Below are 57671 nucleotides of genomic sequence, written 5' to 3'. Positions count from 1 at the left end.
CTATTTATCGTTTTATTTTATTTAGCGGTTAACATTATTTTTGCCTATGCCTATTTAACTACCAAAGATGGTATTGCCAACGCCGATCCCGATTCATTTAGCGATGCTTTTTTCTTTAGTATTCAAAGTATGTCTACTATTGGCTACGGCGCAATGTATCCTCAAACCATATACGCTCAAGTCTTAGTTACTGTAGAAGTTTTAGTAGGTTTGATTTTAGTGGCGATGGCAACGGGACTAATCTTCGCTCGTTTTGCTCAGCCGAGTGCTAGAGTAATGTTTAGCAAGGTAGCAGTTATTTGTCCTTTTAATGGCGTACCCACTTTGATGTTTCGGGTAGCCAACCAAAGAGATAATCGAATTATTGAAGCTCGTCTTAAAGTCAGTCTGCTCAAAAATCAGATTAGCAGTGAAGGTATAGAATTAAGACGTTTTTATAATTTAGAGTTATTGCGATCGGAATCTCCCAGTTTTCGCTTGAGTTGGCTAGTTATGCACCCCATAGACGAACTCAGTCCCCTCTACAAAGAAACGGCAGACTCTTTAATCGATTTAGATTTAGAAATTATTGTTATTTTGACGGGTTTAGACGAAACCTTTTCCCAAACAATCCACGCTCGTCATGCTTATCAACCTCAAGATTTGCGTTGGGGAATGCGCTTTGTCGATATTTTGAATAAAACCGACCAATGTACATATACTGTTGACTATAGGCGTTTTAACGAAGTAGTTCCTGCAAGCGATCGCCAATATAAATAAAAAACAATTATGATTGCCATTTATCCAGGTAGTTTCGATCCCGTTACTCTAGGTCATCTCGATATTATCGAGCGAGGTACCAAATTATTTGAATTAGTAATTGTTGCCGTCCTCTCCAACCCTAGTAAGCAACCTTTATTTACTGTAGAAGAAAGAATCACACAAATTAGTTACTCAACCAGGCATCTACCAAACGTCAAAGTTAATAGTTTTAAAGGATTGACTGTAGACTATGCTAAGTTAACTAATGCAGGAGTTTTATTAAGAGGGCTGAGAGTCTTGTCTGACTTTGAAAAAGAATTGCAGATGGCTCATACTAATAAAACTCTGTATCGAGATATCGAGACAGTATTTTTAGCTACTGCCAAAGAATATAGTTTTCTAAGCAGCAGCGTAGTCAAAGAAATCGCTCAATTTGGAGGCTCGATCGAGCATCTAGTTCCCGAAAATGTGGCTAAAGATCTCGATCACAAGTTTCAAGACATAGCAAAATAAGCGCGATCGAACTTTTAAAAATAACAATAAGGTGAAGAATTTCGACAAAAATTATAAAGTTAACGTATAACAGATAGCAATAAAAAAATTATTAAGCAATGTTGCATTCCGAACCCGTCCAACAAGATCGACAAATGCAGCGATCGGAAGCCTCGACCAATATAGCAGAAGCTGGGAAACCAGATTTTAATATTTTTCGCGAACTCGAGTATCTTCAAACTTTAATTATGAACGGGACTCACGTACCTCTTACAGAGTTAGTCGTACTCGACCGCCAGTCTTTGTTAGATTGCCTCGAAATAATCAAACGTAATTTACCTTCTCAGCTAGCAATCGCCATCGATATGAGCGAGCGTCAAGAAGAAATCGTGCGTCAGACAGAAATATATGTTGAGAACATGGTAAGTGCTGCCGAAGCTAAAGCTGCCGAAATTGTCGAAGAATCTACTGTAGTACGTAAAGCCGAATTAGCAGCAGCCAAACTCAAGCTCAAAACAGAGCGAGAATGCGAGCAGATGCGGCAGATGGCACTTACAGAATACCAAGAAATTTTGGCAGGTGCCGATAGCTATGCCGATGGTGTCCTGGGCAATATCGAACAGCAGCTCAACGATATGTTGAGCGTAGTTAAAAACGGTCGCCAACAGTTAAGTGAAGAACAGTTGTTGACTGAAGATAGAGAAGCAGAAAGTGGCAATAAACAGGAAGAAATTTAACCGAGAAAATAGTTAGTAAGTAGATGGACTAAATTAAAGTTAACTGTAAGGATTAGAAGACAGGAGTAACAAAGGTGAAAAAGTGATGTACTAACTTTTAATTATTTTGTATTTAATTTCTGTCTACTTACTTAAAGGAGTAAAAATAGTTTATTCATGGCGCAGAAAAGGAACTGCAACCAACTTTCCTATTGCCTCGCCCACTTTTACCTGCAAACCCTCTCCCCCTGCGACAGAGCGTACGTAAGCCAAACCGCGTACTCCATTGGGAGTGTCCGTACAGCTAGTTAAAACACCTATCTTGCTATTTTCAATAGATAAGGGTGTTCCAGGCTTGACAGCTTGACTTAGTTCAATTCCCCAAAGTTTCTGTTTTACACCTTTGTAGGTATTCAAACGAGCAATAGTTTCTTGACCGATATAACAACCTTTATCAAATGAAATTGTTTGCCACAAACCTGCTTCTAAAGGATTGTAATCTTCGGTAAGTTCTAGGTCTGGAGTGGGTCTTCCTTGCTGAATTCGCAAAGTTTCCCAAACTCTCTCACCTGCTGGAATAACTCCCAAGGTCATTAATTTAGACCAAATTTTTGCCGCTCCCTCACTCGGTACGAATAAGGTGTAGCCAGGAGTTACCAAACCGCTTCCTACAGCAGTTCTGACCGCAACACTATCTATAGACAATAATTTATGATTACCATTGCTATGTCCTTCAAGAGAGTCTAGATCTAACTGAGCTAAAAAAGCCGAGCTTTTATTACCGATAAGGCTAAAAACTGCATATTCTGTCGAAACATCGCTAAGTTCGACTTTATCGAACGGAAAAATAAAGCGATCGAGCCATTCTAGCAACTGCCGACGGCGATTGGGGGCAACTAAAATTAAAACGTCATCTTCAGTTATCAAGGCGGTAGCTAAGTCGAGAGTGCGAGCGGTAGAAGTCACGAACACCGTATCGCAACCCTGTCCTGCCTGGAGACTGGCAAAATCATTAGTGCTTTGATTGTGTAGATAGCGCAAACGGTCTTCCCCGCCAACTTTTAATACTCCCCAATGAGAGCGATCGCATAAAATAACGCGGTCTTCTATAGCCGATAGTGCCTGTCGGTCGTTATTAAAACTCAAGGGAACACTATTCGTATCATCCAAAATCGCTCCTAATTCTTGCTGAAGCTGACGTAACTTTTTCATTGTTTTAAAAATTATCGTTTGTCTATCTGGTTAAAGCAGAAAAAAATCTATCTTTTACTTGCATTCGCGCTTCGCGAATCGCCGTTGCCTATTGCGGCAAAGTTTCAAACACTCTTCTTACTGCCTGTTGTGCTTTAGATTCGAGTAACTGCCAATCTATTTCACCAATATCGTCTAGTAAACGAGTATCGATTTCGACTTTATAAGGACGAGGGTCGTCTTCACTAAACAAATGTCGAACGGGATTGTATTCTTGAAAACAGACACGATAACATAACTCCCACACATCAACCTCAATATGATATTGCTGTTTGGTCAAACAAAGATGATAGCCAGGAATGGGATCGCTTACTTCTTTGTAAGTTCCTTTCCAATCAGATGTTTCTAATTCTTTGCGGATATTATCTACAACTCTCAGCAAGGCAGGCTGCATCAATATCTGCGCTTGTTCCCAAGCCAGTCTAGTTTTGAAAGATGGTTTGCTCATAAAAGCGCGATCGATTTTAAATGCGATTTGTTTCTATTTTATTAATTTATGGCAGTCTGCGATCGTAGCTTATGTGGAGTTTGAGTAGCAAGGCAACTATAAGTTTTTTTAGTCTCTCTCAAAATATATTTTTAAAGAATTGCCAAACAGTATAAAAACTGTGTCACTATACTCAAATAAGTTGGAAACTCAAACTAGTTTCCTTTGGTAAAGATTAGCTGTTCGCACACAAATATCTCTGAGAGGCAAAATGCTACTAAAAAAGGCTTTTTACTCGCTGCCGCACGATACACGCCGCTTACTGTTTTCCCAAACCAAACCCCAGGCATTCAAAAGAATGCAACAAATGAGAGCGATCGATACGATTGGTGGTTGCTCTTATAAACCTTTCGATCGCCATCAGTGTATTTTTGTACACGTACCAAAGGCAGCAGGGGTATCTATATGTAAAGCACTATTTGGTAACTTTGCAGGACATCATACAACCCTATCAAAATATCAATTGGTTTTTTCTCAATCGGAATTCGATCGCTATTTTAAATTTACTTTTGTGAGAAACCCCTGGGATCGAGTTTTCTCGGCATACAACTTTCTTCAGAAAGGAGGCTTGACTAAAGAAGACAAAAGATGGGCAGCAGCAGAAATTGCTCCTTTTGCGAGTTTTGATGACTTTGTGCGGATGGGACTGCACAAACCCATTATTCAAAAATGGAGGCATTTTAGACCACAAGTAGATTTTTTATTGATTCCAGGTAGTAGTAAGCTACAAGTAGATTTTTTGGGTTTTTTTGAAAATCTTCAAGAGGATTTTCAATATGTAGTCGATAAGCTAAACATACATGATATTCCTGATTTGAAACACGAAAATGCAACTAATCCCCATCAAAAACTAGACTACAAAGACTTTTACACCGACAAAACACGCAATATTGTTGCTGAGATATACAAAAGCGATTTAGATATTTTTGGTTATAGTTTCGATAATTCTTCGCTGCGATCGCAAATTAAAAATCGCTATTAACGAGCGACCAAACAACAATATGTAATTACAGTTACTAAAGCAAGTTTGATATATCAATGTTTACAACATAAAATTAATATGCCATACAAATAGTTCAATTTATCAACCTCAAAGCCTGTTTTATCCCTCTTATGTCAGACTCCGAAAACTTTTGCCATTTATAAATTCTGTAACCCTGAACTACTATGCGATAAGCCTGCGGCATGGCTTCGCTACGCGAAATTTTTTCTTAATAGAAATTTTCTCGGACGAGCAGATGACGAAAATTTGATTGCCAATGGCTCAATCCATTAATGTCAGTTGCTTTGAAAATCTTCTATTAATAGGAAATATCGGAAAGTGACAGAAGAGGGATAAGCTGAAATATCAAATACAATCAAGGGTATCTCTGAGAGTTGATAAATAACTCCTCTTAATTATAGGAGATACCCTTATCTTAGGGCTGTTTCTATAACTTACGCAGGAATCGCAGAGATAAGTAAACTGTTGGTAATTTTAACAGTTACGAAATGAAAACTAGTGTCTGATACGATTCTACGCTTGTTAGTCTACTTACTTACCATTCTTAGTTAGATCCGAACAGTTCCGCCATCAAAAAGCGGTACAGTCATGGAAAAGTTTTCGCCATAGGTTAGCTTTTGCTCTTGGAGAATGCCGATCGCAATTTTTTCGCCTAAGCGTATCGATTCGATATAGTCGGTAAAGTAGTGAACTCCTGCCCAGTTTCGACCAATAGAGATATTGGCAGCTAACTTATTTAACTCTCCTTCTACCGTTAGAGGTTTATCTAGTTCTACTTTCTCTAAGCACGAGCCATTATCGCTAGTTTGATAGCAGAAAGGTAGTTCCGCATCAGCATCGAAGAAAGCCTTGAGAATAGTCACGCAAGCCCCAGCTACAGTGGCATGACCAGCACCATAAGCGGGGTGCATAGGCGAACCCTCGGGAAATGCCATTGGTAGTAAGAACGAGTTGGCATAGCCATTATTGCGGTCGTGAGCGCGATCGCTAAATTTACTATTTTGTTCTCGGTTGTGAGCCGCTACTGCTTCGAGTAAATCGGCTCCCAAACCATCGACTAAAGTTTGAATAACTTCAATGTCTTGAGTATCGTTGTTACAATAACGAGTTACCCAACCTCCTACGACTTCGGGACGCAAGCGGCGATGGACGTTAAATTTTTGGAACCGTACTGCTTTTAAAGCTCTGGTTGCTACTTCGGTAACTAACGAGAGAATGTGAGGACCTCCAAATTGAGCGAAGCCTTGCTGTTTATCCAGAAAATCTGGAGCTTGAAAAGGAATACCAGGATCGAACTTTACACCCAATCCCAACAGAATTAAGCAGGCATTGAGATAAGCTTCATAGAGTGCGTCAAAATGAACGTAGGTAGCCAAATCTCTGGGAGTGGTAATAAAGCGATAGCCAGGATTGTTGCAGTATGTTTCTAAACCTCTAACGTCGGCTCCATTTTGTACGTCTACCCAGGCTTCCCAGGTAGTCATATAATCCTTAAACGGTTCTGCTATTCGCACTCTTTGGTCGATTCTAAGAGAGCCATACTGAATTAATCCATCGGAAAACTCCTGAATAGTTGGATTTGCATCTTTAGTATTTATTCCTCGATTGCCTACAAGTATAAACTGAGAAAGATAAGGACCGACACGATCGCCAGGAATGATACCACGAAAAACCGTTTGCCTGGTAAATGGTTCGCGCAGCCTGGCTCGCTCTGCTGTTGATAAACTTAGTAAGTCGGGAGTGCTAATCCAAGGAGAGGCATTAAGTCGCTCGATGGCGTTTTCTACGCCGCGATCGCTTTCAAAATTAGTAAAGGGAACATCTCGTAGTAGTGCCATCGAATATAGCTCTAGCATTTCTGCTACTAACTCCTGACTATTTAAAGTAGGAGCGGGAGGGATGGTAACAGCTTGAGCATCGGGTCCTTCTAAATCGAAGGTTAAACCTGCCCCTTGACTTTCCCAGGCTCTAACATCTTGTCCCCGTGCGATTTGCGACTCCCATTGAGGAAATTCAATCCCATCCATTCCAGGAGGACCGAGGGGCGTATCTTTAAAATCTCGCAGATCTCCAGAATCTATGCCCCGCACTAACTGCTGATAGTCGGCTGGATTGGAAATTATACCCGTTTCTGGGTTATGTGGTAATCCTTTGGTAAAGTTGCCTAAATGAGTTAGCTTACCTGCTCGATCGCGGTACTTAAATTCTTCACCGTTACTAACATGGGCGGGATGCTCTCTCATGCTAGCTAGTTTGGCAGCATCGTGACGAATTTGTAAAGCTTGAAGTTTTCTGGGTTGCATATTTAACAGTCTCCCAATGTTGGTTTGGTTATCACTTAATTTGTATGTTTTGTTTGAGCGTTTAATGCAGACATAACAATTTTTTGTCAGATGGTACGATAGGCAAAATCAATACTCATAGTCGTACCGCGCTCTTTAATAGCTTGAAACGCGATTTAACTATTTAAATACAGCGCAATCGAGAAAAAGTAGGGAAGTAGGGCGGACAAATTTTAACTGTCGTTCTGAAAAAATAAACTGACTCTGTTTTTTGTTCGGTACAGAGAGAGCGATTAAACTGGCAATATCGCCAAATTCAGAACGCGATCTGACATCAAAAATCACCCGATCTTCAAGCTTGAGGCGATGGTGATAGCGCGATCGCTTCTCCTAATGGCTCGATACGTCCTAAAGCGCTTACGACATCGATCTCTGGTATTGCGGTAACTGGCTCTATCTCTGCTTCATTAGAACCGACACGACTTATGGCATGATAGCAAAACTGCTAACAATTACTAAACCCGCTAGAGAAAGTAAAATTACTAGCTGCTTGCCTGATTTTGGAGCAAGAATATTATCGCTAATTTTGGTTTCGCCCATTTTTAATTGAGTAATTAGTAATAGTTTTTTGAATAACGAAACACTTACGCTCGCTTCTTGCCTATTGTTCCCTTTTTTTTAAATAAATATTTGATAGTCAATCAGAGATAATTACATCGCCAGTAAAGAGTTACTACGATTGTGAATATCGCAATTAAAAAACATGTTTGTCTCAGATAGCGTGAAATTCTTGCTAAGCTTACATATTTAAAAATGTAAAAACTTAATGCCTTAATGCCTAATGCTCAAACCGCTCGAAGTGTAGACTACGCACTCGACAAATGTTACAAATATAATATACTGTTAATTGGTATAAATTGAGGGTAGAGGGGAAAGGGTTGACGTGACAACATAATTTCTATCTCTCCTGTTCCTTTGCTATAGCACGAGTTTCTCTAGGGAGAATGCGCTATTCCCCTCTACTGGCAAATGCCAAGATCTATGATTCAGATTCAGTTCTACTTAAAAACCGATCGTAAATAGTAATAGATACAAATAGGAGAGAAAGAGACAATAATTCCATAATTGCTCTCCTCCGATATAAAGTCACCAAGTTTAAACTGTAGGTTTGGTAACTACCATATAGATTAAAACGTCTTGCTTGCTTTTGTCAACTAAAGGCACGCAAAATTAAGCTGTAATGTAACATCTAAATACAAAAAGCGATCGCTGAATTAGCAATTTTATTTACTTGGTTCTCGATTAGATTAAATTAGTCTGAAGTTTATGTATTAAAAGTAACTGCACGTCATAAAAATTTATCTTCAAATACATCCACCGCTAGTAAGATTTAGGCGATCGAGACAGAAAACTTACTACAGCATAAATTTCGTAAAAACAATGAACAAATACATTGCAGAATTTATCGGAACTTTCTGGTTAGTTGTCGGTGGATGTGGTAGTGCGGTTTTAGCTGCCGTCTTTACTTCTGAAGGAGCTACCATCGGACAAGATACTTACTTTCCTTTAGGTATTAGTTTGGTGGGAGTTTCTCTAGCATTTGGTTTGACTGTATTAACTATGGCTTATACGTTTGGCAATATTTCAGGCTGCCATCTCAATCCTGCTGTATCTTTTGGACTATGGGCGGGTAAGCGATTTTCTGGTAGTCAATTATTGCCTTATATTGTTGCTCAAGTTCTGGGTGGAATTTTGGGTGGATTTATCGTCTGGTTAATTGCTAGCGGCAACGCAGACTTTTCTCTTACTGGTTCTAATCCTCTGGCAACTAATGGTTATGGCGTTCATTCTCCTGCGGGGTATCCACTTTGGACTTGCTTGATTACCGAAATTGTCATGACTTTTATGTTTCTAATAATTATCTTTGGTGCCACAGATTTACGTACTCCTGCTGGTTTTGCACCTATTTCTATTGGTATGGGGCTTACTTTAATTCATCTAATTAGTATTCCCGTTACCAATACCTCTGTAAATCCCGCACGCAGCACTGGTGTTGCCGTGTTTGCTGGTACAGAGTTAATTGCTCAATTGTGGCTATTTTGGGTAGCTCCAATTGTAGGTGCGATTCTAGCGGGTTGGGTTTATAATAAGTTTTTCTCGGTAACTAGAGCCGAACAAACTACCAAACAAGCCTTAACCGATCGCGACTACGAAACCAAACCAGCAATTGACGAGTAAAAAATATACACGCTAAAGTCTTTTATACTCGCACTACTCCTCTTTTTTTTCTACTTTGTCCATTTGGTATAATCACAATCGCGATAATAATTTGTCGTTTGATTAAATAGATAAATATTTAGCTTTTGTTATTTATATGCCACTAATTAAAGTTCAGTCATCAATTGCCCAACCTGAAAAATCTACGGTAGAAAGTTTACTAAAGAGTCTCTCTGCCGATCTGGCCAAGCAGATAGGCAAACCCGAATCATATATCATGACTGCTTTTGAAGCGGACATACCCATGACTTTTGCAGGAAGTTTAGATCCAGTTTGCTACATAGAAATCAAAAGCGTAGGTACAATGAATTCGGAGCAGACTTCAGCTATGAGCCAACATTTTTGCCAGCAAATTAGCGAAAAACTAGGTGTTCCAACCAAACGCATCTATATTGAATTTGCTGACGCACAAGGCTATATGTGGGGCTGGAACGGTTCGACTTTTGGTTAAACGGTGGGTTAAAAACAAGCTAGTTATCATCGTCGCGATCGCCATAACTATTGCTATTGGCGTTTCCAATTTTCCTGCTATAGCTATTGAAAATACCTCAAACTTAAGTTCTATACAAGGCGCGATTGATTTTCACGTCCATTCTGCACCAGACATTACTCCTCGCAGCGTTGATGATTTTGAGCTAGCTAAGATGGCGGCAGATGAAGGCATGAAAGCAATTGTCTTAAAAAATCACGTTACTCCTACAGCAGATCGAGCAATATTAGCTAATAAAATCGTACCCAATATTCAATTGTACGGAGGTGTAGTACTTAACTATGCCGTTGGGGGTTTGAATCCCGATGCGGTTGAGATAATGTATAAAATCGGCGAAGGTAAGGGAAAAGTTGTCTGGCTGCCAACTATTGACGCTGACTATCACCGCCAGATGTTTCACAAACAGGGACGAGGTATTAAAGTTGCTAATTCAGGCAAGCTTTTACCAAAAACTCTAAAAATTTTAGAGTTAGTTGCCAAGTACGATTTAGTTTTGGAGACTGGTCATATTTCCCCAGAGGAAGTCGAACTAGTGGTTGAAAAAGCCAGAGAACTTGGTATAAAAAAGATCTTAATTACCCATGCGATCGCTGATGTTCCTGGTTTATCTGTTACCCAAATGCAGCAAGTAGCAAATATGGGGGCTTTTTTGGAGTTAACCTATGTCAATTATTTAATGGGTAAAAATTCACCAATTGAAGCACATCAAAACTGGCAGCAGGTATCGATCGCAGATATGGCAGCAGCAATTAAATCTATCGGTGCAGAACATTTTGTCTTGAGTACCGATTTAGGACGCAGTTTCGATCCCAAACCCGTTGTAGGTTATCAAAAATTTGTTACTGAATTGAGCGCAGCGGGAATATCTCAGTCTGAAATTGAGATGATGAGTCAGATTAATCCCAGTCAGCTATTAGGTATTAAGTAAAATATTTTAATGGCGATCGCCTAAAATATTAAAGCGATCGCCAAATTTTATTTAAACAGCATTATGCTTGGTTGTTAATCGATATCAATAGATGTTGGCGAACCACCAGCAGGTGTAGTAACACCGCTACCCTGACGATATTCAGCATACAGGCGATCGCGCCAGGCAAAAAACGGTTCGTAAACGATGTTATCGGCTAAACCTGGAATACCTTTTCCCTGTAGCTGTTCGGGAATATCGAGATAAGAACCTGCGGGAAATTTTAACAAGATACTCAAACCAGCTACGGCTAAATCTGCCAGAGTCGGAGTATCGCCGACTAAATAAGGTCGTTCTTCTAAAATCAAACATAAAGCTTCTAAGTCTTGTTGCAGACCTTTTGTTGCTTCTTTAACGGCATCGCCGCCAAACCCAACACCAGCACCCAATACGTCTAAAATTTCCCCAGGAATGGCACCGACTACGGTTTTGAGAAAATCGGGAGTATCTTTAGGTAATAGACCAGCGCGGAAGTTCTGATTTTTATTTAAAGCACCAACAAAAGCTTTACGACCTTTGAGGGCAATAGATTCATCTGCCCATTCTTCAATTAGCAGACACTGTCCTTTAGCTAGGGGGTCTGCAGGTATTATGGGGCGTTCGGGGTATTTACGGTCTAAATAAAAGGCAATTTCTGTAGAGTCGGCAATATAAGTGCCGCCATCTTTGAGTACGGGAACTTGGCGACTACCAGACTTTTGCAACAATTCTATTTGTCCAACGCCAGGAGTAACTTCAATTTTGCGATATTCTAATTGTTTGTAATCGAGAATGAGGCGCACTTTTTCGGAATGATGAGATAGCTCAAACTGATATAACTCCAGCATTGGTTCTCCTTGAGATAATTTGGGGTTAACAATCGTTAATTTAGCTTTGTTTGATTATCTATTACATCAATCAAAGGTCAAAAGTCGGGCAGATTTTTATAATTTATTAAGCTTAGTTAGGTGGCGATCGCTTTATATTCTCGTCGTTATCCAATACTAAAATAGTAATATTACTCGATAAAACCTAGATCGAACCTTTAATAATGACCGTATCTCATCCCGTAGATTTTCAAGAAGCTTTTGACATCATTGTAGTTGGCGGTGGACATTCAGGCTGTGAAGCAGCTTTGGCAGCAGCAAGATTGGGCTGTCGGACGCTAATGCTGACTTTAAATCTCGATAAAATTGCCTGGCAACCCTGCAACCCTGCCGTAGGAGGTCCTGCTAAATCCCAATTAGTTCATGAAGTCGATGCTTTGGGCGGTGAAATCGGTAAAGTTAGCGATCGGGCATATTTGCAAAAACGAGTGTTAAATTCTTCTAGAGGTCCTGCTGTCTGGGCATTACGGGCGCAGACCGACAAGCGAGAGTATGCGGTGATGATGAAACAAATCGTGGAAAATCAAGAAAATTTGAGTATCCGCGAGGGGATGGTTACAGATTTGGTTTTGGGTAAAAACGATGAAGTTATTGGTATTGAAACCTACTTCGGTACCTGTTTTGCTGCTAAAGCCGTAATTCTCACTACAGGGACTTTTTTAGGTGGCAAAATTTGGGTCGGTAATAAATCAATGCCAGCAGGCAGGGCAGGTGAATTTGCTGCCGAAGGATTGACTGAAACTCTCAACCAGTTAGGGTTTGAAACGGATCGGCTTAAAACAGGTACGCCAGCCAGGGTAGATAAGCGATCGGTCGATTACAGCAAAATGGAACCGCAACCGCCAGACCCAGAACTACGCTGGTTTAGTTTCGATCCCGAAGCTTGGGTAGAGCGCGAACAAATGAACTGTTACCTAACTCGCACTACTGCCGAAACCCATCGCATTATTAAAGACAATTTGAATTTATCACCCGTATATGGCGGTTGGGTAGATGCCAAAGGACCGCGCTATTGTCCGAGTATTGAAGATAAAATCGTGCGCTTTGCCGATAAAGCCAGCCATCAAATTTTTATCGAACCCGAAGGTAGAGATATTCCCGAACTCTATATTCAAGGCTTTTCTACTGGTTTGCCAGAAAAGTTGCAGTTGGCGATGTTGCGGACGCTGCCAGGAATGGAAAACTGCATTATGCTGCGTCCTGCCTATGCAGTGGAATACGATTATTTACCCGCTACCCAATGCTATCCGACACTAATGACCAAAAAAGTTGCGGGTTTATTTGCCGCAGGACAAATTAACGGCACTACGGGTTATGAAGAAGCTGCGGCACAGGGGCTGGTAGCGGGAATCAATGCGGTAAAATTTGTCAAAGGAGAAGCCGAGGTTATCTTCTCCAGAGAACAAAGCTACATCGGTACTCTAATCGACGACCTTTGTACCAAAGACCTGCGCGAACCTTATCGTATGTTAACCAGTCGTTCGGAATATCGCCTGGTGTTGCGTTCTGATAATGCCGATCGCCGTTTGACTCCTTTGGGTAGAGAAATTGGCTTGATAGACGATCGCCGTTGGCAGTTATATTCAGAAAAGCAGGCGAAAATCGCTGCCGAAAAAGAAAGACTCTACGAAACCAGAATTAAAGAACGAGATGATGTCGGAGTAGCGATCGCAACCGAAACCCAACAAAAAATTAAAGGTTCGATAACCCTTGCCGATCTATTACGTCGTCCTGGTTTCCACTACACAGATCTAAAGCGTCACGGTTTGGATAATCCCGAACTGACTTTGTATGAAACAGAAGGGGCAGAAATCGATATTAAATACTCTGGCTACATCAAACGCCAGGAAACTCAAATCGAACAAGTCAGCCGTCATGCTAATCGCAAACTTGCTCAAGATCTCGATTATCTAGCCATTGAAACCCTATCAATGGAAGCCAGGGAAAAACTAAATAAAGTAAAACCCCTAACTATCGGTCAAGCCTCTCGTATTGGTGGAGTAAATCCAGCCGATGTTAATGCTTTGCTGGTTTATTTAGAACTTAGGTCGCGATCGCTAGTGAAAAATAAATAAAAATAATTAACGCGATCGCTTTGACTCATAAAAAGAGCGATCGCGTTGAAAAAGCATTGCTATATATTTAGAACGTGACAAATAATTTCTTTTCTTTAATGCTCACCCTACATATTTCCCAGCCGATTAATAATTATTTAGAGGTTGTCTGAAAAGTCATTAATTACACTACTAAAAAGCCAATGTATCTTTTGACAGTGTTGCTCGGTGCTTAATATTCGTTAACAAAAAGTAAGAAGAAAAAACTTTTACGAGCAATTTATGCGTAGGGCAACAACACCAAAATCGACAAATATTCAAATCAATACCGAAATTGGCGAGGATGTAGCTATTATTATCATACTTCTGTGGCTTAGTAGTTTAATCGGACTACTAGCGATCGATCTCTCCTCCGCTCCCCTATTGTGGATCGTTGCTGCGGTTTGGTTGCGGTCTTTTCTACATACGGGACTGTTTATTACCACTCATGAAGCAATACACGGAGTTATTAATACTCAGGATCGTAAAGTCAACGATTTTATTGGTTCGATAACATCTTGGCTATACGCGCTGTTACCCTATAAAATCTTAGTCAAAAATCATCAGCTACATCATCGCTTTCCTGCTAGCGAACAAGATCCCGATTTTCATAAATTGGGACAAAGTAATTTCCTACTTTGGTACGGCAACTTTATGAAAGAATATTTGAGCGGTAGGCAAGCTTGGATTTTACTTATAGGAATGACAGTAATATTTTGTACCTTCTTGAGTTTGCATATTGCCATAAGTAATATATTTCTGTTTTGGGTAATTCCAATTTTGATTAGTTCGCTACAGTTATTTACCTTCGGTATATTTTTACCCCATAGAAATCCCAATCGAAAACAGCGCGATTATGCTTCGCGTACCGCCAGAGGTGATATGCCCGAAAGGCTTGCGCTTTGCGATCGCCATAAGGCTACAAGCAGTAATTATTCCGTATTTTGGTCGTTTATCGCCTGCTACCATTTTGATTACCATTGGGAACATCACCAGTATCCCCATCTACCCTGGTACAGTTTGCCCATAGCTCGTCAACAAGCATTTTGTCATCAAACTATAAAGTCAAAACAAAATATCTCTCGCACTAAAACGTAACTTTCAAACAGACCATTCCTCGCGTCACTACTATCAATTTAAAAAGTTTACTCTCGTAAGACCATTCTTCCCCTGCTCCCCCTGCCTATCTAAAACATCAAATTTAAAAAACCTATCCTTGAAAGCCATTCCCCCCCCATAGGATGTTTTTTTTCAGTGAAAATACTTAAAATCGATTAATGGCAGTAAATAAAAATCTATATTGCTAAAAGCCGCAGAATAAAAACGATTGTTGCAATATTTATGATGACATTTTATAACTGGTGGTTTTGGAACTTGCAACCTTCTTTGGCAATGCATATTCCAGACGGGTTTTTAAATCTTCCAGTTAGTTTGATTACTTGGGCGATCGCGATCGCGCTAATTATCGTCGCTTTAAATCGAGTGCAAGCAAAATACCAAGAACGAACGGTTCCAATCATGGGAGTCTGTGCCGCTTTTATTTTTGCCGCTCAAATGATTAATTTTCCCATACCAGGAGGAACTTCTGGTCATCTATTAGGAGGAACGCTAGCAGGAATTTTACTCGGACCTTGGGCGGGTGCTTTAGTAGTTAGCGTAGTATTTATCGTACAAGCTGTTGTTTTTCAAGACGGTGGAATTACAGTTTTGGGAGCAAATATTGTCAATATGGGGCTAATTGGCACTTTTGGCGGCTACTACCTCTATCGAGCAATTCGTTCGGCGATCGGACGAAATAGCTGGCGCGGAATGGCGATCGCTACTGCTGTAAGTGCCTGGACAAGTGTATTTATCGCTTCAATTTTGGTTGCCATAGAACTGGCTTTATCGAGAACTGTTCCCATAAATGTAGGCATATCGGCAATGGCATTTTGGCATTTACTAATTGGAATTGGCGAAGCCTTGATTACTTTAGTAGTCATTAGTTTTATCTGGCGAACTCGACCCGATTTGCTCTATAGTCCTTCTAAAAAAAGCAGGTTATCTGGTTCTCGTCCGTTAACACACCGCTAACAAAGATTAAATCGAATTCAATAGAATTTTAGGTTTTATGACTAAGAAATTAAACACTCGCAATTTGGCTTTTGTCGTTTCGGGCTTGGGCATTGCTCTACTAATTGCTATTTTTGTTTCTCCTTTTGCTAGCTCAGATCCAGATGGTTTAGATCGCGTTTCTCAAGATTTAGAGTTTGGACATAAAGCTATTGAAGACGCACCCGCTCAAAAATTACCTTTTGCCAGAGTATTTAATGAATACGCGCTAAAAGGCGTACCCGAAACCATAGCTACACCAATGGCTGGTTTAGTTGGAACTCTAGCTACTTTTGGTTTGGCTTGGGGTATTGGCAAGCTGGTAGTTAAAAATTCTGCTGGCGATAATCATTCTTCCGATCGCTCTGGCGACGAACGAGTAAATTAAGGCGTTGGTAATTTTTAGAAAACGATAAACATCAAATTAATTGGGAACTCAGTAAATGCTATTGCTACACCTGGGAGTATTTCAGTTAGATGTCGATAGCAAACAAGCTACACTCTGGCATTCTCTGGCTCCCCGTACCCGATTATTGTGTGCCTTATTAATGGTATTTGCGATCGCTCTTACCCCAAATGGACACTGGTGGACTTGGGCAATTTATGGACTAGGAGTACTGGGTTTAGCTTTTTTGAGCCGCGTGACCAAAACAGTTCTACTCAAAAGAATCGTCGTTGAGTTTGCTTTTATTGCTGTGGTATTGTTAGGAACTTTGTTTCGCGAAGGTGGTGAGGTGGTATGGTCTTGGGGCGTGCTGCGAATCACCACAGAGGGTTTGACCGTTTTGGGTAGCGTTACGATTAAAGCTTTACTCTCGTTACTAATGCTAAATCTACTGACTCTTACTACTTCAGTTCCAGCACTGCTTAATGCTCTAACAGCTTTAAAAGTACCACCTCTGTTGGTTGCTACCCTGGCATCGATGTATCGCTATATCAACGTTTTGGTTAGGGAGTTTCAGGCAATGCGGAAAGCTGCTGCGTCTCGCAATTTGTCTAAAGATAATGTTTGGCAACGCTTTGTTATTGGCAACATGATGGGTAGTCTATTTATTCGTACTTACGAGCGTGGAGAAAGAGTATACCAAGCGATGCTAGCTCGTGGATATCAAGGAGTGCCTGTAGTTGAAAAAACACCCACTGGCGTCAGAAAAGATGCGATTGCACTTACTTTAACCTTAGTTTTTGCGCTTATAGGTCAGGCTGTTTATTTATCGTAACGTTCAAAAAAAATTTAACTGTATGTCTCTGTTGAATATAATCTCGTCAAGCGTCTTTTACCAAACTAAAATTTAATCGCTAGAATCTCAATGCATCACAATCCCATCGTTATTAAAAATCTCAGCTATACTTACCCCGATGGAACTAAAGCCTTAAATAACATCAATTTATCTATCGAAGCAGGAGAACGAGTAGCACTTATCGGTGCGAATGGTTCTGGTAAGTCAACTTTACAGCTACACCTCAACGGAATTATTTTGCCTCAATCTGGCAGAATCGAAGTGGGAGAATTAGAGGTAAATTCTGATAATTTACGCGATATTCGGAATTTTGTCGGTTTGGTCTTTCAAAATCCCGATAACCAGCTATTTATGCCGACAGTTTGGGATGATGTTGCTTTTGGTCCTAAAAATCGTGGTTGGCGAGATAAAGAGTTGAACGAGCGGATCGAAAGAGCAATGATGATGGTCAATATCGCTCCAGAAAGTTACGGGACGAGAAATACTGAAAATCTATCGGGAGGAGAAAAAAAACGAATTGCGATCGCTGGGGTTTTGGCAATGGAACCAGAAGTATTGGTGCTAGATGAACCTTCGGCACAGTTAGATCCTCGTTCTCGTCGCCAGCTAATCGAACTGTTGCAAAATTTTTCTCTGACTCAGTTGATAGCAACTCACGATCTAGATTTGGCTCTAGAACTTTGCTCTCGCACGATCGTTTTAAGTAAAGGGCAAATCGTTTACGATGGAGCAACCGAGAAGATTATGAATAATCCTGATTTTTTAGTAAGTCATTCACTAGAATCACCCCTATCTTACAGTCGTCCTTATTGTTTGCTAACAGACACACCCGTTGGATAGTTTCGATCTGAGGCTAGCTTGAATTTAATATTTTGGGTATATAGAATTAGGAGAATAGGGGATTAAAGAGTATCTTTATTTAAACTTCATGCTGCGATAAAGCCGTTAAAAATGATAGAGGACGGCTCATATTTTCGGCAAATCCCAAAATAGCGCGATCGCGATGTTGATAAAGTAGTTTACCTTCTGAATTAAATAAAAATGTTCCCCCGCGCTGAGTCAGATAAGCCGCATTAGGAACATAAGTATTCCAATTGCTCAGTACCTCAGTCATGTTTCGCAACCGCAAAGTAGCTAATTCAAACGGACGCTGAAAGCATCTACCGCCAGCTAATTTAAACATCGAACCTTTTAGCGGTGGCAAAGGAGTGTCGCGAATTACCGTCTCATCTTCAATTAATTGCGGTGCTTGGCGATCGCCCGTATAGCCGCGAAACACTTCTCCTAAAGTTCCAGGGCTGCCAATACCAGCACACATCAGCATTAGATTCAACCAGGCGTTCTGCTCTATAGAAAGGAAAGGAAACTTCCAAGTCAAACCCGAATATAGTTCCAGACGTTGATGAATTTCTGCTTCAGGATCGACGAATAAGTTTTCTGCTGGAAAACCCGTATAGTCACAAAATTTTAAACCCGAATCGCGATCGCCAATACCAACTGCGCGAACTTCAATTTCTCTTTCCTTTAACATTTGGGACTCTCGCTTTAGCCACCAGGCATATTCTAAACTGTCAAAATCTCCTAGCTGTGACAATATTAGTATGAGCAGGTAAGATTTATTATGTTTGGTAAAGACTGGTGCGACCTCACCATCGCTAGTTCTCAAACATTCGGTCTGACTGAGAATTGAATAGACATCTATCATGGCGATTGAGTTAGCGATAGTAAGTAACACCGCGATATTTTAACTCGATTTGTTTGGGTTTTTTCCAGTTGTTATTAATTAATTCGTAAGAATCTTTATCAAGTTTTGCTTCTAAATGCCAACAAATTTTAAACAGTTCGATATGAAAATCCAACTGCCAAAAATTTTCTAATTTTTGTATTTTGTATTGATGCCAAAAATTAGCAGGATGAAAAAAAATTTTAGCTCTATCTCTATAGAATAGTTGTCTGATATATTTACCCAGGGGAAATCTAATTGTGCTTGGTTTCAAAGCAGTCAACAAATCCTGTCCGCTGAGAAACATTGAGTTTCTTTTGTTTTTCGACGAATGGCTAATATAGCGCACTCCTCGATATCTTAATTCCATGACACTCACCTTAAGATATTTTACAGAGAGGCGCGTTCCTTCAGGATTTTTCCTTACTTCCGTCTCCAGGCTTTTTTACCTTTCCAAGAGATGAACGATATGATAAATATTTCTACTTTTATGCTACGCGATTTTTATCTAATTTGGGATCGATCTTAGGGTGGAAAAGCAAAGTTTTTCGTTCGCAACTTATAAACTCAATAACAAAACTTTAGATAATTTAACTATTAAACAAGTCGCAATATGCAGGTTAGTATAGAGTCTACTTTTAGTGATGCTTATCTCGACGCACAGCAGAAAAGTAATCAGCGTCAGTTATCGATAGCAATATCAGCGATCGCCCAAGAAGGAGAGCCACAACTTCCCTTAAATCTTTGTTTGGTAATCGACTGCAATCACTCTATGTCAGGAGAACCTCTGGATTCTGTCAAGCAGGCGGCGATCGCCATTGTCCGACAACTCAGATCGGGCGATCGCTTTAGTACAGTTGCTCTTAACGATCGAGCAAAAACTATAGTTGATAATAAGCTAGTGGCTGACACTACTGAAAGCGAACGGCAAATAAATCTATTGGTGGCAGAGGGAGACACCGCCATTGATGAAGCTATGTTACTAGGAATTCAACAAGTTGCCAAAGGCAAACAAAACTCTGTTTCTCGCATTTTTTTACTCACTAATAGAGACAATGAACCTAGTAGTAGCCAGCGTTGTCTAAAACTGGCTCTTTTGGCAGCAGAATACAAAATTACTATAGATACCATAGGCTTTGGGGAACACTGGAATTACAACCTACTCGAACAAATTGCCGACATCACCAAAGGAACTTTGTCTTATATCGAGCAATCGGAACAGACCCTAGCCAAACTCGAACGACTAGTAGTCCGCGCTCGCTCCGTTGGTTTGAGCAATGCTCGTTTGAGTGTGGAATTGATGCCTAAAGTTAGACTGGCTGAATTTAAACCAGTGTCACAGGTAGCTCCAGAAGCTATCGAACTGCCTACGAAACTAGACGGTAATTGTTTCGAGCTATATTTAGGGGATTTAAATTGCGATCGCTCGCGAGTCATCTTAATAAATTTATATATAGAGCATTTATCGCCAGGAATTTATCAAATTGCCTCAATTCGCCTACGTTATGACGATCTGGCTTCAGAACGCGAAGACATATACGCGGATTTGATTCCAATTCCCATAGAATGTCAGGCTCAATATCAGCCTGTCGTTAGTCCATCGGTTCGTAACTCAATTTCGGCTTTAGCCAGATACCGTCAAATCGAAATTGTCGAAGCCAAACTTCAACAGGTAGATGCACTCGGTGCCGCTACTATGCTACAAACTGCGGCTCAAACCTCTTTACAACTTGGAGATGAATTGGGTGCTGCTGTTTTGCAATCTAATTCTACTTGTCTACAGCAGGGAAAAGAATTATCATTAGGCGATCGCAAAAAAAACCTGATTGTTGCTAAGACTATAGGCACTAGGGAGTAGAAAAATAGGGAGATAGGGAAGTAGAGAAATAGGGAGTTTACCCTAAATCCCTAAGCCCTAAGTCCCCAAGTTTTCCCCTGCTCTTTACTCGCTCACTACTTAACTTAATTAATATGTCTCGTTCAAAAGCTCTGCAATCATACATTTTGGTTCGTTTGCTGCTCGCTCCTTTGATGTTATTGACCATTGCTACTCTAGTATTTTTATTACTGAGAGCGACACCAGGCGATCCTGCCGATGCTATTTTAGGCAGTCGTGCACCCGAAGCTGCTAAAGCCGCATTGCGATCGCAACTAGGATTAGACGCTCCGCTGTGGCAACAGTATTTAGATTATCTCAAAAGTCTCCTGGGTTTTGATTTGGGTAGTTCTCTTACCAGTCGGGGTTTATCTGTATGGGAAGTCATTAAGGAATATTTTCCCGCTACTGTCGAACTAACCTTTTGTAGTATGGTAATAGCAATTGTTTTGGGCATCGGAGTAGGAATAGTTTCTGCTACTCTGCCAGGCACTTGGCTCGATATCGGCGGTAGATTATTTGGCATTATTACTTATTCCTTACCTTTATTTTGGGTGGGAATGGTGTTGCAGTTAATTTTTGCCGTTCGCTTGGGTTGGTTTCCTCTAGGTACGCGGTTTCCTGTCAATGCTGCGGCTCCACCTTCAATGACTGGTTTGTATATTATTGATAGCGCGATCGCGGGAAATTGGGCAATGCTAGGCAACACTTTATATTATTTGGCTCTACCTAGTATTACTTTAGGAGTATTGCTTAGTGGCATTTTCGAGCGCATTGTCAGGGTAAATCTCAGACAAACACTTAAAGCTGATTATGTAGAGGCAGCAAGAGCTAGAGGTATTTCCGAACCCACGATTTTAATCGCTCACGCTTTCAAAAATGCCCTGATTCCCGTAATTACAGTCTTAGGTTTGACTTTTGCAGCTTTGCTAAGTGGTGCTGTATTAACCGAAGTGACTTTCTCTTGGCCTGGACTGGGTAATCGTTTATATGAGGCAATTTCTTTGCGAGATTATCCTACGGTACAGGGGATTATGGTATTTTTCGGCATTATTGTAGTTATTGCCAGCATTTTAATCGATATTATTAACGCTTTTATCGATCCGCGTATACGTTACTAGTAGAGGCAAGACAATGTCTTGACCCTACTGCTTCTGTGTCATTTTGTTCAGTCGTTCTTTAACTGCCAAACTCATCAGCGATCGCAACAACAAAATAAACCAGAAACCCGAAAAGCAGAATAGCGCGATCGCTGCTCCTTTAAAATAGCTGACTAATAAAATTGTCGCCGATAATAGGCTAAATCCAGACAAGCAAGTATAAATTAAACTTTTGATTCCTAACTGAATGCTTTTGAGAGAACGTTCGCTTTCTAAAGAACGAACTTTAATCTGCAATTCTCCCAAATCCAGCCTTGATTCGAGACGCAAGATCGAACGCTCGATTTTACTTGGTTGTTTTAGCTTATCGCGAATCAAATCTCTAGTTTGGATGGCAACAGCACCGAGAATATTTCCCTGCTGCTTAGAAAAAGCAATACTTTTAATATAAGGTTGTGCTGCTGCCAGTAAATTGTACTGAGGATCGAGGGCGCGAGCAATTCCATCTAAGGTAGTTAGCGACTTGACAATAAAAGTCATTTGCGGGGGTAAGCGAAAAGGCTGTTGCTCGAAAATCGCATAGATTTCGTCGGAAATGCGATCGAAAGCTCTGACATCTACGGGTTTATCGCGAAACTCTTCTAAAAGAAAATTTATCATTCTTCTTACAGGAGTCATATCGGCGACAGGTTCGATCAGTCCCATATAAATTAGAGTTTCAATGACTTTATCGGTATCTTTTTTTAATATGGCAAAAAAAGTTGTTACCATCTGTTCTTTGGCGATCGCTTTGACTTCTGCCATCGTGCCAAAATCATAGAAAATAATTTCTCCTCGCTGACTGACTGCCATATTACCTGGGTGGGGATCGGACTGAAAAAAACCGTCTTCCAATAGCTGTTTTAGATAGCAGGTAATTCCTAACTTAATAATTTCTTGAGTATCAATGCGGTGCGCCTCTAAAGTAGAGCGATCGTCTATTTTAATTCCTGGCAGATACTCTAAAGTTAAAATTTTATTTGTAGTATATTCCCAGTAAATTTTAGGTACGGCGACGCGATGATAGCTCCGAAAGTTTTCTTGAAAACGTTCGGCATTTTTGCCTTCGTGAATATAGTCAATTTCTAAATATAAAAGTTCAAAAAACTCGCGATAAATTGCTTCTAAATCGAACTTTCTTAAATCTGGCAACAAACGATTACCCAGTCTGACCAAACGGTGTAAAATTTCAAAATCTAAGTTAAACAAGGCAGCCAAACCAGGACGCTGCACCTTAACCACCACATCTTCACCTGTATACAATCTCGCTTTATGAACCTGCCCCAAACTCGCTGCGGCTAGGGGGATAGGATTAAATTCACAAAATAGAGTTTCAAGCTGCTGACCCAATTCGGTTTCGATCGCCAAAATTGCTAACTTGGAACTAAAAGGTGGTACGCGGTCTTGTAGTTTACTAAATTCTTCGACGTATTCTAAAGGAATTAAATCGGCGCGAGTAGATAGAGCCTGTCCGATTTTAATGTATGTAGGTCCTAGCTCTAACATCTTAGTGACTAACCATCGCGCACGACGATGTTTTCGCCGCGATGAATTTCTGTTAAGTAAGCGATCGCACCACAAAAAAAAAGCTAGTCTGAAGGCAATTCCAAAAACTTTTAACTGGCGAAAAAACGGCGAACGACTGGAGCGTCGGAGCGATAATCGATTTGAGTCGGTACTTTTGAGCATCTTTTCTATTATCGATATACAAATAACTCGCTTGTGTTCGCCATACTCCTGTCGATTACTTAGTATAAACTCAGACGGTTTTAAATTTTTTGGCGATCGATTATAGCAGCTTGGAACTGAGGAATCTTAACCGTAAATGTAGTTACAAACGTCTGAGATTTAGCTACTGGTTCGCTAGCTACTTCTATACTTCCGTTAAGATGATCGACCAAATATTTAACCAGAGCCAAACCCAAACCAGTACCCTGTACTGCTCTGTCGGTTACGCCTTTACCGCGACGAAATTTATCAAAAATATAGGGCAATTCTTCAGCCGAAATTCCCGTTCCATAATTAGAAACTGCAATTGCTACCGTAGGCTCTTGATGACGGACGCGCCAGGCAGAAAATTCGACAGTGGTATCGGGATCGGAATACTTACCCGCATTAGTTAGCAGTTCTTCAAGAATATACTGCAAACTATCGGCATCGGTGTACAGATTTACTGCCGAATCGGCTAGCTCGGATTTTAAAGATAGTCCCTTATCAGACTGCCATTTATCAGCAAAAGCAAGAGCTAATGGTTCGACGATAAGATTCAGGTCTAATTCTTGAGGACTTAACGCCAATTCTCCCGATTCTACCTGTTGCAAAGTTAGTAAATCTTTAATCAGGTTGTATTCGCGATTCCACTCTTGTTCGAGAATATTAAGATATTTTTCCTGCGCTGCGGGAGGAAGCTGTTGCTGACGCAGCATTTTTATCGCCATTTTCATGCTGGTAAGCGGCGTTTTTAACTCATGACTCATACTGTTGAGAAAATCATCTTTTAACTGATTTAGTTTTTGCAGTTGCTCGATTTGCCGCCGCATTTTTTCGGTCAATTTAGCCTGAAACTCTAGAGCATGAGTCAATTGTGAGGTGCGATCGTCTACAATCGACTGAACGCGACTCAAAGTTTGATGATGAAGAATAGCTGTAGCAATTTGGATACTTACCCAACCGAGTAAATCTAACTCATTATCGCTCCAGATTCGAGGAGAATTGTGTTGCAGCACCAAAAACCCTAGTGCTAACGGGCAGTTTGAATCGCCAATAGTTTTGCCCATCAACGGCATCATTAGCAGTGCCGATGAATCGAAGTTAATTTCGTTATCGAGTTGTTCTAAAGGCACATCGGGAAAATAAGCTTTTTCAGTTATGGCTAAAGACTTGGGTGCTAACTTTAAAGCTTGTTGGCATAGCTGAGAATCTTGAAGATTAAAAGAATATTGTTGCAAGTTGAGATTTGCTTCACTGGCAAACCACTGAGAGGCAACTCGAACCGTTCCGCGAACTTTTTGTTTGCTTTGTTGAATTTTAAAAGGATTTTGATACTTGAGCTTAATAATTGAAGCTCTATCTATTTGAAGTGCGTCTCCAATTTCTGATAAACAAGTTTCAAACAACTTCTCTGGAGCGGAATTTTGTCCGATTTTTTCACTAATACGACTTAATGCAGTTTGAAATCTAGCTTGGGTTTGAGCTTGCTGTTGAAGCTGTACCTGAGATATAGCAATTGCGATTGTATTGGCAAGCTGCTCTAGTAATTGTCGTTCCGAATCAGTCCATGAAGAATATCGATCTTTAAGCAAAAATATTGCCCCGTTTGTTTCATTGCGAGTCTTAGTCAAACTACCCAAACAAATTATTGTCGGTAAAATTTCTCGAACTGAACTTTCTAAAGCTTCGACACTAAAAATTTTGCAATCGCCCGAATTAGTGCAACTGGCTGATTTGCTTTCGTTTGACCGAGCTTTAGTATCGATAAATAGCGATTGGGACAATTTTTCAATTAGCTGTTTTTGGTTTTCTACTCGAAAATTTTCTCCTTGCCACCAACCAATAGTCTGACAGTCAACAGTTGCTTTACTACATCCTACTAAAGAGGTTCGCTCAAACGAGTCAAGCTTGTTTGCAAAGATACCACAAGCTTCAGCTTGAAACAGTTTGCCTATTTCGTCCGCAATTTTTGTCAGCATAGCTTGAAAACTGCATTCAGACAGGACTATTCGCGCAATTTCTCGTTCGATTGAATCAGATTTCACTTGATGTTGCATGGTTTGAGGCAAATGATTTTGCTCTATGACCGGGAAAACTACTATAGTGACGAACAGTTCGGTCGAAGACAAGTTTTCACGAAGTCAAAGGAAACTCTGTCAGTTACTCCAGTCCTCACGGCGTAATCTCTCTAAGAGTTTCGAGAGAAATTTAAGGAGACTGGTCGATCGTCTCTAATATTTTCCTTTAAACTTCAACATACCAAACGCAAGTTGAAGTAGCCCGTGTAATGTAGTCTAAAACAACCTTTTTAGTTAGATTGCTGGAATTGTTTCGCACAAAACTATCATTCCCATTTTTGTAAAATTTCTAGCAGTACGATCTATTTTGACTCTAAATTTTTCTGATTCGCTAGTTGGCTCGATTTTATCGAGCTTGAAAATTAGAAATGTTTAAATTTTTTAGTAAAATTTAAACCTGATAATTGAGCATTATCTCTATCGATTATAATTTGAGGATTTTCGGTAACTGTACCTATAATTGCTGCTTCTCCTCCCAGATATTCAACCAGATCGCTAGCTACCGATGGAGTCAGTGTTAAAACTAGCTCAAAGTCTTCTCCCCCGTAAAGTGTCCATTCCCAAGCTGTTTCTACTCCTGCTAGTTTAACCAATGCCGAAGGGATTTTGAGGTAGTTAAATTTTATTTTTGCTCCTACTTGACTATAGTGACAAATTTGCTCGATCGCATCAGCCAAACCGTCACTACTATCCATACCGCCAATGGCTATGTCTGAGGAAATTTCTTCGAGAAAAGGCAAAACGTCGAGTCTGGATACAGGGCGTTGATGAGCTTCGATTAGACTACTGCGTTCGGAGTCGCTCAGGCGATCGTCTGGTTCGGGATTGGTCAATAGTTCCAAGCCTCCACGAGAAAGACCGTGCAGCCCTGTTATTACGATCGCATCCCCAGGACGTGCATTACTGCGAAGAATAGCGCGATTGGGTACGACTCGTCCAAAAGCAGTAATAGCAAGACTAATTACCTCAGAGCAACAAACATCGCCACCGACGATAGGTGTGCGATCTCGGCTCAAACAATCGTGCATACCTCGATACAGTTCTTCTACCCAAGCTACCGCTACGGTTCCAGGTAAAGCTAGACCGACAGTAATACCTATCGGTGTTGCTCCCATTGCTGCCAAATCTGATAAATTAGCAGTTACACTCCGCCAGCCGACATCATATGCCGCAGTGGTGCGATCGCTAAAGTGGACTTTATCGACTAAAACATCAGTAGTTACTACCAAAGATTTATCGGCATCAAAGGGTAAAATTGCCCCGTCATCCCCCACGACACCTTCAGGACAGAAAAACTGAAGTTTTTTTAATAAACCATGCTCTCCAATGTCTTTTACTAACTGTGTCATTTTCTTGAGAAGTAGAAAGTTTAAAAAGGTAACAGATAGTAGGTAATAGGTTGTCTTTAGCAGAAAGAAAAGCAAAATTAATAACAAGTTGCTAAGTAGCTACGAAATATCCATTACCCATTACCCCTTACCAAAACAAGTCCATTACTTAAAAAACTTACTGCTTATCTCTAACTAGGTTCGACCAAATTTTCTTTGCCTTCTATAACTTTGGCAGAGACAATTTCATCTCCCGCACCGAGCTTGTCTAGTATTTCTTGACCCTCGACCACATAGCCAAATACTGAATATCTACCATCCATTAAATTGTAGCCAGGAGGAGTTAGTTCGCGGTCGAACTTAAAGAAAAAGAATTGAGAAGAACCGCCGTTGGGATCGTTAGCAGGACGAGCTAGAGCGATCGCGCCATAGGCATTAAAAGGAATAGCTGGCTTGTCTAAGTAGCGACCTAAATTTTCTAGAGTTTCGCCATAGACTGGTTCGGAATCTCCTTCGACCAGAACTTCTAGGGGAATTGCGCGATATTCTCCCGTATCGGGATCGATAAAACCTTCATCTTCTCCTGGAGGATCGCCTGCCTGCAAAATATAGAAGTCTTCGGCACGAGTAAATTCCATGCCGTCGTAAAAGCCGCGATCTACTAAATCGACAAAATTACCACCATTTATTGGCGCACTATAGCCGTCGATAATAATTTCTAAGGTGCCGCGACTGGTTTCCATTTCTACTGTGGCACGACCGAGAAGTTGTGGTAAATCGGCATATTTTTCTGGTACCTCAAAAGGGAAACCTACTACCATCGATCTTTCTAGTTTGCCAATAGACTTTAGCAATTCATCTTTTTTTAGATAAACAGCTTCTTTGTCCTGGTTATCTACTACTTCTTTAAGACCTTCAATCTCTGTATTTATCTGCTCTAATAAAGCTTCAGCTTGAGATTGACGTTCTTCGGGGACGGCAGCCAAAATTTTATTGCGTTTCGTTTTTAGGACAAAGCTAGCATTTTTAACATCGCGCTCGATCTTTCCCCAGCGTTTACCGCGTAGTTGATAGGCAATATCTTCTATATCTTCCTGGACTTTTCTAATCTCATCGTTATCTATAGGTAAAGAGTATCTCAAAATAGCTTGAGGGTCGGTAATCGCATCTCCTTGAGCCAAGTAAGCTAATGCTTGAGGCTGCGGCAGAGCGATCGCGCTACTACAAAACAAAATCACAGCCAATAAAATAGCTAAAATACTTTGAGGAAATTGCCGAGCGGCTCTGGAAGTAAAATTATTTTCTACAGTTTTCATAAATTAAACAACGCCATCGCGCTTTGCGAGACAAATTATATCTACAGAGTATGTTCTTAGCGATCGATCTCCCTTGTCAACATTTCTTTACTATCAGAGTAAATCTCGATCTCGACAATTTACTTATTACTTGGTTTCAATCTCTCTTTATTTATCCCTCACCCTTCATCAGGTAAAATTAATTGTCGTTCTCTCTAGAGTATTTTTGAGTTCATGATTTCTAGTAATGACTTTCGTACCGGCGTGACCATCGAACTAGATGGTTCGGTCTGGCGTGTAGTAGAGTTTCTACACGTAAAACCAGGTAAAGGCTCGGCTTTCGTACGTACCAAGCTCAAAAACGTTCAAACAGGCAACAGCGTCGAACGTACTTTCCGTGCGGGAGAAACCGTACCTCAAGCAAATCTGGAAAAACGCACGATGCAACACACTTATAAAGAGGGTGACCAATATGTCTTTATGGACATGGAAACCTATGAAGAAACCCGTATGAGCGAAGAACAAATGGGCGATCGCGTCCAGTATCTCAAAGAAGAAATGGAAGTTAACGTAATTTTTTGGGAAGACCAGGTTTTAGAGGTCGAACTGCCAACTTCAGTAATTTTAGAAATTACCGATACCGATCCAGGTGTTAAAGGAGATACCGCTACTGGAGGAACCAAACCCGCCATTGTAGAGAGTGGAGCGCAGGTAATGGTGCCTTTATTTATTTCTATTGGGGAAAAAATCAAGGTAGATACTAGAGACGGTTCTTACTTGGGACGAGAAAACTAAATTTAATTGTCTGTTAATTATTAAATAAAAATTAAACTAAAGGCAATTAAAATCTAGCATTGCGATTAAATTTACGTTAATAACCGTTTGAGAGCGGATTGTATAGTTTGTGTCTATAAATTTTCAAGAACTCCGTGAATTACTAGGGGCGATCGCCAAAACCGACATTACCGAGTTAACTCTTAAAAGTGATGAATTTGAATTGACGGTACGCCAGGAAACAAATGTAGTAACTACTAAAGTCATTCCTGAAGTTGTGGATCGCTCGATAGAGTCTGCTTCCGACATAGAACGAACGGCTGGTTCCGATACTACAGCTACTAAAGATAAAGATAAAGATAAGCAATCTTGGATTGAAATCACTTCGCCAATGGTGGGAACTTTTTATCGCGCCCCCGCTCCCGATGAAGAGCCTTATGTAGAGGTTGGAGATCGCATCAATTCAGGAGACACAGTGTGTATTATTGAAGCGATGAAGTTAATGAACGAAATTGAGGGAGAAGTTGCGGGTAAAGTTGTGGAAATTGCAGTTGAAAATGGCGAACCAGTAGAGTTCGGACAAGTTCTAATGCGTATCGATCCGAGTTAATTAAGCTAAAGTTATGTATGGAAATTTTAACTATCGCTCTATTGGGAGTGTTAGGGACTTTATCTAGTGGCGGATTAATTCTCGATTCAATTATCGAGCAAAATCTTCAGCGGCAAGCCATCGCTGTAGAAGAACGGGTGATTCGGATTGACAATGTTCCTGGCTATCAAATTGCTAGCGGCAAACTACACAAGCTGCGCCTGGCTACTAGAGGTTTAAAGCTCGAACCACTTAGAATTGAAGTATTGGAGTTAGAAACAGAGCCAATTGCCTTAAAGCGATCGCAATTGAGCTTCGATAGTGTGAGTCAATTTAGAAAGGCATTACGGCAGCCTTTGCAGGGAGCGGTTAAAATTGTTTTAACCGAACGCGATCTCAATCAGGCTTTACAACGACCGCAGTTTCAAACGCGGCTACAACAAAATTTGAATCGTTTGGTGGCTCGTAAAGCTGGCTCGGCTAATATTGCTTATGAGTTAATTGCCCCTAGTCTGGAGTTACAGCCTCAAAATCGGCTAAAAATAAATTTTATCTTACGCCGTTCGAGCGGCATTTATCGCTCCAACGAACTAGCTATGGTTTTAAAATTGAAAGTAACCTCTGATGGTCGAACAATTAAACTGAGCGAACTAGCGGGAACCGTCAATCAACGTCCGATGTCTTCTAGATTGCTTGAGGGTTTTGCTGATGGCATCAGCGATCGCCTCAGTCTAGAAGATCTTCAGGCTGACGGAATCTTAGCCAGGCTTTTACAATTAAAGATAGAAGAACATAGTCTTACAATAATAGGTTTTGCGCGGGTGGAAACAAATTAATTGCTAAAGTCTTCAGCCAAGCAAAGGTTAAGTTAATTTTTATAAAACTTCCTCTAAATCAGGAGAATTACTTATGCAGGATCGCAAACCAAATAATCGTTTTTCCCTCCCTTTATTGGCGATCGCCGCCGGGGTAATTTTGGCTGCGGGAGGAGGTGCTGCTTGGTGGGCGAAACACAGTCTAGATCGTACCAATAGAACCATCGCGCCAAAAGTTCCAGCTACAGAGCAAACTCAGCCAACCACATCAGAACCAATCGCCCAAGAAAAAGTTGAAATCTGTTGGCTCGATCCTCAAGATAATTCTATCGAATTAGTGGCTAGTACTCAGGCTTTTCAAAAATCGATTCGCCCTCAAGAAGCTTTAACTGCTGCTTTTGAGACACTGCTTGCAGGACCGCAGTCGAATTCTAGCTACACTACCAGTATTCCCGAGGGTACAAAATTGCTTGGCTTGAATGTAGACAAACAAGGAGTTCGTGTTAATCTGTCACGAGAATTTGTTTCTGGTGGCGGTAGTGCTTCGATGGAAGGTAGGTTAGCGCAAGTAATCTATACTGCTACAAGTACTAGTAGCAGCGATCGAGTTTTTATTAGTGTCGAAGGAAAACCTTTAAAAACTTTGGGAGGAGAGGGGTTGCTCGTCGCTCAGCCAATGACACGAGAGAGTTTTGAAGCGAACTTTCAGCTTTAAATATAGCTTGAAATCTTTAGTGTTTCCGATTTAAACTAGCGATTGCTCGGTCGAAGTACCAGTTTAATAAAGGCGCAACCAAGCTGTGAAATCGATACAGCATACTCATCGTCCATCCAGGAGTAGCTGCCCCGCGTCCTAGTTCGATACCGCGAACAATTTTGGTAGCAACTTCCTCTGCCGTCCAGGTTGCTGCTGTTTGAGTTATTAATTTGGTTTCAGGCGGCTTGGTTTTATTTTCGGCAGCTAGCTGGGGCGTATCGGTATCGGGGGGATAAACTACACTAACCTGGATGCCTTTAGGTTTTAATTCCGCTCTTAGAGTCTCTCCTAGCCCTCTTATGGCAAATTTAGAGGGACAGTAGGCACTATAGCCATAAATACCAATCAAACCCGCCCCAGAAGAAATTAAGATAATACTGCCTCGTCCCTGCCGTTCCATCGTTGGCAATACGGCTTTAATGCTATATAGAGAGCCAAAATAATTAACTGCCATCGAGGTTTCATGTGTTTCTAAAGGAAGTTCTTCAAAATAATTGGGAATTGCGATACCTGCCGAGGCAATTAAGATACTTGGCGTGCCTAACTGAAAAATCGCCAATTCAATAGCTTCGGTAATTTCTTGTTTTAGAGCCACATCAGCAGCTACAGTAATTATTCGTTGAGTTTTAGCAGTAACTTGCTCTATTTCTTGCTTGGCGGCTGCTAGCTTGAGGCGATCGCGAGCAATTAGGGTAATATTTGCCCCCTGCTGTGCTAGCAGTCGCGCCGTAGCTTTACCAATACCGCTAGAACCGCCAGTGACGATTGCGTGCTGCTCGTGATATTTCATAAACTATTTTAAATCGCTATTGATGTTAGAGAGAGATTGTTACTGAATCTAATGGCATTACCAAGTGATAACTGAGAAAAGTCTTAAAAAAGCGGTCGCGATTTAAAATTTAGTTTTGGTAGCAATTTGAATTACCTGCATCAAGTCTTTAATGCTGTTAATTTTGGCAGGTAAAAAACAGGGATATACATTTAAATCGGGAATTTGATTTGCTACCTCGCTGGTTTGAGAATCTAAAATTATTAAAGGTAGAGCTGCTAGTTCGGAAAATTGTTGTAAAGATTGTAAATATGCTTGAGGATTGGCAATTGCCGCACTATCGAGAACAATAGCGTCTAGCTGCCAGATACGCGCTAACGTTCTTGCCTGTTCTAAACCCTCAGCTTCAATAATTCGATAACGAACGTTCTGCCTGGAATCATCTCCCAATTGCGTTGTCCAGTCTCTTTCCGACCAGTATTTAAGGCTAAAATTTGCATTTTTCGATCTTAATGACTCGTCGATTGCTTCTGGTTCGGGATAGATACACAAAATAGTTATGTTTTTGGATACGTTAGGGGAAGTACAATGTTTGGCTGGTAGAACTCGAGCCAGAGTATCTCGATTGAATGGTTCGCAAATTAGACCCTGTACTTGACGAAAAGTCTGGCTATCGGTTGGTTTATTTAGTACTGTAGTCAGCAGAAAAATGGGAATATTTTGAGTCTGGCGATCGGATTTAAGCAAGGTCAGTAGATCTTTACTTTCGAGTAAAGAAGAATCAGGATTCATCAGGATATAGCTGGGCTGTAGCTGCCGAGCTTGCTGTAAAGCTTCAATGCCAGTACGAGCTACTACAGAATGATAGCCCAACTCCTGTATTGCCGAAGCTATTTTAGACAGGCGATGAAGCTGAGTTTCTAATATTACTACTATCTGTAAATCTTTGTAATTGGCTTGTAAACAATCATCTTCAGTATTTTGAGGCAAAAGTAAAGTAAATTCATTTCTACCGTTCGCTCTAAAAATTGCGCTGGCATCTCCACCATGAGCCTTAGCTAACTGTCGAGCAAAAAGCAGACTCAACTCACTTTGAGAGTCATCCCCAACCAATTCTCTAGAAGTTAGCGGTATTTGTGGCGATTCTCCAATACTAATTTGATTCCAAACTACAATCGAGAGCCAACCAGTCCAGGAATTAACTGTAATTCCTATACGTTCGGGCTGAGTTTTAATCGCCCATTCTAGCGAACGAGATACGATTTGAGTCAAAAACGAACGATCGACAAATACCGTTTGCGAATTAGGGGCGATCGATAACTCCAATTGAGGAGAAGACAAAAGCTCAAAGTTATCTCTAACTTCCAATTCGGTTGAAGTTTGTCGATATGTTTGTCGGCACAGAGTTTCCAGAGCAATTGGTTCGATGGTAAAGTTTTGCTTGCTGGTATTTAACTCTGTAAGCTTTAATAAATCGTTAACTATATCGAGTGACTGTTTGCCACTGCGATAGATTAGTTCGGCATAGTGGCTCTGTCGGGGATTGAGATTCCCTAATTTCTCGGCTTTGAGTAAGCTGGATAGTCCGATGATGCCCGTTAGGGGAGATTTTAACTCATGGCTGATATTAGCTAAAAATAGCTCGTGCAAACGACACCAATCAGCTTTTTGCCAAATATCTCTTAAATTTGGCTCGGTCTTTCCTTCAATAGCCAAAACCAGCCAGTATGGCTCTGCCGAATTAGTAATCTTTGCCTCAGCAAAATGTAGCGGTATTTTGACATAATACCAGTCATTTAAAAAGCTAATTTGTAGTTCAGAAGCTGCAAATATTGGAGAATTAAAAAGACAGTCTGCCCAGTCAGGCATATTTTTAGCTGTAACTTTTGTCCCTACTTTGAGGTTAGGAAAAAAGGTAGAAACTTCTCTTTGATTTTGGTTGGGCGCAAATTGCGCCTCATGCTCGATCTTTTGTTGTCCTATCCACCATCGAGCAATCTGGGAACTGCAATCTATTAACTGCTCTGAAACTACGTTAAAGTTTTGTTGCCATAAATGATTTTGGTATAAAATGTTGTCTTCACTACCCAAGAGCGTTAGAGGTAATCTTATATTATCAATGAGTTCAAATCTTGGTAGGCTTGTTTCGGTAGCAGTAGCTAGAGAATAATCGGTCTTCCAGAACAAATATTCAGAGAGTTTGCTAATATCTAGCATTCCCAAAAATTTTTTGCGATCGTCAACAATCGCATAGCCAAATTTCTGCCAGTCTAAATCTCTCTCGACAGCTGCATTATTTTCCCTAAGCTCTTGAGAAGCGTATTTTGAAGTACGTTGCTCTACCGATGCAGGTTCTTTACTGCAACTCTCGCGCGTATCGCCTCTTGAAAATTCACTGCGATCGCGGCAGAATAATCTGTCGCTCGAACCGCTTAAAAATTCTGCAATAGTTATCCTGGAATGGAGAACTTTTACAGGTTGAAGTACAGATTTTAAATTGGTAGTCGCCATTAAAGCTGCTCTGGGGTCAAGCTGTTTTTGAGAACCAATCGAAGTAGGAATACGACGATTATACTGATGATCGACAAATAGAGACAGCAGACGATGCGCCGTAACAATTCCCAGAGGAAATTGTTGGCGGTTTACTATGGCAACACTTCCGTCTTTACTACTTTGTGAAGCATTAAGTATTGTTTCCAAAGCACATCCATGTTGGCATATGGGAATTGAACTAGTAATAAATTCTTCAATGCTGGTTTGATGAGAGCTAAACATGGAATTATAAAAAATTACTTCAACAGCGATTTGGGTGACAGCAATAATGTAGTAAAATTTTTTAGTCGCAGGATGTTTTTAACTATCCTCTTCAATTCTTTCTTTCTTCTCGCTAAAAAAGTCTTATTCTGCTTTAAGCCAAAATAAATAATCGATCGAGCTATATTTGAAGGAGGTAATCCTAAACTGAGAAGAGAGTGAACCCGAATTAGTATTTAAAAGTATATCTAAAAAGAAATATCCGTGACATTTTTATCGCTGTTTTTCAGCCTAGCAATATTTGCTTCGCAATTGCAAAGCTTCTTGTTCGGATTGGAAAAATTTTTTTGGGGCTTCTATTGTAGCCAGTTAAACTTTTCAGTTAACCTCTTAGAAATGCCTGGGGAAAATACCAACATTTTTTTTTAATGTCATATAGCCCTTATTGCAATGGAAAAGCCATAAAGCTTTACTTACGCCAAAGCACTTTACTACTTATATATATATATCGGCTTGTTTTTTCAGTTACTCGAACGACCGCTATTATCTCAAAATTCAGTTATTTTTTACTGCTATTCCTTACAAATAATTACAATTCTCCGAAAGACGTAATAAATGTTAGTTTTTTAACATGGGGTTTCAAGTGGTAGCTTCCCTTAAAAGTAAAGTATTTCGTTGCGTCAAAATTATTGAACTGGTTTTACGATGTCCGATAAGAGAAACAAAACTTTTAATAAATATTCTAAACTTCATGTTTGTCTTTTTCCTGCTAAAAAATCTCTAATCGAGTCTTTAGCAGAATTACTATTAGACAATGATTGCTTCAAAACAACAGTATTAAACTCATGTGAAGATTTGATTGACTTTGTCGAGCGCGAAGGAGAACATATAGATTGTTTAATTTTGTTGCGCGAAGCAGCCTTCAATCATACCATAGAACGATTGACTCGACTAAACATAATCTTGCCTATTGTAATTATTGAAAATACTAAAGATATTGGTGAAAATGGCGGTAATTTAGGCAAGTTGAAGTTTAATTACTATCATAGTGCTGAAGTGAGGCTATATCCCATTCAAATCGAACAAATCAATTCTTTTATCAATTTGGCAATTAGCCGATTTTTGCACTTAACCCCCAGCTGTTCTTTGAGCGATCGCTCGATTGTCTCTAACAACGATCGCGAAAACGATAAGAGTGACAGACTGCTAGAACAGCAGCGACGCTTGACCGAAAAATTAAAAGAAAGATTGGGTTATTTGGGAGTGTACTACAAGCGCAATTCTAAAAACTTTTATCGTCATCTTTCAGAGAGTGAAAAAGAAACATTGCTGCAGAAATTAGTAGCCGAATACAGCAAAATTATTCTCAGTTATTTTTCAAATGATTCTAAAGTAGATCGATATATTGATGAATTTGTAAATCGTGCTTTTCTAGCCGATATTTCTGTGTCGCAAATTTTAGAAATACATATGGAAATAGTAGATGAATTATCTCAACAGTTAAAAGCAGAAGGCAGAAACGAAGAAATTTTACTTGACTATCGTTTGGCTTTAATCGATACAATTGCTAATTTATGTGAAATGTATCGTCGCTCTATTCCTAGAGAAGACGTGGCTTTAGAATTACTGTTTGGAGTAGAATAAAAACTAGATAATTTTAAAAATAATAGCATTCTTAAGAAAATTTTTATATTTATCGCTTTAATTCAATTGACCAAATTGTTATTTAATGCTGTGAACAAATTAGGGAAAACTTACGTTTTAAAGTTATACGTTGCAGGTAATACACCCAATTCAATTAGAGCCTTAAAAACCCTAAAGCATATCTTAGAAAAAGATTTTCAAGGAGTTTATGCTCTAAAAGTAATTGATGTTTTAAAAAGCCCGCAGTTAGCAGAAGAAGATAAAATCATGGCTACTCCTACTCTCTCAAAAGTTTTGCCCCCACCAGTACGAAAAATTATTGGCGATCTTTCCGACCGAGAAAAGGTTTTAATTGGATTAGATTTGTTGTATCAAGAAATGTGCGATCGCGAAGGGCAAATTTAATTGCCCTTAAAAATTATTTACCTATTTGCGATTGTCATTAGAGCAACTATCGCGATCGCGCTTACAAAGGCTGTGTTATTCGCTGTTACTGTCAGGAGCGATCGCTTTTAAGATAGAACAGTTTGTTAATAAAATATTTTTGTTTTGTAAAACTATAAATGAATCAGGAAAATCTCAACCAATTACAGCCAAAAGATTTTACCGACAGAGGGGTTCGGAAAAACCGAACTATGATTGAAGGATTTGATGAAATTACTCATGGTGGACTGCCTATGGGTAGAACTACCCTGGTTAGCGGTACGTCTGGTACGGGAAAAACTTTATTTGCCGTGCAGTTTCTGTATCATGGCATCAAATATTTTGATAGACCGGGTGTGTTAGTAACTTTTGAAGAATCACCTCAAGACATTATTAAAAATGCCTATAGTTTTGGTTGGGATTTACAGTCTTTAATCGATCGCGGACAGTTGTTTATTCTCGATGCTTCTCCCGATCCTGAAGGGCAAGAAGTAGTAGGAAATTTCGATCTTTCAGCGTTGATCGAGCGAATTCAATACGCAATAAACAAATACAAAGCCAAATTTGTTTCTATCGATTCGGTTACTGCTGTATTTCAGCAATACGATGCCGTTCCAGTAGTTAGAAAAGAAATTTTTCGCCTCGTAGCGCGACTCAAAAAGTTGGATGTTACATCAGTAGTAACTACTGAGAGATTAGAAGAATATGGTGCCAATGCTCGTTTTGGTGTAGAAGAGTTTGTCTCTGATAACGTCATTATTATTCGTAACGTTTTAGAAGGAGAGCGACGGCGGCGCACTATTGAGGTTCTTAAGTTTCGAGGTACCACTCACATGAAGGGAGAATATCCCTTTACGATCACCAATGATGGGATTAATATTTTTCCTCTTGGTGCCATGCAGCTTACTCAACGCTCGTCCAATGTGCGGATTTCTTCTGGTATTAAAAGCCTGGACGAACTATGTGGAGGTGGCTTTTTTAAAGATTCAATTATTTTGGCTACTGGCGCGACAGGTACGGGTAAAACTCTATTAGTTAGCAAGTTTTTGGAAGAAGCCTGTCAGCAAGGTGAAAGAGCGGTTTTATTTGCCTACGAAGAATCGCGAGCGCAACTGTCGCGGAATGCTCGTTCCTGGGGAATTGATTTTGAAACTTTGGAAAAAAAAGGATTGCTCAAGCTGCTGTGTTCCTATCCCGAATCAACAGGTTTAGAAGACCATTTACAAATAATCAAATCAGAAATTACCGATTTCAAACCATCTCGTATTGCGATCGATTCTCTATCAGCTTTAGCTAGAGGAGTAACTAATAATGCTTTTCGCCAGTTTGTGATTGGCGTTACCGGCTACGCCAAACAAGAAGAAATTACGGGCTTTTTTACCAATACTACCGACCGCTTTCTGGGTTCTAATTCGATTACCGAATCTCATATATCTACTATTACCGATACGATTTTGCTGTTGCAGTATGTAGAAATTCGTGGCGAAATGTCGCGAGCGGTTAACGTTTTTAAAATGCGTGGTTCGTGGCACGATAAAGGTATTAGAGAATATACAATTGATGCCAATGCGCCTGAAATTCCCTATATAAAAGAATCTTTCCGCAATTATGAAAATATTCTCAGCGGTTCTCCTTCCCGTTCTTCAATAGATGAGAAAAGCGAAATTTCTCGGATCGCTCGTAGCGTTAAAGATAAGATAACTGAATAAATGAGCGATTTTTTAACGAGGATTGGAACCTATCTGCGGCAAGCGATCTCGCCTCAAGCCTGCACTATAGATAGAGATTCGCAATCGCTACATAAAGCACTACTGCAAATGGGAGAGCGATCGCTTTTGGCGTTAAGAGTTCCCCAACACTTGGGGGGAATGGGGTTATCCGAAACTAGTTTTCGTCGCTTTCAAATGCTAATGGCGCGATATTCTGGAGCCTTAACTTTTTTACAAACCCAGCATCAAAGCGCGGCGATGCGACTGGCAAAGAGTCAGAACCAAGTGGTGCAACAGCAGTATCTATCGGACATGGCAACGGGCAAAATTTTGATTGGCGTAGGTTATTCACATTTACGCCGTGTGGGTAAACCGATGGTAACGGCGACAGAAACAGCAGCAGGATACTTATTAAATGGTAAAGTACCCTGGATTACTGGCTATGGCTGCTTCGATCTGTTTATTATCGGTGGGGTTTTAGCAGACGGTAGAGAACTGTATGGTATAGTTCCTTTCGTTAATCTCCAACAAGAAACTGGAGGGAAACTGACTTTTAGTCAACCCATGCAACTAATTGCGGCAACCGCTACCAATACCGTTAGTGCCGAGTTGAATAATTGGTTGATGAAGCGCGAGCGCTTAGTAACTATTAATCCTCCTGGTTCGATTCACCTCAGCAGCCGTCAAAACATATTAAATCATGGCTTTTATGCTTTAGGATGTGCCTATGCAGGGTTAGATCTTCTAAAGCGTATTGGGGAACGGAAACAGCTTGATTTTATTAGCGAAACTTGGCAGACTCTGTCGGAACGAGTAGCTGAATGCGATCGCGGTTTGTTTGCCGCAATATCGGATAAAGACATAACTTACTCAGAGAAACTTCAGCTTCGTATTCAGGCGATCGCTCTAGCCTCTCGCTGTAGCCACGCTGCCGTTATTGCTGCTGGCGGCGCGGCTAATTATCTAGATTCTGATGTAGGAAGAGTTTATCGCGAAGCTTTGTTGTTTAGCGTTTCGGGACAAACTAAAGACGTTATGGAAGCGAGTTTGAAAAACATAATTTAGCCATTGCGATCGCTTTCTACTGAAATGACATCGTGAAAGTGAGTGTAATCAATATAGCGGCTTCCTTGAGGTGTATGATGAAAAATGTCTGCAAAGCGATGCTGCCAAAAAATGTCACTAGCAGCATAAGAGTAAGAAGCATGAAGTGCGCGATCTACAGTTTTGTCAATACCACTCAAAGAAACTATTAACATCGCTCTAGTTTTGGTTAAAGATTCTGGTGTAGCCTGCCAGAGAGGACTATGTTCGTCAATTTGATGCATTACCGTCCAGCTTAAAGTAAAGCTAGGGGTTCGATTGTGTAACAGCTTTAGAAGATAAAAGCGTCGCATATATTCTCCTTCAATGCTAATTTCGTCTCGCATTAAATACACTCGAATTTCAGCTTCAATAATTTGGTTGCGACGCTGATTTGCCGTTCTTAGCATCAAAGTAGAAACGCCATCATGATTATAAATAGTTGCTGCGCGACTAAACACTACTCTGGCTGTTGGCTGAGAGAACTTGGTAAAAGCCAAACCTGTCAATAAAGCAATTCCTAAAGTCCCTATCAATGCCTCTGTAGTGACTAAAGTATCGGCAAAAGTGGTAGTAGGATACATATTTCCATAGCCAATAGAACTTAAAGTTTGTACGCTAAAGAAAAAAGCATCGCTAAAAGAACCAGAAGTAGCGTTTTCAATACAATCTCCTCCCAATAAGTAAGCAAAAGCAAAAGCGGTATTAACGGCTACATAAAATAAAGCCATCAACAGCAAAAAACCCATCCAGGGAATTGTTAAGAGCAAATAGTATGGTTCTTGCCAATAGGTATGCCAAGTATCTACACCAGGAATCTCAAAACGTCCATCTCGAAACTTAATCCACAGTTTGGCAGAATTGCGATTGGCTTTTTTTTGAGTCAAATTCAATCATTCTCCATAATTAAGTAAAAGTAGCCCAAAAACAGTTTTATATAGTGATTATTTTAGCGATCGCTCGATCTTTGATAATTAAAAGACATAAAAGTTATGTCAGCAGTTGTTTAGTTTTAGCTGCGCGATTTTCTTAATTTCTATACTCACAACATTTACTGCGATCGATTCAATCTAAGCGAGGGATGGTATTAATTAGTTAATTGCCGTAGAGTGAAACCCCTTGATTTAATAATTTTTATGCTTCTAATTTTATCCCCCTCCAAGACTTTAGATTTTGAAATGCCCTCACCTACTTCGGCTACCAGCGAACTTGATTTTTATTCTCAAACCCAGAAACTGGTGAAAGCGTTGGGAAAGATTTCTAAACAAGAACTTTCCAACCTCATGGGTATTAGCGATAAGTTAGGCAAGCTAAATGCAGAACGCTATCAAAACTTTTCCCAAGCAGCCACCAAACAAGCAATGTTTGCTTTTAAGGGGGATGTATATGAAGGTTTACAGGCTATAAATTTCTCAGATGAGGATATTACTTATGCTCAAAAACATCTGCGTATTCTCTCTGGATTATACGGATTATTAAAACCACTAGATGCGATCGCACCATATCGCTTAGAGATGGGTACTCGCTTATCACAGAACCCTTCACTTAGCAAAAGTCTACCAGAAACACTTTATCAATTTTGGGAAGATGGTATTACCGAAGCCTTAAATCGAGATCTACAACAGACAAAAAGCCAAATTGTCCTCAATCTTGCCTCGCAAGAGTACGCTAAGGCGTTGAATCTTAAAATTCTCTCAGCCAAGTTTATCAGTCCCGTTTTTAAAGACTGGAAAAACGATAAGTATAAAGTGATTAGCTTCTATGCTAAAAAAGCCAGAGGCATAATGGCTCGCTATATAATTCAAAATCGAATTACCAATCTGGCTGGCATTAAAAAATTTACGGAAGCAGGATATATTTACAACGAGGAGCTTTCAACTGAGAAAAAACCAGTTTTTACTCGGAAATTATAAACTATCTTCTCTCAAAAACGCGATTCAATATTAAGTAATTAAATTTTGTTATCCAAGTTTTGGTAAATACTATAAACTTTTACGTTTAATTCATGAAGAATTAAATTTTTTTCTGGTTTCATGGCTAGCTTGTTGGCGACTCGAATCGATCGCAAATTTTCTGGTTGAATTAGGCAAATCAGGCGATTTAGCTTTAGTTGCTGCCAGGCGTAGTTGCGTACTGCTGTAGCTGCTTCAGTAGCCAATCCCTTATTCCAATAGGCTGTAGCTAAACGATAGCCTAGTTCTATTTCTGTTATTTCTTCAAAGTACCAGACTAATAAACCACAATAGCCAATCAATTGCTTTGTTTCTTTTTCGGTAACTGCATACAAACCAAAACCATATTTTTGATAGCTAGACAGTATCCAAGCAATAAATTCTTGAGTTTGCGATCGCGTTTTGGTTCCCGAAATCGAATATTGCATTACTTTAGGGTCGCTGAGAATGGCTGTTAGCGCGTCGGTATCGTCTGGTGTAAAGTATCTTAAAATTAATCTTGGGGTTTCTATAGCGATCGCCATTTATCGAAAGTGTTTCTGTCGTTATAAATTTTGTCTGTTTGAATTTATATAATGTCGAGAAGTCTATGATAAAAATAATTACTATTTTTCGTGAATAGATAAAAGTAAGAAGTAAAGAAGTAAAAATTATGTCCGAGCAACAAAAACTGCTATTAGTAGACGATGAACCAGGTGTTAGAGAGTCCGTACAGGCATATTTAGAAGATAACGAAGATTGGACGGTAGAAGCGGTGAGTAATGCTGATGAAGCCTGGGAAAAAATCGAAGCTGAAACTCCCGATCTAATTATTTCCGATATTATGATGCCTAAAGTTGACGGGTATCAATTTTTGCAAAAGCTGAGAGAAGACCCACGCTATCAAGCAATTCCAGTAGTTTTTTTGACCGCTAGAGGTATGACGAGCGATCGCATTCAGGGCTATGAAACTGGTGTCGATGCTTACTTACCCAAGCCTTTCGATCCTGAAGAATTAGAAGCAATTGTCAGAAATTTATTAGCCAGACATCGAGCCGCCGCTGCTGACAGCAACGGTGATGGTACGGAACTTGAAAAAATTGCCAGAGAATTAGAAGCCATTAAAGGTAAGCTCGACGAAAGATTGGGTGAGGGTACTGGAGGAATTGCTACTACACCACCGCCAATTAATATCGATCTAACTCCCAGAGAACAAAGCGTGTTAGACTTAGTGGCTCGCGGTTTGATGAATAAAGAAATTGCTAAAGAGTTGAGTACTAGCGTTAGAAACGTAGAAAAATACGTCAGTCGCTTGTTTGGTAAAACTGGCACTAATAGCCGTACCGAACTAGTTCGCTTTGCTCTGCAACATGGTTTGACTGAATAAATTGGTAGATATTATAGGAAACAATAGAAGCACTTTACCAATCTAAATTAGTAAACAATAATAATTACAATAATAAATAATTTTACTTTCGGTGTATTTATGACTAGTTATTTAGGTGCATTCTTACCCCCAATAGCTTTTGATAGCTTATTTTCGACACAAGGTATCATGGTGATGCTGTTGGTAGCTTATGCAGGGGCGATGTGGATGTTTTTAACCAGTGCGCCCAAAGTTTATACAGTTATGGTTTCTGACCTGCGAGGGGCGCAAGAGTTTTATGAAGGGTTATTGAGCTTGCCTGCTGCTGATGTTCCCCTCCACTATTATTACAACTACGAGCAGGCAATGGGTGCTGGAGGACTAGACCCTTTATATATGTCTACTACCGCTGGAAGTACTAGTCCCGTCGGTAGCGATGGTCTGTGGTATCAACTCAAAAAAAATACTCAGCTTCACGTTATTTCTGGAGCGAGTACTGGCTATAAAGAGCGTCAGCGTCATGTCTGTTTCGATCGCGACTGTTTGGAAGACTTATTATTAAAAATTCAGTCTCGCCGCTTAAAATATAAAATTAGACGCGATCGCCCATTGAATTTTTTGGTTAAAGATATTGACAATCGCACTATAGAAATAGCAGAAGTTTCTAACTAAGATTTGTTAAATACCAAAAAATGCTGTTCGGGCAAAAATTCTTTGGTTTGTTGCCATTGCAAACCGACAGCTTTCATTTCTTTTTTGACTTGTTTTTCGCTCATCTTATGCAGGGGTTTGATGAGAACAAAGGGGTTTTCTTGGCGGTATTCTACCAAAACTACTCTACCTTGAGGTTTGAGTGCTTTAACCAGCCCTTTCATCATTTCTCTAGGGTATTCAAATTCATGATAGGCATCTACCATAAAAGCCAGGTCAATACTGTCTTGGGGTAAGTTAGGATCGTCTACCTCTCCTAAAACCGCTTCAACATTTTCAATCTTATTTGCTGCTTTAGAATCATTAAGCGCGTCGAGCATTTCAGGCTGAACATCGACAGCATAAACTTTACCCTGGGGTATTTCTCTAGCGATACGAAAGCTAAAGTAACCCGTTCCCGCACCGAGATCGGCAACTATATCATCAGGTTTCAATTCTAATTCGGCTACCGTTTGCTGGGGTCTTTCTTCTCTTTCTCGACTCGGTCTTTCCAACCAGTCCTTTGCCTGATGTCCCATAACTTTAGCAATTTCTCGACCAAGATAAAATTTACCAATACCATCGGGGTTATGAATGGCTTTTTCTCGGTAGTAAGAGTTAGTATTATTATCTTGGGCTGAAGCAACTGGCGTATAGGTAAAGTTAATTAAAACTAATAAGACTACAGATAGGGTGAGAGAAATCGCAATAAAATATTTTTTCATCAAGAAATAAAAGACACTATTTTTTAGTACTAGTCCGAAGTAACCTCATCGGCAAAACTTTGGATAGGTTGAAAGTGAAAAGCACCTGCCACCGAACCCCATACTAGTTCGTCTGTTTCAGGGTCGCGTCCGCGATCTAAACTAATTAACTTTTCTGGAGTAACTTCAAAGCTATTAACTAAATAAGTCATTCTGCCATTACGTTCGACCATACAGTTTTTTCCTGGCTGGATTTCTCCTTTAAAGCTGTTGCCAGTCCAGTCCACATCCATATCGCAGCCCTGCATTTTTTCAATTACGTCGGCAGTGAGATTTTGCAGCTTTTGGCGATCGCGCGAGGCACCATAAAATTTTTCTGCGTCCTTAACTTTATAGTTTTCTAGTTGGATGCGGTCTTCTACCAAACTAAACTTTAATACTCGCAGTCGGTAGGGGAGATGGAGGGCAAAATCATAAGCCTGTTCTAAAAACAAACTTTTGCCGTCTAGTAAATCGTCTGGAAGGGGGCGCATACAAACGCGAATATGAGCATAAAATGGAGGATTGGCGTAAGCCTGTTCTTGATTGCTAAAGTCTGCTGCCATCCAGCGTACTAAGGTAGTTATATCTTGAGAATGTGTCATGAAAAAAAAGTAGAAAATAAAAAGTTTTTTAGGCTATAAAAAATTATGAAGTATTAAGAATGGAGTCACGTGGCAGGTTAGATAAAGAGACAAATTTCTCTTACTCTCTCCATCTTCTCTGCTTCCCATACTCTACTTCTACGATCCATTAACTAGACGAAATAGCAAAAATTGGGTTATTTGTTCTTCATTAAAATTGTCATCGCTTACTAATAATAAACTTTGACTGCCATCTGGTAAGCGCGGACCTAATGTCATTCCTTCGAGATTATCTAGATAAATACCTAATTCACTAAGATCGAACAGTAATTTCTTTTTTAATGGTTTGATTTGTCCTAGTTGTCCTTTGAGACTAGCTACATTAGTAATATCAGTAGCGTCACCTACAACTACCTGAAAAATTTTTGCTCCTACTCCAGTAAAGCCAAAAGTTCTTTCCAAACTAAGAAATTTTCCTTCTAAATCTAAAGCTACTAGTTCGGTTAGTCCGTTAGCAATTACCTCTGGAGGTGCTGGTTCTAACAAATAAAGATGTTCGGCTAAAAGTACGGGCTTGCTAAACGAATCGATAGAGTAGTGCAGAAAACGAATTCTCGTCTCGACATCGGCAGAATCAGCTTTATCTTGAGTTAATGCTGACTCCGTAGCTACAAACAGACGAAAAGGATCGTCCGATAATAAACCGCTTTGGCTTAAAGTCAAAGATTCAAAAGCTAGATTTTCTTGTATTCCTTTTGGTTCAGTCCCACTGCTATCTGGTAAATAACGTTGGGGAATAGTTGCGTCTAATTTTTTTGTACCTGTTTCAAGGTCAAATTCGGCGATAAAAGGAGCGACATTTAACTTGGGATCTCCTTCACTACTAACAAATACCGTTTTTCTAGGAGACAGACCGATGCCTTCAGCATCAATAGTACCTTGAGCATAAGTGTTGCCGTTTGCGTCACGTAGAAAAGTTACGTTTTTGACTTCTAAGCTATTTATTTTAATTCCCGTATTGTTATCCGATTTTAAATCTAGTTTTAAAGTATAAAAACGAGCGGGAGCGCGTTGGCTGCGATCGTCTGAAATAGCATAGAACAAACCCAAATTGCGGTCGTAAGCAATCGCCGAAAGACCTCCGACTGGCGTATCTTCATAAATAGTTTTGGGGAGTTCGTACTTATCGAGAAATTCTAATGATAAATCGGTAAAAATTCTCTCTGATGCTGCCAATCGTTTTGGTGGAGTACAGCCCGTTAGAGAAAAGCATAAAACCAAACCAATCAGCACAGTAGCAAAGCTTTTAAGCAAGAAAAACAATTTTCGCTCGATTTTATTGAAAGTCTCTTTTGGGAAAAATATAGTTGAGAGATAATTTTTATTAAGGCAGATTACTGTTGCCTGATGGCTTGTAGATAGAATTTTTCTAGATAATTGCAGTTGGCGATCGCTCACGGCTATTTTCTTCTGCTAGAAACATACAGTTTAATGTAGCAGTCTTCGATTCTAGAAACATAATTTATTTGGCAGGGGTAGTGTTTAGTAATTCCAGGTTTATAAAGTTTAATAAATTAACCGCAGTCTTATCGGTCTTGTTAACGGTCGCTATTGCTGAAACTACAGTGTTTACTACCATCGCCAGCAGTAATAATCTTCACCCTTTAGAAGTTACTCAACCAGATCCTTTATTACCGCCAGCTTCAAGCGATCGCCCCCTGTCTGACTTTGAAATCAGTCGGATCGAACGCGAAATAGAAAGAATCGATCGACAAGCTAAAGCTCGATTAGCGACAGGAAACGTCGAAGGGGCATTTACTCTTTGGTATAGAGAGTTAAGATTACAGCGAGCAGTTGGTAACTTAGCCGAGGTATCTGCTTTAGGTAGAATTGGCAGTATCGCCTGGCAACAAAATCGCGGTTTCGATCTTAGAGCGATGTCCAAAAGATTGACAGAAATTCACACTGCTGCCGCTGCCAAAAATAATCTTACAACCGCACTTTTGCAGGAGTTAGGTACAGCCTATCGAAAAATTCGCTATCTCGATCGCGCTATCGATATCTATCGGCAAATGGTCGAGCGTGTCGGAGCGACAGAAGATTTAAAATCGGAACGAGAGTATTTAGAGATTTTAGGCACACTCTATTTAGATTTATTTAATTATGCTGAAGCTGCCAAAGTATATGAAGAATTGTTAGCCAAATTTAACTCTAAGCGTTCTCCCGATCTTGCCGACAACGAAGCTGTTTATCTAAATAAACTAGCGACAATTTACGATCGTAATAAGCAACTCAATAGAGCGATCGCTGTTAAAAAGCGTCTGGCAGAAAAATACACACGGGAACAAAACATCAAAGAACTTGCCGCGATCGAGCTAGACATCGCCAGAGACTACAAAGAATTAAATAGCCCAAAAAAAGCGATAAATTATTATCGTCAAGCATATAGTTTGGCTGCCAATACACAGCAGTTGGCTCTAGCTACAGAAGCACTGTCAGCATTAGCTTTACTCTATCAACAGCAAGAGCAAATAAACAAAGCGATCGCTACTTATCAACAACAAATTAAACTCCAACAGCAAGCTTACGATTATTATGGCTGGATGGAGACTTGCGATCGCCTGGGCAAGATCTATCGAGATTTAAATGACTACGACCGAGCTAAATTTTTTTATCAGCAAGGTTTGAAATTAGCTTTATCTCTAAACTATCGCGTCAATTATTTTACTAACCAGATAGAACAAATAAAAAGATAATAAATTTAGTTTCAATCTGTTGCTACCATTTTAAAAATATCAGCAAGCCGCTCGACTTAGTTTAAAACTCTAAAATATAAATACGAGTATACTAAACTTAACGCTATGAAGCGACGACAAATAACAACATTTGTTTTATTAACCTCATTAACTTTCTTAACTTCTTGTAAAGCATTCAGCAGTTCTCCAGATTTAGCACAAACTACTTCTAACCAACTCGTTTCTACTAAGAAGATTACGACCGAACCACTACAGCCCAAACCAATTAAAATCACGCCAGATGAACTACCAGAACCTTATGCTACTAATAGTGCTTCTGCCAGTCCTCAAGTAATTTCCATTCCAGATAATCCAACATTAAACGTTCCTGAAGGATTTGAAATTAATATTTTTGCCGACAATTTAGATAGTCCTCGTTGGTTGAGTCTTACTCCTAATGGAAATGTTTTGGTAGCTCAAAGTAAAGCCAATAAAATTACGCTATTGCGCGATGAAGACAGCGATGGATTTGCCGAAAATAAACAAATATTTGCCGATACTAGCAATGGTTTAGATTTACCTTTTGGCATGGCATTCGCCAACAATTATTTCTTTTTAGGGAATCAAAATGAAGTGCGCCGCTATGTTTTCGATCCGAACAACGAGCAAATTACGGGTAAAGGAGAACACATAGCCAAGCTTCCTGGCGGTGGCTACAATCAGCACTGGACGAGAAATATAGTAGTTTCTCCCAATGGGCAAAAACTTTATGTTTCCATTGGTTCGCGTTCTAATGCCAGTACGGAACCATTACCGAGAGCCTCGGTACAAATAATGAATCTCGATGGTTCGCAGCAAGAAACATTTGCATATGGCTTGCGGAATCCTGTCGGACTCGATTTTCATCCTGTTACTAAAGAACTTTATGCCACCGTCAATGAAAGAGATAAATTAGGCGATAATCTCGTTCCCGATTATTTTACCAAGTTAGAAAAAGAAGAATTTTACGGCTGGCCTTATGCTTATTTGAAGCCCAATTTACTCGATCCGCGTCATTTGCAAGGAGGAAAAAGTACCAATCCAGAGTTAGCAGCCAAAACTCAAACTCCCGATGTTTTGTTTCAGTCTCATTCTGCCGCTTTAGGTTTACAATTCTACGACAAAGAAACTTTTCCTGCTGAATATCATAACGGTGCTTTTGTCGCTTTTCGGGGTTCTTGGAATCGCCAGAGAGGAACTGGTTATAAACTTGTTTTTATTCCTTTTAGTAAAGGACAACCTCAAGGCTACTATCAAGATTTTGTCACGGGTTTTTTAACCGAACCCAGCGTACCCACAACTTGGGGTCGTCCTGTAGGTTTATTGGTTTTACCAGATGGTAGCTTGCTGTTTACAGAAGAATCTAACGGTCGTATTTATCGCGTTCGATATTCTGGTTGAGTTAGTTTCCAACCTCCAGGGGTATGTAGATTATAATTATCAATTTTAAAAAAACTCTAAATAAATTGGTGTTTTTTCAATCTCAGAGTCTAGCTTTTTGGGTGTTGCTGTATAGAGGTGCGTTTTTATCATGTTCGCGATTGAATAGATAAACTAAAAAGCTAACAGCTACAAACACATTACTTTTTAATTTCGTGCTATAGATTGGCAACGCCGCTTTTGGCAGCAGCGAAGCATAAAGTTTTCTCCAACAACTGAGTTTGGGGGTTACTTAATAGTATTTGCTGAAATATCTATGCTCTGACCTGAATCAAAACTTCTAAACTTAAGCAAGAATTACTATATATTAGACTTCTAGTATGGATAGTCAAGCTACTTTTGGTGTAGTCGGTTTTCTAGAGCAGTATTTAACTTTACTTTTATTAAATATCTTACTTCTGCTAGAAGCATAGATTTTTGTAGTCAAATATTGCTAAAGTTTATTATGTATATAATTTATTCGAGTTTGAACGACAAATTAAAATATCATAAAATTGTTTTGGGATTTATTAAAAATATTATGATAATCCTCAAAAAAGTTGTGACATTTTAGGGAATTAACGGTATATTTTTTATAATGTAAATTATAATTGAACAATTCTGTTCTCAATTAAGTGGAAAATTAAGGAAAGATTTAGAAATTATGAGTGAAACGGCAATCGCTGCTCTAACAGGAAAAGCATTACTTCAAAAAGTCAAAGAGCTATCCCATTTACCAAGAAGAGAAACAGCAAAACGATGTGGATATTACACTACTACAAAAGACAACCAAGTTCGTGTAAATTTAACCGATTTTTATGATGCAGTGCTGGCTGCAAAAGGTGTTCCTCTCGATCCTGAAGGTGCAAAAGATGGTAGAGGACGCGAACCCACATATCGTGTAAGCGTTCACAAAAATGGACAAATAGTTATTGGTTCTACCTATACTCAAGCTATGGGTTTGAAAGAAGGAGATAAATTTGAAATTAAGTTAGGTTATAAACACATTCATCTCAAACAAATTGACGGCGATGAAAACGGAGTTTTAGAAAATTAATCTGCGATTGAGAGATTATTTGTCATAAATCGCCCTGGTTAGTAAGGGCGATAGTGTTCTATTTAAACAGTTTTGATGTTTGCTACATCTCTGTCAAAAGTAGCTTTTTTCTTTATTGCCTGGGCTATTATTTGGTTGCCAATTGGCGTGTTAGTTTCGCGAAAAATCCAATGCCTGCCCAATCGCTCTCTAACCACAAATCAAAAGTTAATTCTCCTGGCAACTCTTTATCCGATCGCGCCTTTAATTCTTTGGTGGCAAACCAGATTTGAGGGACTATCTTTTTTAGATTTTGGTTTAGACTGGCAATTGAGCTTGGCAGCATCTTTTAGCTGGGGCTTAATGATTAGTTTAGCCGAGTTAGCAATAGTTTTTGGTGTTGAATTCAAATTGGATTTAATCAAATGGCATTGGCAAAATTGGCAGTTTTTACGGGCTTTATTTTTGCCAATTTTTGGATTGAGTTTGGCAATAAGTTTTGTTGAAGAACTAGTTTTTCGCGGTTATGTAATTAGAGAATTAACCATAGATTTGCCCTACTGGTTGGCTGCCACCATAGCAAGCATTATTTTTGCTCTGTTGCATTTAGTTTGGGAAAGAAAACAAACTATTCCCCAGCTACCTGGTTTGTGGTTAATGGGAATGGTTTTAACAGTTGCCAAAATTGTAGATGGCGGTAGTATTGGTTTGGCTTGGGGACTTCATACGGGCTGGATTTGTGGCTTGACCTGTATTGACTCGGCTCAATTGCTGACTTATAAACAAGAAATAGTTTGGATAACAGGTGTAGACCGACAGCCTCTAGCAGGTATTGCAGGTATTATGTGTTTGCTTGCTACTCCTGTCATACTGTGGATACCAAATGCTATTACAGATGCAGTTATGCAATTGCTAAATTGAAATAAATGCACAGATATATCGTCTCTGAGATTGGAGTAAATTCTGCGAGTCAAGATTTAAAAATTATTACTTCTAGTAAGGCGATCGCTAATTACTTAAAAGTACCGCACTGTAGCTTAGAAAGCCTGGCTCAAAATGTAGTACGCCGTCAGGGATGGAATATAGCTTCAGCTTTACTCAGTCGCCGTTGGCTACAAGATGCAGTGAGAGAAATCGTAGGAACTCACGATGTTACTGGTACGGCGCGAGCTTTTTTAACTCCGATTCGCGAATTGTTTCATAGCGGCAGCGATCTAAAAGTGTTACAGCAAAATTCATCGCCAAAAATTCAGCAGTTGGCTAATTTGGCACTAGCCTATCAACAACGTCTGCGGAGTCAAAATTATCTCGATCCTGCCGAGGTCTTTTGGCACGGTGGGGGAACTCCCGCTGCCTATTTATTTTATGGTTACTTAATTCCTGCTAGAGATGAATTGGCATTTATCGATACAGTTGCAGGAGACGGCAGTATTATAGTCTTGCCTGCTGAAAGTAGAGCGATCGCCTGGCTACAAGATTGGGGTTGGGTGTTAGGTAATGGGGTAAAATCAACTTTAGCAGCTAGTTCTCTAGTTTCTCCTCATATAAATCCTAAAAATCTGCCAGAAAACAAAACTTTGCATTCATATTCCAATTTAGATGCCGAAGTACGAGGAGTTTTAACTCAGGTCAAAGCATTGCTAAATGAGGGAGTAAAAGCTAAAGATATCGTTTTAGTAGCTAGAGATGAAAGGCTGTATGGCGAAACACTCATTGACATTGCCTGGGAATATCAGCTACCGATCCGAGTTTGGTATGAAGTTGCCTTAGAAGCTACTCGCGTCGGTGCCTGGTTAAAGCTGCTAATGGAGGTAATAGAAACCGAATTTGCTTTTGAAGCTACCGCTAAACTACTCTTTCATCCTTTAGTAAAGCAAATGTCTGCAGAAGTTTGGGAACGAGCTAGAACTACGCATCCGCAAAGTTTTAAAGGCTGGCAAGAGTTAGGATTAGATTTAAATCTATTAAACTTTCCACAAACTAGCAGTCGTAAAGATTGGATCGGGCGACTGCTAGAAATATTTTCTAGCTGGGAAATTTTAGAAAATAGTAAGAAATGGGCGCGAGAGATTCTGGCTTTTTATCGGGTTAAAGAAGCTTTACAGGAATTAACCAAACCAGAATTAGCGACTGTCAGCAAACAAACTTTTATTCGCGACATTAAAGAAACATTGGCTTTATTATGTGTACCCGCACAGCCTGGTAGAGGGGGAGTAGAATTACACGCACCTACATCTTTATACGGTACTAAGTATAAATATGTTTTTGTGTTGGGTATGGCTGAAGGTATGTTTCCTCAGTCTCTTAGTGACGATCCTAGACTGGATTTTTGCGATCGCCGCCAGCTAGCCCGACAGGGTTTTAACATCGATACCGCCATCAATTTAGCGCAAAGAGAAGCCTTTATTTGTTCTAGTTTGCTGGCAATACCGCAGCAGAAAATTATTTTTTCCTATCCTCAGTCACTTGCCAAAGATACTTTGCTGCCTAGTACCTATCTAACAAATTGGGGACTGCAACCTCAGCCAGTCATTAATCTACCTCTTGCCAGTGTTGAAGCTGCTCGTCGCAGGTATCTAAGACAGCCAGAACAATTGCAAGATAGCCTGTTGCCTCAAATTGCTAAAGCCTGGCAGGTAGAACTTAATCGAGAACTCGCACCCATAGCAGATGAATACGATGGCGTTATCGGTATAAAAATCGCACCAGAGAGTAAGATCTTGAGTGCTTCACAGCTAACTCAATTGGGACAATGTCCGTTTAAATGGTTTAGTAGACGTTTGTTAAGACTTCAAGAATTATCCGAAGCCGAACTAGATTTAAGTGCTGCTTTTAGAGGTAATTTATATCATCGCTGTTTGGAATTGTCTCTAGAAAATGTTGCCACTGCTGCCGACTTAGAAAATTTTAATCGCGAACAGTTAGAGCGAGCCTTTATTCGCGCCGAAGAAGAATTAGAATTAACTCAGCTACCAGGCTGGGAAGTCCAACGCCAAGAACATCTCAAACTGCTGGCTTTAAACCTTAGTGCCTCAGAATTTTTACCATCAGATTGCCAAGTTATTGCCAGAGAACGGGAATTTGCTTTTGAATGGCATAACTTACAAATTCAGGGCAAAGTAGATCGGATTGATCGCACTGCCGAAGGGTTAGCTGTAATTGACTATAAAACTAGCAGTACCAAACCTGTAGGAGTGAAAGATAAAACTGGTAAAGCTAACTTAGATCTTCAGCTGGCTCTATATGCAGAGGCGATCGCCAAAGTTTATCCCGAAGCAAGCGTAACCGCTACCTATTATTCTTTGACCAAACGTCAAGCTTTCAAGCGACCTAAAACCGATTCCAAAGAACTAGCCGCCTTTGCCGAACGAGTTAAATCGCACTTAGATCGCGGATACTATCCCGTTGACCCAGATGTAGACAATAAAGCCTGCAACTATTGTGCTTTCGATCTTGTCTGTCGTAAGGGCGATCGCCTCAGTCGCAAACGATCTTTTCCAGTAGAGCCATCTGGTTAAGGAAAACTTACCAAAAGTTTTTAGGTTTAAAGCCCAGCACTTCAGGGCTGTAAAGCCATAAGCCATAAGCTTTAAGCTTTAAGCTTAGATTGAAAAGAGTATATCATTCTGGAAACTTCATCAATTTTAGATCCTAGAAAATCAGCTTGAGAAATGGAAATAAATTTTAAATCTTTAGCAATTAAAATCTGGCTCTTAACTTCAAAACAACATGCCCTGGAGGGCATCGCCTTTGGCTACCGCCAAAGTCGGCAGGCTCCAGCCTGCATTGCAATGGATAAAAATCTGCTAAAATCCTTATCACTTCCTCGTCCGCGACCCTCTGCTATATTAGACTCGATAGATACTGAAGCTCTTCTAATTTGATTGGTCAATCCAAATTTTTCTTCTGATGGGAAGCTAGCTGTTGCTTTGTATACTAGCAAAGTAAATTCATGTGCTTTTTGCCAAATCTTTAAATCTGTAAAAGTTGACATTTTTTTCAAAGCAAATATTAATTATAGCGTATTACAGCCTATGGCTTATGGCTTATGGCTTATGGCTAGAATCACCGATCCCTTTAGGGCGGTGAGTCGTCAAGGCAGCCAATAACTGGGTAAAACCTTAGCCCAATCTCGTAAAGTTTTATTAATAGTTCTAGCGGTTTGTATATGAGGTTCGTCTGGTTCTATAAGAATAATGTTAGCTTTAGTCCTTTTACCAAATTTATCGATAACTAAGTTAGCCGCTTCTAAACCAGTAACATAGGCTTTTTCCTGCGACCAAGAACCATGTCTGGTCACGATCCAATCACCGCTCATAAATAGATTGGGAATTGGAGTTGTGGCGGGTAACAAATTTTGATAGCTGCCAGGAAAAAAGTGAGTAACTCCCTCTTTTACGCGAATTATACTACTGTCGATTATTTCTGCTTCACCAAAATCGGGAATACAGGTAGCTAAGTCTCGCTGCACTTTAGCCAGAATTTGTTCGTCACTCATAGGCAACAAGCGATCCGCGTGATAAAAATCGGCTTCAATTACCGTGTGAGGTTCACTGTGATATTCATCTTGTAAGGCATTGAGATCGAAGAAAGTCCAGCCCACATTAGCGTCAAATCCAAAACAGGCATTAGAAGGCAACGGAACCTCAATCTGGCGATCGAACCACAGCCGCGTAGCCAGCACGTCGATACCTTTAAGTTCGGCTAAATTGCGAAACTGGGGGTGATTTTTCAGGCTGGTGCTGCTAGCGACAATTTTTTTGATGCCGCTGACGCTAACGGCAGAGATAACCGCATCGGCAGCAAAAAACTCCGAGTCACATTTGACACCAGTAGCCTTACCCACATCATCAATAACAATATCGCTGACTCTTTTATCGGTTAATACTTTGCCCCCAGATTTCTCGATGCTTTCGATCCAGGGTTTAAATATTTGTTCTCCTACCGTACCGCGACACCATACCACATCGAAATCTGGCTGATGCGCCAGAATAAAATAATACAGCATTCCCAAAGCCGCAGCCGCCGAACATTGTTCCCCTGGGGCAAATAAACCAACCAACAGCATCGGCTCAAAAGCTTCGCGATACAGTCTGGCAGATACCCCAAACTGTTTGAATAATTCTCTGGCAGTTACTTTGTCGTATCTCTGCCAAGCTTCGTCAGAATTATCGAAATCGATTACCGCATAAAGTAAAGGCAGAGCCGACAGGCGATCGCTCAAAGGCAATCTTTTAAAGCGAGTGTAGAGAAAAGTACCTAGTGGCGAAGGCAAACGCGGCTCATTTTGAAATATGGGCGACTCTACCTCCAAACCAGCGGGAGAATACTGAGATGAACGAGTGAAAGGAGTAAAGGGACTCAGACCGAGTTCTTTTACCAGACTAAAAATATTGCGATAAGGGTACCAGAAACCGTGTATTCCACCTTCTACCGATCTGCCTCCCGATGTTTTCCAGCCAGCTACCAAGCCTCCTGGATAGGGTGCGGCTTCAAGGAGGGTAACATCATAGCCCTGTCGTGCCAGGTGATAAGTTGCTCCCAAACCCGCCCAACCAGCACCAATTACGATAATTTTTTTATTTGACATATACTTTATACTTTACTGCAATGGCTACTCGCACAAATTAAGATTACAAATTCTTAAAAGCTAATAAAAAATTGGAAGTTAGAGAATTTTGTCATAACATAAATTTTTTAATTTCAGAGTAAAAGCAATATCTAAAAAGATAACGATAAGCTTATAAATTAGATAAAACGAAATTTAGTCCATAAATATGAGCGATATTATCGATCTAATAAATTGGAACGGGCTGCTATCTCAATCTGGCTCGACCGATTATACTTTGTTTGCCGCCGCTACAGAAGCCACTTCCGAAGTTGTAGCTGAATCTGGGGCTGAAGAAGGTACGCTAATTTTAGCGGGAGTTTTACTCAGTTTGGTCGTGATTTATTTTGCCAGCAAACTTGGAGGTGAAATTTGTTCTCGCATCAATTTACCGCCAGTTTTGGGGGAATTAGTTGGTGGAGTTGTAATAGGCGTTTCTGTATTTCACCTCTTAGTTTTTCCAGAAGGCGGTGCTTTAGCTACAGATTCTCTAATTATTAATTTTCTAGAAAGCACGGCTGGTTTGACTCCAGAAGCGGCTGAATCGGTTTTTGCCACCCAAAGTGAAGTAATTGGACTGCTATCGGAATTAGGAGTCATCATTTTACTGTTTGAAATTGGTTTAGAGTCCGATCTAAAAGAATTAATTCGTGTAGGACCCCAAGCAGCAGTTGTAGCGGTAGTAGGAGTAGTCGCTCCTTTTGCTGCTGGTACTGCTGGTTTGGTTTATATATTTAACGTTCCTGCAATCCCTGCCATTTTTGCAGGTGCAGCATTAACTGCGACTAGTATTGGTATTACCGCTAAGGTGTTAGCAGAATTGGGACAGCTTAGTTCTAAAGAAGGACAAATTATTATTGGGGCTGCGGTTCTAGACGATGTTTTGGGAATTGTAGTTCTGGCTGTAGTTGCCAGCTTGGTTAAAACGGGAGAAGTCAAAATTGCCAATATTGGAATCTTAATCGTTAGTGCTGGTGCTTTTCTTGTCGGTTCGATTTTAATCGGTCGTTTAATTAGTCCTTATATAGTAGGACTGGTAAATGAAATGAATACACGCGGACAAGTACTGTTAACGGGTTTGGTTTTTGCTTTTTCTCTGTCTTATATTGCTACGGCAATTCATTTGGAAGGGATTTTAGGTGCTTTTGCTGCAGGATTGATTTTGGCAGAGACGGAAAAACGTCGAGAGTTGGAAGAACAGGTAATTCCCGTTGCCGATGTTCTGGTACCGATATTTTTTGTTGTTGTTGGTGCTAAAACCGATTTAAGCGTTCTCAATCCAGCCGTCCCCAGTAATCGAGAAGGATTAATTGTTGCCACATTTTTAATTTTGGTTGCTATCTTGGGTAAGGTAATAACTGGTTTTACTGTTTTTGGTCAACCCGATCTCAACAAACTTTCGATTGGTGTAGGTATGATTCCTAGAGGAGAGGTGGGACTGGTATTTGCTGGAGTTGGTTCTGCCAGCGGAGCTTTATCCGAGTCTACAGATGCGGCAATTATTGTCATGGTAATTACAACTACCTTTATCGCGCCTCCTCTGCTACGCTTGGTATTTAAAGAAACAGACGCTGTAGCTCAATCGAATTCTACTCCTTCTTTAGAAGAGTAGCTATAACTCCAGTCATTGCGAACCCAATTATCGTTCGCACTGACTGGATTTACAGAATAGGACGAGAATCTTAAACAAAACTCAGTAAAAAAACCTAGTTATTTTTTTTGATTCGCTTAAGGTATTAGATGAAACTTAACTGCTTTTATTTACGTCCATTCGATCGAGGTTGAGAACAGATCTTATAAAGCGGATATTATAGAGGTCTATCTGGGTAGACTAAAGAGCATGAGAGTGATTTTAGGTCATTGTCTACTTCAATGTGAGGAGCAGTAATTGTGAGATTTCACTGGCTATTATCGAGTTTTCTGGGAATTTTTCTGTTTTGTCTGCCAGCCAAAGCAGGAAAGTTAATTTCTTGGGAGTTTGAGACACAAGATAACAATTTAGTATTTATTACCGACGAAGGAGTACAGCCTGAGGCACAGTTGCTTACAGGTCCTAC

At 40.1% G+C, this 57671-nt stretch carries 51 protein-coding genes, 1 pseudogene and 1 riboswitch (2 of these 53 cut by a window edge); of the genes and pseudogenes, 33 read left to right on the top strand and 19 right to left on the bottom strand.

Annotated features, from left to right (window positions below):
* The 3 genes from KV40_RS22550 to KV40_RS22540 form a co-directional block, all read left to right on the top strand.
* Positions 1 to 759: the 3' portion of an ion channel gene (locus KV40_RS22550; RefSeq protein ID WP_253274354.1), read on the top strand. The gene continues 117 nt to the left of window position 1, outside the view; only the last 759 of its 876 coding nucleotides appear in the window; its start codon lies beyond the left edge, outside the window; its stop codon occupies positions 757 to 759.
* A gap of 9 nt (positions 760 to 768) precedes the next feature.
* The gene (gene coaD / locus KV40_RS22545; protein WP_036486213.1) at positions 769 to 1254 is read left to right on the top strand and encodes a pantetheine-phosphate adenylyltransferase; all 486 of its coding nucleotides are present in this window, start codon (positions 769 to 771) and stop codon (positions 1252 to 1254) included.
* A 98-nt stretch (positions 1255 to 1352) separates the two neighbouring features.
* On the top strand, positions 1353 to 1970 hold the full coding sequence (locus tag KV40_RS22540; protein ID WP_036486212.1) for a hypothetical protein: 618 nt from the start codon (positions 1353 to 1355) through the stop codon (positions 1968 to 1970).
* Positions 1971 to 2120: 150 nt separating this feature from the next.
* Here KV40_RS22540 and KV40_RS22535 read toward each other — a convergent pair whose 3' ends face one another.
* Positions 2121 to 3161 carry a folate-binding protein YgfZ gene (locus tag KV40_RS22535; protein ID WP_036486210.1) on the bottom strand — a complete coding sequence of 347 codons (1041 nt, stop codon included), beginning with the start codon at positions 3159 to 3161 and terminating at the stop codon, positions 2121 to 2123.
* Positions 3162 to 3249: 88 nt separating this feature from the next.
* Complete coding sequence (locus KV40_RS22530) at positions 3250 to 3648, bottom strand: hypothetical protein (RefSeq protein ID WP_036486208.1); 399 nt, start codon at positions 3646 to 3648, stop codon at positions 3250 to 3252.
* A gap of 250 nt (positions 3649 to 3898) precedes the next feature.
* On the opposite strand from KV40_RS22530, the gene KV40_RS22525 reads away from it, so the two are divergent.
* Positions 3899 to 4669 carry a sulfotransferase family 2 domain-containing protein gene (locus KV40_RS22525; protein WP_052055837.1) on the top strand — a complete coding sequence of 257 codons (771 nt, stop codon included), beginning with the start codon at positions 3899 to 3901 and terminating at the stop codon, positions 4667 to 4669.
* 569 nt (positions 4670 to 5238) lie between these two features.
* On the opposite strand, the gene KV40_RS22520 is transcribed toward KV40_RS22525, so the two are convergent.
* Positions 5239 to 6993 carry a vanadium-dependent haloperoxidase gene (locus tag KV40_RS22520; protein WP_036486206.1) on the bottom strand — a complete coding sequence of 585 codons (1755 nt, stop codon included), beginning with the start codon at positions 6991 to 6993 and terminating at the stop codon, positions 5239 to 5241.
* Between the two features lie 1419 nt (positions 6994 to 8412).
* On the opposite strand from KV40_RS22520, the gene aqpZ reads away from it, so the two are divergent.
* From aqpZ to KV40_RS22505, 3 genes are all read left to right on the top strand, one after another.
* Complete coding sequence (aqpZ, locus tag KV40_RS22515) at positions 8413 to 9210, top strand: aquaporin Z (protein ID WP_036486204.1); 798 nt, start codon at positions 8413 to 8415, stop codon at positions 9208 to 9210.
* Between the two features lie 136 nt (positions 9211 to 9346).
* Positions 9347 to 9700 (top strand): phenylpyruvate tautomerase MIF-related protein, encoded by a 354-nt coding sequence (locus KV40_RS22510; protein WP_036486202.1) that lies wholly within the window; start codon positions 9347 to 9349, stop codon positions 9698 to 9700.
* Positions 9693 to 10667 carry a DUF6282 family protein gene (locus KV40_RS22505; protein ID WP_216595672.1) on the top strand — a complete coding sequence of 325 codons (975 nt, stop codon included), beginning with the start codon at positions 9693 to 9695 and terminating at the stop codon, positions 10665 to 10667. Before KV40_RS22510 ends, KV40_RS22505 begins: the two co-directional genes overlap by 8 nt.
* Positions 10668 to 10741: 74 nt before the next feature.
* On the opposite strand, the gene KV40_RS22500 is transcribed toward KV40_RS22505, so the two are convergent.
* Positions 10742 to 11533, bottom strand: coding sequence for a glutathione S-transferase family protein (locus KV40_RS22500; protein WP_036486200.1), 792 nt, complete (start codon positions 11531 to 11533; stop codon positions 10742 to 10744).
* A 203-nt stretch (positions 11534 to 11736) separates the two neighbouring features.
* Here KV40_RS22500 and mnmG point away from each other — a divergent pair, with 203 nt between their 5' ends.
* The 6 genes from mnmG (at position 11737) to KV40_RS22470 (ending at position 17837) form a co-directional block, all read left to right on the top strand.
* Positions 11737 to 13647, top strand: coding sequence for a tRNA uridine-5-carboxymethylaminomethyl(34) synthesis enzyme MnmG (gene mnmG / locus KV40_RS22495; RefSeq protein ID WP_036486198.1), 1911 nt, complete (start codon positions 11737 to 11739; stop codon positions 13645 to 13647).
* A 261-nt stretch (positions 13648 to 13908) separates the two neighbouring features.
* The gene (locus KV40_RS22490; protein WP_052055836.1) at positions 13909 to 14763 is read left to right on the top strand and encodes a fatty acid desaturase; all 855 of its coding nucleotides are present in this window, start codon (positions 13909 to 13911) and stop codon (positions 14761 to 14763) included.
* 243 nt (positions 14764 to 15006) lie between these two features.
* Positions 15007 to 15738, top strand: coding sequence for a cobalt transporter CbiM (cbiM, locus tag KV40_RS22485; protein ID WP_172657324.1), 732 nt, complete (start codon positions 15007 to 15009; stop codon positions 15736 to 15738).
* A 37-nt stretch (positions 15739 to 15775) separates the two neighbouring features.
* Complete coding sequence (locus tag KV40_RS22480; RefSeq protein WP_036486196.1) at positions 15776 to 16144, top strand: PDGLE domain-containing protein; 369 nt, start codon at positions 15776 to 15778, stop codon at positions 16142 to 16144.
* A gap of 55 nt (positions 16145 to 16199) precedes the next feature.
* Complete coding sequence (gene cbiQ / locus KV40_RS22475) at positions 16200 to 16976, top strand: cobalt ECF transporter T component CbiQ (RefSeq protein ID WP_036486194.1); 777 nt, start codon at positions 16200 to 16202, stop codon at positions 16974 to 16976.
* Between the two features lie 90 nt (positions 16977 to 17066).
* Positions 17067 to 17837 carry an energy-coupling factor ABC transporter ATP-binding protein gene (locus tag KV40_RS22470; protein WP_036486192.1) on the top strand — a complete coding sequence of 257 codons (771 nt, stop codon included), beginning with the start codon at positions 17067 to 17069 and terminating at the stop codon, positions 17835 to 17837.
* Positions 17838 to 17916: 79 nt separating this feature from the next.
* Here the strand turns inward: KV40_RS22470 and KV40_RS22465 are convergent, their stop codons facing one another.
* Both KV40_RS22465 and KV40_RS22460 read right to left on the bottom strand, forming a co-directional pair.
* Positions 17917 to 18702 (bottom strand): peroxiredoxin-like family protein, encoded by a 786-nt coding sequence (locus KV40_RS22465; RefSeq protein ID WP_036486190.1) that lies wholly within the window; start codon positions 18700 to 18702, stop codon positions 17917 to 17919.
* Between the two features lie 10 nt (positions 18703 to 18712).
* Complete coding sequence (locus KV40_RS22460; protein WP_156114118.1) at positions 18713 to 19090, bottom strand: hypothetical protein; 378 nt, start codon at positions 19088 to 19090, stop codon at positions 18713 to 18715.
* 29 nt (positions 19091 to 19119) lie between these two features.
* Positions 19120 to 19189, bottom strand: a riboswitch (Glutamine riboswitch).
* A gap of 144 nt (positions 19190 to 19333) precedes the next feature.
* Here KV40_RS22460 and KV40_RS22455 point away from each other — a divergent pair.
* Positions 19334 to 20578, top strand: coding sequence for a VWA domain-containing protein (locus tag KV40_RS22455; protein ID WP_036486186.1), 1245 nt, complete (start codon positions 19334 to 19336; stop codon positions 20576 to 20578).
* 113 nt (positions 20579 to 20691) lie between these two features.
* Complete coding sequence (locus KV40_RS22450) at positions 20692 to 21717, top strand: ABC transporter permease (RefSeq protein WP_036486184.1); 1026 nt, start codon at positions 20692 to 20694, stop codon at positions 21715 to 21717.
* Between the two features lie 24 nt (positions 21718 to 21741).
* Here the strand turns inward: KV40_RS22450 and KV40_RS22445 are convergent, their stop codons facing one another.
* The 4 genes from KV40_RS22445 to KV40_RS22430 all read right to left on the bottom strand — a co-directional run bounded on the left by KV40_RS22445 (position 21742) and on the right by KV40_RS22430 (position 28167).
* On the bottom strand, positions 21742 to 23424 hold the full coding sequence (locus KV40_RS22445) for an AarF/ABC1/UbiB kinase family protein (RefSeq protein ID WP_036486182.1): 1683 nt from the start codon (positions 23422 to 23424) through the stop codon (positions 21742 to 21744).
* Between the two features lie 80 nt (positions 23425 to 23504).
* A complete protein-coding gene (locus KV40_RS22440) occupies positions 23505 to 25490 on the bottom strand; it encodes a GAF domain-containing sensor histidine kinase (protein ID WP_253274353.1) in 1986 nt (661 codons plus the stop codon).
* 395 nt (positions 25491 to 25885) lie between these two features.
* On the bottom strand, positions 25886 to 26872 hold the full coding sequence (thiL, locus tag KV40_RS22435) for a thiamine-phosphate kinase (RefSeq protein ID WP_036486179.1): 987 nt from the start codon (positions 26870 to 26872) through the stop codon (positions 25886 to 25888).
* Between the two features lie 170 nt (positions 26873 to 27042).
* Positions 27043 to 28167, bottom strand: a complete 1125-nt coding sequence (locus KV40_RS22430) for a peptidylprolyl isomerase (protein ID WP_036486177.1) — start codon at positions 28165 to 28167, stop codon at positions 27043 to 27045.
* A gap of 213 nt (positions 28168 to 28380) precedes the next feature.
* Between KV40_RS22430 and efp the strand changes: the two genes are divergently transcribed.
* From efp to KV40_RS22410, 4 genes are all read left to right on the top strand, one after another.
* Positions 28381 to 28941 carry an elongation factor P gene (gene efp, locus KV40_RS22425; RefSeq protein ID WP_036486175.1) on the top strand — a complete coding sequence of 187 codons (561 nt, stop codon included), beginning with the start codon at positions 28381 to 28383 and terminating at the stop codon, positions 28939 to 28941.
* A 109-nt stretch (positions 28942 to 29050) separates the two neighbouring features.
* A complete protein-coding gene (gene accB, locus KV40_RS22420; RefSeq protein WP_036486173.1) occupies positions 29051 to 29530 on the top strand; it encodes an acetyl-CoA carboxylase biotin carboxyl carrier protein in 480 nt (159 codons plus the stop codon).
* A gap of 17 nt (positions 29531 to 29547) precedes the next feature.
* The gene (locus KV40_RS22415; RefSeq protein ID WP_052055834.1) at positions 29548 to 30345 is read left to right on the top strand and encodes a DUF2993 domain-containing protein; all 798 of its coding nucleotides are present in this window, start codon (positions 29548 to 29550) and stop codon (positions 30343 to 30345) included.
* Between the two features lie 73 nt (positions 30346 to 30418).
* On the top strand, positions 30419 to 31039 hold the full coding sequence (locus tag KV40_RS22410) for a GerMN domain-containing protein (protein ID WP_036486170.1): 621 nt from the start codon (positions 30419 to 30421) through the stop codon (positions 31037 to 31039).
* 16 nt (positions 31040 to 31055) lie between these two features.
* On the opposite strand, the gene KV40_RS22405 is transcribed toward KV40_RS22410, so the two are convergent.
* Positions 31056 to 31871 (bottom strand): SDR family oxidoreductase, encoded by an 816-nt coding sequence (locus KV40_RS22405; protein WP_036486168.1) that lies wholly within the window; start codon positions 31869 to 31871, stop codon positions 31056 to 31058.
* A gap of 102 nt (positions 31872 to 31973) precedes the next feature.
* Complete coding sequence (locus KV40_RS22400; protein WP_036486167.1) at positions 31974 to 34625, bottom strand: hybrid sensor histidine kinase/response regulator; 2652 nt, start codon at positions 34623 to 34625, stop codon at positions 31974 to 31976.
* Positions 34626 to 35309: 684 nt separating this feature from the next.
* Between KV40_RS22400 and KV40_RS22395 the strand changes: the two genes are divergently transcribed.
* The 4 genes from KV40_RS22395 to KV40_RS22380 all read left to right on the top strand — a co-directional run bounded on the left by KV40_RS22395 (position 35310) and on the right by KV40_RS22380 (position 39445).
* Positions 35310 to 36248, top strand: a complete 939-nt coding sequence (locus KV40_RS22395) for a circadian clock protein KaiA (protein ID WP_036486165.1) — start codon at positions 35310 to 35312, stop codon at positions 36246 to 36248.
* A gap of 90 nt (positions 36249 to 36338) precedes the next feature.
* Positions 36339 to 36653, top strand: coding sequence for a circadian clock protein KaiB (kaiB, locus tag KV40_RS22390; RefSeq protein WP_036486163.1), 315 nt, complete (start codon positions 36339 to 36341; stop codon positions 36651 to 36653).
* A gap of 158 nt (positions 36654 to 36811) precedes the next feature.
* A complete protein-coding gene (gene kaiC, locus KV40_RS22385; RefSeq protein WP_036486162.1) occupies positions 36812 to 38380 on the top strand; it encodes a circadian clock protein KaiC in 1569 nt (522 codons plus the stop codon).
* Positions 38381 to 39445, top strand: a complete 1065-nt coding sequence (locus tag KV40_RS22380) for an acyl-CoA dehydrogenase family protein (protein ID WP_036486161.1) — start codon at positions 38381 to 38383, stop codon at positions 39443 to 39445.
* Here KV40_RS22380 and KV40_RS22375 read toward each other — a convergent pair.
* Entirely contained in the window at positions 39442 to 40350 is a 909-nt protein-coding gene (locus tag KV40_RS22375) for an ion channel (RefSeq protein ID WP_036486257.1), read from the bottom strand. The two genes, KV40_RS22380 and KV40_RS22375, sit on opposite strands and share 4 nt — an antisense overlap.
* Before the next feature lie 249 nt (positions 40351 to 40599).
* On the opposite strand from KV40_RS22375, the gene yaaA reads away from it, so the two are divergent.
* A complete protein-coding gene (gene yaaA / locus KV40_RS22370) occupies positions 40600 to 41376 on the top strand; it encodes a peroxide stress protein YaaA (RefSeq protein ID WP_036486255.1) in 777 nt (258 codons plus the stop codon).
* A 38-nt stretch (positions 41377 to 41414) separates the two neighbouring features.
* Here the strand turns inward: yaaA and KV40_RS22365 are convergent, their stop codons facing one another.
* On the bottom strand, positions 41415 to 41939 hold the full coding sequence (locus KV40_RS22365) for a GNAT family N-acetyltransferase (RefSeq protein ID WP_036486159.1): 525 nt from the start codon (positions 41937 to 41939) through the stop codon (positions 41415 to 41417).
* Positions 41940 to 42067: 128 nt separating this feature from the next.
* On the opposite strand from KV40_RS22365, the gene KV40_RS22360 reads away from it, so the two are divergent.
* Together KV40_RS22360 and KV40_RS22355 are read left to right on the top strand one after the other, a co-directional pair.
* Positions 42068 to 42781 (top strand): response regulator transcription factor, encoded by a 714-nt coding sequence (locus KV40_RS22360; RefSeq protein ID WP_036486157.1) that lies wholly within the window; start codon positions 42068 to 42070, stop codon positions 42779 to 42781.
* Positions 42782 to 42880: 99 nt separating this feature from the next.
* Positions 42881 to 43432, top strand: a complete 552-nt coding sequence (locus KV40_RS22355; protein WP_036486155.1) for a glyoxalase-like domain protein — start codon at positions 42881 to 42883, stop codon at positions 43430 to 43432.
* Here the strand turns inward: KV40_RS22355 and KV40_RS22350 are convergent.
* The 3 genes from KV40_RS22350 to KV40_RS22340 all read right to left on the bottom strand — a co-directional run bounded on the left by KV40_RS22350 (position 43429) and on the right by KV40_RS22340 (position 46235).
* Positions 43429 to 44175, bottom strand: coding sequence for a class I SAM-dependent methyltransferase (locus KV40_RS22350; protein WP_036486153.1), 747 nt, complete (start codon positions 44173 to 44175; stop codon positions 43429 to 43431). The two genes, KV40_RS22355 and KV40_RS22350, sit on opposite strands and share 4 nt — an antisense overlap.
* A 29-nt stretch (positions 44176 to 44204) precedes the next feature.
* Positions 44205 to 44798, bottom strand: a complete 594-nt coding sequence (locus KV40_RS22345) for a chromophore lyase CpcT/CpeT (RefSeq protein ID WP_036486152.1) — start codon at positions 44796 to 44798, stop codon at positions 44205 to 44207.
* Between the two features lie 138 nt (positions 44799 to 44936).
* Positions 44937 to 46235, bottom strand: coding sequence for an esterase-like activity of phytase family protein (locus KV40_RS22340; protein ID WP_253274352.1), 1299 nt, complete (start codon positions 46233 to 46235; stop codon positions 44937 to 44939).
* Between the two features lie 167 nt (positions 46236 to 46402).
* On the opposite strand from KV40_RS22340, the gene KV40_RS22335 reads away from it, so the two are divergent.
* The 5 genes from KV40_RS22335 to KV40_RS22315 all read left to right on the top strand — a co-directional run bounded on the left by KV40_RS22335 (position 46403) and on the right by KV40_RS22315 (position 53524).
* A complete protein-coding gene (locus KV40_RS22335; protein WP_172657323.1) occupies positions 46403 to 47533 on the top strand; it encodes a lipopolysaccharide assembly protein LapB in 1131 nt (376 codons plus the stop codon).
* A 105-nt stretch (positions 47534 to 47638) separates the two neighbouring features.
* Entirely contained in the window at positions 47639 to 48952 is a 1314-nt protein-coding gene (locus KV40_RS22330; RefSeq protein ID WP_036486148.1) for a sorbosone dehydrogenase family protein, read from the top strand.
* 682 nt (positions 48953 to 49634) lie between these two features.
* Entirely contained in the window at positions 49635 to 50027 is a 393-nt protein-coding gene (locus KV40_RS22325) for an AbrB family transcriptional regulator (RefSeq protein WP_036486146.1), read from the top strand.
* Positions 50028 to 50102: 75 nt separating this feature from the next.
* On the top strand, positions 50103 to 50927 hold the full coding sequence (locus KV40_RS22320; protein ID WP_052055832.1) for a CPBP family intramembrane glutamic endopeptidase: 825 nt from the start codon (positions 50103 to 50105) through the stop codon (positions 50925 to 50927).
* A gap of 5 nt (positions 50928 to 50932) precedes the next feature.
* On the top strand, positions 50933 to 53524 hold the full coding sequence (locus KV40_RS22315; protein ID WP_036486144.1) for a PD-(D/E)XK nuclease family protein: 2592 nt from the start codon (positions 50933 to 50935) through the stop codon (positions 53522 to 53524).
* 71 nt (positions 53525 to 53595) lie between these two features.
* On the opposite strand, the pseudogene KV40_RS36780 reads toward KV40_RS22315, so the two are convergent.
* Together KV40_RS36780 and KV40_RS22300 are read right to left on the bottom strand one after the other, a co-directional pair.
* A pseudogene (locus KV40_RS36780) lies at positions 53596 to 54000 on the bottom strand (four helix bundle protein).
* A 99-nt stretch (positions 54001 to 54099) separates the two neighbouring features.
* The gene (locus KV40_RS22300) at positions 54100 to 55596 is read right to left on the bottom strand and encodes an FAD-dependent oxidoreductase (RefSeq protein ID WP_036486141.1); all 1497 of its coding nucleotides are present in this window, start codon (positions 55594 to 55596) and stop codon (positions 54100 to 54102) included.
* 187 nt (positions 55597 to 55783) lie between these two features.
* Here KV40_RS22300 and KV40_RS22295 point away from each other — a divergent pair, with 187 nt between their 5' ends.
* Both KV40_RS22295 and KV40_RS22290 read left to right on the top strand, forming a co-directional pair.
* On the top strand, positions 55784 to 57226 hold the full coding sequence (locus KV40_RS22295; protein ID WP_036486140.1) for a cation:proton antiporter: 1443 nt from the start codon (positions 55784 to 55786) through the stop codon (positions 57224 to 57226).
* A 278-nt stretch (positions 57227 to 57504) separates the two neighbouring features.
* Positions 57505 to 57671, top strand: the 5' end (the start) of a protein-coding gene (locus KV40_RS22290) for an N-acetylmuramoyl-L-alanine amidase (protein WP_036486139.1). It continues 1774 nt past the right edge of the window; the window shows 167 of its 1941 coding nt (coding positions 1-167); it begins with the start codon at positions 57505 to 57507; the stop codon falls past the right edge of the window.

Source organism: Myxosarcina sp. GI1 (genome assembly GCF_000756305.1).
GTDB lineage: Bacteria > Cyanobacteriota > Cyanobacteriia > Cyanobacteriales > Xenococcaceae > Myxosarcina.
Note: the sequence above shows the minus strand (reverse complement) of the source record. Positions and strands in the feature narration are given on the sequence as shown.

What these genes read in the sequence shown, in the direction of transcription:
- KV40_RS22380 (WP_036486161.1), top strand. Translation starts at nt 38,381, where the DNA reads ATGAGCGATTTTTTAACGAGGATTGGAACCTATCTGCGGCAAGCGATC.
- KV40_RS22480 (WP_036486196.1), top strand. Translation starts at nt 15,776, where the DNA reads ATGACTAAGAAATTAAACACTCGCAATTTGGCTTTTGTCGTTTCGGGC.
- KV40_RS22445 (WP_036486182.1), bottom strand. Translation starts at nt 23,424, where the DNA reads ATGCTCAAAAGTACCGACTCAAATCGATTATCGCTCCGACGCTCCAGT.
- thiL (WP_036486179.1), bottom strand. Translation starts at nt 26,872, where the DNA reads ATGACACAGTTAGTAAAAGACATTGGAGAGCATGGTTTATTAAAAAAA.
- KV40_RS22490 (WP_052055836.1), top strand. Translation starts at nt 13,909, where the DNA reads ATGCGTAGGGCAACAACACCAAAATCGACAAATATTCAAATCAATACC.
- KV40_RS22315 (WP_036486144.1), top strand. Translation starts at nt 50,933, where the DNA reads ATGCACAGATATATCGTCTCTGAGATTGGAGTAAATTCTGCGAGTCAA.
- KV40_RS22470 (WP_036486192.1), top strand. Translation starts at nt 17,067, where the DNA reads ATGCATCACAATCCCATCGTTATTAAAAATCTCAGCTATACTTACCCC.
- KV40_RS22430 (WP_036486177.1), bottom strand. Translation starts at nt 28,167, where the DNA reads ATGAAAACTGTAGAAAATAATTTTACTTCCAGAGCCGCTCGGCAATTT.
- KV40_RS22540 (WP_036486212.1), top strand. Translation starts at nt 1,353, where the DNA reads ATGTTGCATTCCGAACCCGTCCAACAAGATCGACAAATGCAGCGATCG.
- KV40_RS22400 (WP_036486167.1), bottom strand. Translation starts at nt 34,625, where the DNA reads ATGTTTAGCTCTCATCAAACCAGCATTGAAGAATTTATTACTAGTTCA.
- KV40_RS22345 (WP_036486152.1), bottom strand. Translation starts at nt 44,798, where the DNA reads ATGACACATTCTCAAGATATAACTACCTTAGTACGCTGGATGGCAGCA.
- KV40_RS22320 (WP_052055832.1), top strand. Translation starts at nt 50,103, where the DNA reads ATGTTTGCTACATCTCTGTCAAAAGTAGCTTTTTTCTTTATTGCCTGG.
- KV40_RS22330 (WP_036486148.1), top strand. Translation starts at nt 47,639, where the DNA reads ATGAAGCGACGACAAATAACAACATTTGTTTTATTAACCTCATTAACT.
- KV40_RS22355 (WP_036486155.1), top strand. Translation starts at nt 42,881, where the DNA reads ATGACTAGTTATTTAGGTGCATTCTTACCCCCAATAGCTTTTGATAGC.
- KV40_RS22405 (WP_036486168.1), bottom strand. Translation starts at nt 31,871, where the DNA reads ATGAAATATCACGAGCAGCACGCAATCGTCACTGGCGGTTCTAGCGGT.
- KV40_RS22300 (WP_036486141.1), bottom strand. Translation starts at nt 55,596, where the DNA reads ATGTCAAATAAAAAAATTATCGTAATTGGTGCTGGTTGGGCGGGTTTG.
- KV40_RS22360 (WP_036486157.1), top strand. Translation starts at nt 42,068, where the DNA reads ATGTCCGAGCAACAAAAACTGCTATTAGTAGACGATGAACCAGGTGTT.
- aqpZ (WP_036486204.1), top strand. Translation starts at nt 8,413, where the DNA reads ATGAACAAATACATTGCAGAATTTATCGGAACTTTCTGGTTAGTTGTC.
- KV40_RS22510 (WP_036486202.1), top strand. Translation starts at nt 9,347, where the DNA reads ATGCCACTAATTAAAGTTCAGTCATCAATTGCCCAACCTGAAAAATCT.
- KV40_RS22460 (WP_156114118.1), bottom strand. Translation starts at nt 19,090, where the DNA reads ATGGAATTAAGATATCGAGGAGTGCGCTATATTAGCCATTCGTCGAAA.
- cbiQ (WP_036486194.1), top strand. Translation starts at nt 16,200, where the DNA reads ATGCTATTGCTACACCTGGGAGTATTTCAGTTAGATGTCGATAGCAAA.
- KV40_RS22500 (WP_036486200.1), bottom strand. Translation starts at nt 11,533, where the DNA reads ATGCTGGAGTTATATCAGTTTGAGCTATCTCATCATTCCGAAAAAGTG.
- KV40_RS22325 (WP_036486146.1), top strand. Translation starts at nt 49,635, where the DNA reads ATGAGTGAAACGGCAATCGCTGCTCTAACAGGAAAAGCATTACTTCAA.
- KV40_RS22525 (WP_052055837.1), top strand. Translation starts at nt 3,899, where the DNA reads ATGCTACTAAAAAAGGCTTTTTACTCGCTGCCGCACGATACACGCCGC.
- KV40_RS22530 (WP_036486208.1), bottom strand. Translation starts at nt 3,648, where the DNA reads ATGAGCAAACCATCTTTCAAAACTAGACTGGCTTGGGAACAAGCGCAG.
- KV40_RS22465 (WP_036486190.1), bottom strand. Translation starts at nt 18,702, where the DNA reads ATGATAGATGTCTATTCAATTCTCAGTCAGACCGAATGTTTGAGAACT.
- KV40_RS22520 (WP_036486206.1), bottom strand. Translation starts at nt 6,993, where the DNA reads ATGCAACCCAGAAAACTTCAAGCTTTACAAATTCGTCACGATGCTGCC.
- cbiM (WP_172657324.1), top strand. Translation starts at nt 15,007, where the DNA reads ATGATGACATTTTATAACTGGTGGTTTTGGAACTTGCAACCTTCTTTG.
- KV40_RS22295 (WP_036486140.1), top strand. Translation starts at nt 55,784, where the DNA reads ATGAGCGATATTATCGATCTAATAAATTGGAACGGGCTGCTATCTCAA.
- KV40_RS22450 (WP_036486184.1), top strand. Translation starts at nt 20,692, where the DNA reads ATGTCTCGTTCAAAAGCTCTGCAATCATACATTTTGGTTCGTTTGCTG.
- yaaA (WP_036486255.1), top strand. Translation starts at nt 40,600, where the DNA reads ATGCTTCTAATTTTATCCCCCTCCAAGACTTTAGATTTTGAAATGCCC.
- KV40_RS22415 (WP_052055834.1), top strand. Translation starts at nt 29,548, where the DNA reads ATGGAAATTTTAACTATCGCTCTATTGGGAGTGTTAGGGACTTTATCT.
- KV40_RS22410 (WP_036486170.1), top strand. Translation starts at nt 30,419, where the DNA reads ATGCAGGATCGCAAACCAAATAATCGTTTTTCCCTCCCTTTATTGGCG.
- KV40_RS22365 (WP_036486159.1), bottom strand. Translation starts at nt 41,939, where the DNA reads ATGGCGATCGCTATAGAAACCCCAAGATTAATTTTAAGATACTTTACA.
- coaD (WP_036486213.1), top strand. Translation starts at nt 769, where the DNA reads ATGATTGCCATTTATCCAGGTAGTTTCGATCCCGTTACTCTAGGTCAT.
- mnmG (WP_036486198.1), top strand. Translation starts at nt 11,737, where the DNA reads ATGACCGTATCTCATCCCGTAGATTTTCAAGAAGCTTTTGACATCATT.
- KV40_RS22395 (WP_036486165.1), top strand. Translation starts at nt 35,310, where the DNA reads ATGTCCGATAAGAGAAACAAAACTTTTAATAAATATTCTAAACTTCAT.
- kaiC (WP_036486162.1), top strand. Translation starts at nt 36,812, where the DNA reads ATGAATCAGGAAAATCTCAACCAATTACAGCCAAAAGATTTTACCGAC.
- KV40_RS22350 (WP_036486153.1), bottom strand. Translation starts at nt 44,175, where the DNA reads ATGAAAAAATATTTTATTGCGATTTCTCTCACCCTATCTGTAGTCTTA.
- efp (WP_036486175.1), top strand. Translation starts at nt 28,381, where the DNA reads ATGATTTCTAGTAATGACTTTCGTACCGGCGTGACCATCGAACTAGAT.
- KV40_RS22535 (WP_036486210.1), bottom strand. Translation starts at nt 3,161, where the DNA reads ATGAAAAAGTTACGTCAGCTTCAGCAAGAATTAGGAGCGATTTTGGAT.
- KV40_RS22455 (WP_036486186.1), top strand. Translation starts at nt 19,334, where the DNA reads ATGCAGGTTAGTATAGAGTCTACTTTTAGTGATGCTTATCTCGACGCA.